General features: G+C 38.7%; 56 protein-coding genes (1 of these 56 running past the window's edge). 24 read left to right on the top strand and 32 right to left on the bottom strand.

Features of this window, described 5'->3' with window-relative positions:
• From HJC33_RS01650 to HJC33_RS01615, 8 genes are all read left to right on the top strand, one after another.
• Nucleotides 1–811: the 3' portion of a universal stress protein gene (locus HJC33_RS01650; RefSeq protein ID WP_171657050.1), read on the top strand. The gene continues 35 nt to the left of window position 1, outside the view; the window shows 811 of its 846 coding nt (coding positions 36–846); the start codon falls outside the window, past its left edge; it ends in the stop codon at nt 809–811.
• A 17-nt stretch (nt 812–828) separates the two neighbouring features.
• Nucleotides 829–1,677 carry a universal stress protein gene (locus tag HJC33_RS01645; RefSeq protein ID WP_171657049.1) on the top strand — a complete coding sequence of 283 codons (849 nt, stop codon included), beginning with the start codon at nt 829–831 and terminating at the stop codon, nt 1,675–1,677.
• A gap of 3 nt (nt 1,678–1,680) precedes the next feature.
• Nucleotides 1,681–2,484 (top strand): universal stress protein, encoded by an 804-nt coding sequence (locus HJC33_RS01640; protein WP_171657048.1) that lies wholly within the window; start codon nt 1,681–1,683, stop codon nt 2,482–2,484.
• Between the two features lie 58 nt (nt 2,485–2,542).
• Nucleotides 2,543–3,394, top strand: coding sequence for a universal stress protein (locus HJC33_RS01635; RefSeq protein ID WP_171657047.1), 852 nt, complete (start codon nt 2,543–2,545; stop codon nt 3,392–3,394).
• An 11-nt stretch (nt 3,395–3,405) separates the two neighbouring features.
• Entirely contained in the window at nt 3,406–3,825 is a 420-nt protein-coding gene (locus HJC33_RS01630; RefSeq protein ID WP_171657046.1) for a glycosyltransferase family protein, read from the top strand.
• A gap of 147 nt (nt 3,826–3,972) precedes the next feature.
• The gene (locus HJC33_RS01625) at nt 3,973–4,320 is read left to right on the top strand and encodes a hypothetical protein (protein WP_171657045.1); all 348 of its coding nucleotides are present in this window, start codon (nt 3,973–3,975) and stop codon (nt 4,318–4,320) included.
• 75 nt (nt 4,321–4,395) lie between these two features.
• Nucleotides 4,396–4,839 carry a hypothetical protein gene (locus HJC33_RS01620; RefSeq protein WP_171657044.1) on the top strand — a complete coding sequence of 148 codons (444 nt, stop codon included), beginning with the start codon at nt 4,396–4,398 and terminating at the stop codon, nt 4,837–4,839.
• Between the two features lie 36 nt (nt 4,840–4,875).
• Nucleotides 4,876–5,883 (top strand): 2-hydroxyacid dehydrogenase, encoded by a 1,008-nt coding sequence (locus HJC33_RS01615; protein ID WP_171657043.1) that lies wholly within the window; start codon nt 4,876–4,878, stop codon nt 5,881–5,883.
• Here HJC33_RS01615 and cls read toward each other — a convergent pair.
• From cls to HJC33_RS01580, 7 genes are all read right to left on the bottom strand, one after another.
• Nucleotides 5,878–7,281: a cardiolipin synthase gene (cls, locus tag HJC33_RS01610; RefSeq protein WP_171657042.1), complete on the bottom strand. Its 1,404-nt coding sequence runs from the start codon at nt 7,279–7,281 to the stop codon at nt 5,878–5,880. The two genes, HJC33_RS01615 and cls, sit on opposite strands and share 6 nt — an antisense overlap.
• 99 nt (nt 7,282–7,380) lie before the next feature.
• Nucleotides 7,381–8,139: a hypothetical protein gene (locus HJC33_RS01605; RefSeq protein ID WP_171657041.1), complete on the bottom strand. Its 759-nt coding sequence runs from the start codon at nt 8,137–8,139 to the stop codon at nt 7,381–7,383.
• Nucleotides 8,140–8,186: 47 nt separating this feature from the next.
• Entirely contained in the window at nt 8,187–9,173 is a 987-nt protein-coding gene (locus tag HJC33_RS01600) for a YpdA family putative bacillithiol disulfide reductase (protein ID WP_171657040.1), read from the bottom strand.
• Nucleotides 9,173–9,832, bottom strand: coding sequence for a ribulose-phosphate 3-epimerase (gene rpe, locus HJC33_RS01595; protein WP_171657039.1), 660 nt, complete (start codon nt 9,830–9,832; stop codon nt 9,173–9,175). The genes HJC33_RS01600 and rpe overlap by 1 nt, the downstream gene beginning before the upstream one ends.
• Before the next feature lie 104 nt (nt 9,833–9,936).
• Nucleotides 9,937–12,150: a DUF5916 domain-containing protein gene (locus tag HJC33_RS01590; RefSeq protein WP_171657038.1), complete on the bottom strand. Its 2,214-nt coding sequence runs from the start codon at nt 12,148–12,150 to the stop codon at nt 9,937–9,939.
• Between the two features lie 213 nt (nt 12,151–12,363).
• Nucleotides 12,364–13,119 carry a LytR/AlgR family response regulator transcription factor gene (locus HJC33_RS01585; RefSeq protein ID WP_171657037.1) on the bottom strand — a complete coding sequence of 252 codons (756 nt, stop codon included), beginning with the start codon at nt 13,117–13,119 and terminating at the stop codon, nt 12,364–12,366.
• Between the two features lie 13 nt (nt 13,120–13,132).
• A complete protein-coding gene (locus tag HJC33_RS01580; RefSeq protein WP_171657036.1) occupies nt 13,133–14,140 on the bottom strand; it encodes a sensor histidine kinase in 1,008 nt (335 codons plus the stop codon).
• A gap of 358 nt (nt 14,141–14,498) precedes the next feature.
• Between HJC33_RS01580 and HJC33_RS01575 the strand changes: the two genes are divergently transcribed.
• On the top strand, nt 14,499–14,921 hold the full coding sequence (locus HJC33_RS01575; RefSeq protein WP_216366627.1) for a fumarylacetoacetate hydrolase family protein: 423 nt from the start codon (nt 14,499–14,501) through the stop codon (nt 14,919–14,921).
• 113 nt (nt 14,922–15,034) lie between these two features.
• The gene (locus tag HJC33_RS01570; RefSeq protein ID WP_171657035.1) at nt 15,035–16,609 is read left to right on the top strand and encodes an aldehyde dehydrogenase (NADP(+)); all 1,575 of its coding nucleotides are present in this window, start codon (nt 15,035–15,037) and stop codon (nt 16,607–16,609) included.
• A 168-nt stretch (nt 16,610–16,777) separates the two neighbouring features.
• On the opposite strand, the gene HJC33_RS01565 is transcribed toward HJC33_RS01570, so the two are convergent.
• The 3 genes from HJC33_RS01565 to rpsO form a co-directional block, all read right to left on the bottom strand.
• Entirely contained in the window at nt 16,778–17,641 is an 864-nt protein-coding gene (locus tag HJC33_RS01565; RefSeq protein ID WP_036382919.1) for a sigma-70 family RNA polymerase sigma factor, read from the bottom strand.
• Nucleotides 17,642–17,807: 166 nt separating this feature from the next.
• On the bottom strand, nt 17,808–20,030 hold the full coding sequence (locus HJC33_RS01560) for a polyribonucleotide nucleotidyltransferase (protein WP_171657034.1): 2,223 nt from the start codon (nt 20,028–20,030) through the stop codon (nt 17,808–17,810).
• A 220-nt stretch (nt 20,031–20,250) separates the two neighbouring features.
• Nucleotides 20,251–20,520 carry a 30S ribosomal protein S15 gene (rpsO, locus tag HJC33_RS01555; RefSeq protein WP_171657033.1) on the bottom strand — a complete coding sequence of 90 codons (270 nt, stop codon included), beginning with the start codon at nt 20,518–20,520 and terminating at the stop codon, nt 20,251–20,253.
• Between the two features lie 152 nt (nt 20,521–20,672).
• Between rpsO and HJC33_RS01550 the strand changes: the two genes are divergently transcribed.
• The gene (locus tag HJC33_RS01550; protein ID WP_171657032.1) at nt 20,673–21,542 is read left to right on the top strand and encodes a hypothetical protein; all 870 of its coding nucleotides are present in this window, start codon (nt 20,673–20,675) and stop codon (nt 21,540–21,542) included.
• Between the two features lie 43 nt (nt 21,543–21,585).
• Here the strand turns inward: HJC33_RS01550 and accD are convergent, their stop codons facing one another.
• Genes accD through tamL form a run of 3 tightly spaced genes read right to left on the bottom strand, consistent with a single transcriptional unit; the run spans nt 21,586 to nt 26,131 of the window.
• A complete protein-coding gene (gene accD, locus HJC33_RS01545; RefSeq protein WP_171657031.1) occupies nt 21,586–22,446 on the bottom strand; it encodes an acetyl-CoA carboxylase, carboxyltransferase subunit beta in 861 nt (286 codons plus the stop codon).
• 33 nt (nt 22,447–22,479) lie between these two features.
• Nucleotides 22,480–23,547, bottom strand: coding sequence for a class II fructose-bisphosphate aldolase (gene fbaA, locus HJC33_RS01540; RefSeq protein WP_171657030.1), 1,068 nt, complete (start codon nt 23,545–23,547; stop codon nt 22,480–22,482).
• Between the two features lie 52 nt (nt 23,548–23,599).
• Nucleotides 23,600–26,131 (bottom strand): translocation and assembly module lipoprotein TamL, encoded by a 2,532-nt coding sequence (gene tamL, locus HJC33_RS01535; protein WP_246245455.1) that lies wholly within the window; start codon nt 26,129–26,131, stop codon nt 23,600–23,602.
• A gap of 81 nt (nt 26,132–26,212) precedes the next feature.
• Between tamL and HJC33_RS01530 the strand changes: the two genes are divergently transcribed.
• A complete protein-coding gene (locus HJC33_RS01530; protein WP_171657029.1) occupies nt 26,213–26,920 on the top strand; it encodes a TrmH family RNA methyltransferase in 708 nt (235 codons plus the stop codon).
• Nucleotides 26,921–26,928: 8 nt separating this feature from the next.
• Here HJC33_RS01530 and porT read toward each other — a convergent pair whose 3' ends face one another.
• Together porT and ubiE are read right to left on the bottom strand one after the other, a co-directional pair.
• Complete coding sequence (gene porT, locus HJC33_RS01525) at nt 26,929–27,627, bottom strand: type IX secretion/gliding motility protein PorT/SprT (RefSeq protein WP_171657028.1); 699 nt, start codon at nt 27,625–27,627, stop codon at nt 26,929–26,931.
• Nucleotides 27,628–27,631: 4 nt separating this feature from the next.
• Nucleotides 27,632–28,360, bottom strand: a complete 729-nt coding sequence (ubiE, locus tag HJC33_RS01520) for a bifunctional demethylmenaquinone methyltransferase/2-methoxy-6-polyprenyl-1,4-benzoquinol methylase UbiE (protein ID WP_171657027.1) — start codon at nt 28,358–28,360, stop codon at nt 27,632–27,634.
• Between the two features lie 196 nt (nt 28,361–28,556).
• Here ubiE and trkA point away from each other — a divergent pair, with 196 nt between their 5' ends.
• Entirely contained in the window at nt 28,557–29,906 is a 1,350-nt protein-coding gene (trkA, locus tag HJC33_RS01515; protein WP_171657026.1) for a Trk system potassium transporter TrkA, read from the top strand.
• Entirely contained in the window at nt 29,906–31,396 is a 1,491-nt protein-coding gene (locus HJC33_RS01510) for a TrkH family potassium uptake protein (RefSeq protein ID WP_171657025.1), read from the top strand. The genes trkA and HJC33_RS01510 overlap by 1 nt, the downstream gene beginning before the upstream one ends.
• 57 nt (nt 31,397–31,453) lie before the next feature.
• Here the strand turns inward: HJC33_RS01510 and HJC33_RS01505 are convergent, their stop codons facing one another.
• A complete protein-coding gene (locus HJC33_RS01505; RefSeq protein WP_171657024.1) occupies nt 31,454–32,641 on the bottom strand; it encodes a pyridoxal phosphate-dependent aminotransferase in 1,188 nt (395 codons plus the stop codon).
• Between the two features lie 13 nt (nt 32,642–32,654).
• On the bottom strand, nt 32,655–33,758 hold the full coding sequence (locus HJC33_RS01500; RefSeq protein WP_171657023.1) for a fatty acid desaturase family protein: 1,104 nt from the start codon (nt 33,756–33,758) through the stop codon (nt 32,655–32,657).
• Nucleotides 33,759–33,873: 115 nt separating this feature from the next.
• Here HJC33_RS01500 and rsmG point away from each other — a divergent pair, with 115 nt between their 5' ends.
• On the top strand, nt 33,874–34,509 hold the full coding sequence (gene rsmG / locus HJC33_RS01495) for a 16S rRNA (guanine(527)-N(7))-methyltransferase RsmG (protein ID WP_216366633.1): 636 nt from the start codon (nt 33,874–33,876) through the stop codon (nt 34,507–34,509).
• A 485-nt stretch (nt 34,510–34,994) separates the two neighbouring features.
• Here rsmG and pruA read toward each other — a convergent pair whose 3' ends face one another.
• The 4 genes from pruA to HJC33_RS01475 form a co-directional block, all read right to left on the bottom strand.
• Entirely contained in the window at nt 34,995–36,623 is a 1,629-nt protein-coding gene (gene pruA, locus HJC33_RS01490) for an L-glutamate gamma-semialdehyde dehydrogenase (RefSeq protein ID WP_171657021.1), read from the bottom strand.
• Nucleotides 36,624–36,695: 72 nt separating this feature from the next.
• On the bottom strand, nt 36,696–37,082 hold the full coding sequence (gene apaG, locus HJC33_RS01485; RefSeq protein ID WP_171657020.1) for a Co2+/Mg2+ efflux protein ApaG: 387 nt from the start codon (nt 37,080–37,082) through the stop codon (nt 36,696–36,698).
• 4 nt (nt 37,083–37,086) lie between these two features.
• Nucleotides 37,087–38,268, bottom strand: coding sequence for a DUF3667 domain-containing protein (locus HJC33_RS01480; RefSeq protein ID WP_171657019.1), 1,182 nt, complete (start codon nt 38,266–38,268; stop codon nt 37,087–37,089).
• A gap of 28 nt (nt 38,269–38,296) precedes the next feature.
• Complete coding sequence (locus tag HJC33_RS01475; RefSeq protein WP_171657018.1) at nt 38,297–39,541, bottom strand: type IX secretion system plug protein; 1,245 nt, start codon at nt 39,539–39,541, stop codon at nt 38,297–38,299.
• Between the two features lie 151 nt (nt 39,542–39,692).
• Here HJC33_RS01475 and HJC33_RS01470 point away from each other — a divergent pair, with 151 nt between their 5' ends.
• The 8 genes from HJC33_RS01470 (at nt 39,693) to HJC33_RS01435 (ending at nt 47,212) form a co-directional block, all read left to right on the top strand.
• Entirely contained in the window at nt 39,693–41,045 is a 1,353-nt protein-coding gene (locus HJC33_RS01470) for a Na(+)-translocating NADH-quinone reductase subunit A (RefSeq protein WP_171657017.1), read from the top strand.
• A gap of 1 nt (nt 41,046) precedes the next feature.
• Nucleotides 41,047–42,306 (top strand): NADH:ubiquinone reductase (Na(+)-transporting) subunit B, encoded by a 1,260-nt coding sequence (locus HJC33_RS01465; protein ID WP_171657016.1) that lies wholly within the window; start codon nt 41,047–41,049, stop codon nt 42,304–42,306.
• Nucleotides 42,307–42,308: 2 nt separating this feature from the next.
• Nucleotides 42,309–43,058: a Na(+)-translocating NADH-quinone reductase subunit C gene (locus tag HJC33_RS01460; RefSeq protein ID WP_171657015.1), complete on the top strand. Its 750-nt coding sequence runs from the start codon at nt 42,309–42,311 to the stop codon at nt 43,056–43,058.
• Nucleotide 43,059: 1 nt separating this feature from the next.
• A complete protein-coding gene (locus tag HJC33_RS01455) occupies nt 43,060–43,707 on the top strand; it encodes an NADH:ubiquinone reductase (Na(+)-transporting) subunit D (RefSeq protein WP_171657014.1) in 648 nt (215 codons plus the stop codon).
• An 11-nt stretch (nt 43,708–43,718) separates the two neighbouring features.
• Nucleotides 43,719–44,459, top strand: a complete 741-nt coding sequence (gene nqrE, locus HJC33_RS01450; RefSeq protein ID WP_171657013.1) for an NADH:ubiquinone reductase (Na(+)-transporting) subunit E — start codon at nt 43,719–43,721, stop codon at nt 44,457–44,459.
• Between the two features lie 2 nt (nt 44,460–44,461).
• The gene (gene nqrF, locus HJC33_RS01445) at nt 44,462–45,769 is read left to right on the top strand and encodes an NADH:ubiquinone reductase (Na(+)-transporting) subunit F (protein ID WP_171657012.1); all 1,308 of its coding nucleotides are present in this window, start codon (nt 44,462–44,464) and stop codon (nt 45,767–45,769) included.
• A gap of 79 nt (nt 45,770–45,848) precedes the next feature.
• Nucleotides 45,849–46,208 carry a Na(+)-translocating NADH-quinone reductase subunit F gene (locus HJC33_RS01440; protein ID WP_171657011.1) on the top strand — a complete coding sequence of 120 codons (360 nt, stop codon included), beginning with the start codon at nt 45,849–45,851 and terminating at the stop codon, nt 46,206–46,208.
• Complete coding sequence (locus HJC33_RS01435) at nt 46,208–47,212, top strand: FAD:protein FMN transferase (RefSeq protein ID WP_171657010.1); 1,005 nt, start codon at nt 46,208–46,210, stop codon at nt 47,210–47,212. Before HJC33_RS01440 ends, HJC33_RS01435 begins: the two co-directional genes overlap by 1 nt.
• Here HJC33_RS01435 and HJC33_RS01430 read toward each other — a convergent pair whose 3' ends face one another.
• The 4 genes from HJC33_RS01430 to gpmI all read right to left on the bottom strand — a co-directional run bounded on the left by HJC33_RS01430 (nt 47,213) and on the right by gpmI (nt 50,836).
• Nucleotides 47,213–47,977, bottom strand: coding sequence for a class I SAM-dependent methyltransferase (locus HJC33_RS01430; RefSeq protein WP_171657009.1), 765 nt, complete (start codon nt 47,975–47,977; stop codon nt 47,213–47,215).
• Between the two features lie 17 nt (nt 47,978–47,994).
• Complete coding sequence (locus HJC33_RS01425; protein ID WP_171657008.1) at nt 47,995–48,369, bottom strand: GxxExxY protein; 375 nt, start codon at nt 48,367–48,369, stop codon at nt 47,995–47,997.
• Between the two features lie 40 nt (nt 48,370–48,409).
• Nucleotides 48,410–49,228: a type I methionyl aminopeptidase gene (map, locus tag HJC33_RS01420; RefSeq protein WP_171657007.1), complete on the bottom strand. Its 819-nt coding sequence runs from the start codon at nt 49,226–49,228 to the stop codon at nt 48,410–48,412.
• Nucleotides 49,229–49,318: 90 nt separating this feature from the next.
• The gene (gpmI, locus tag HJC33_RS01415; protein ID WP_171657006.1) at nt 49,319–50,836 is read right to left on the bottom strand and encodes a 2,3-bisphosphoglycerate-independent phosphoglycerate mutase; all 1,518 of its coding nucleotides are present in this window, start codon (nt 50,834–50,836) and stop codon (nt 49,319–49,321) included.
• A 207-nt stretch (nt 50,837–51,043) separates the two neighbouring features.
• Here gpmI and HJC33_RS01410 point away from each other — a divergent pair, with 207 nt between their 5' ends.
• Nucleotides 51,044–51,430: an ankyrin repeat domain-containing protein gene (locus HJC33_RS01410; protein WP_171657005.1), complete on the top strand. Its 387-nt coding sequence runs from the start codon at nt 51,044–51,046 to the stop codon at nt 51,428–51,430.
• A gap of 109 nt (nt 51,431–51,539) precedes the next feature.
• Here HJC33_RS01410 and HJC33_RS01405 read toward each other — a convergent pair whose 3' ends face one another.
• From HJC33_RS01405 to HJC33_RS01375, 7 genes are all read right to left on the bottom strand, one after another.
• Nucleotides 51,540–51,707 (bottom strand): DUF6747 family protein, encoded by a 168-nt coding sequence (locus HJC33_RS01405; RefSeq protein ID WP_171657004.1) that lies wholly within the window; start codon nt 51,705–51,707, stop codon nt 51,540–51,542.
• Between the two features lie 114 nt (nt 51,708–51,821).
• Nucleotides 51,822–52,586: a M48 family metalloprotease gene (locus HJC33_RS01400; RefSeq protein ID WP_171657003.1), complete on the bottom strand. Its 765-nt coding sequence runs from the start codon at nt 52,584–52,586 to the stop codon at nt 51,822–51,824.
• A gap of 43 nt (nt 52,587–52,629) precedes the next feature.
• Nucleotides 52,630–53,364, bottom strand: a complete 735-nt coding sequence (locus HJC33_RS01395) for a M15 family metallopeptidase (protein ID WP_171657002.1) — start codon at nt 53,362–53,364, stop codon at nt 52,630–52,632.
• Between the two features lie 67 nt (nt 53,365–53,431).
• Complete coding sequence (locus HJC33_RS01390) at nt 53,432–54,610, bottom strand: gliding motility-associated C-terminal domain-containing protein (RefSeq protein WP_171657001.1); 1,179 nt, start codon at nt 54,608–54,610, stop codon at nt 53,432–53,434.
• A 4-nt stretch (nt 54,611–54,614) separates the two neighbouring features.
• Nucleotides 54,615–55,796 (bottom strand): hypothetical protein, encoded by a 1,182-nt coding sequence (locus HJC33_RS01385; RefSeq protein WP_171657000.1) that lies wholly within the window; start codon nt 55,794–55,796, stop codon nt 54,615–54,617.
• Between the two features lie 157 nt (nt 55,797–55,953).
• Nucleotides 55,954–57,120: a gliding motility-associated C-terminal domain-containing protein gene (locus HJC33_RS01380; protein WP_171656999.1), complete on the bottom strand. Its 1,167-nt coding sequence runs from the start codon at nt 57,118–57,120 to the stop codon at nt 55,954–55,956.
• A 3-nt stretch (nt 57,121–57,123) separates the two neighbouring features.
• The coding region (locus tag HJC33_RS01375) for a bZIP transcription factor (protein ID WP_216366626.1) at nt 57,124–57,671 on the bottom strand (548 nt) is incomplete at its 5' end.

Below are 57,671 nucleotides of genomic sequence, written 5' to 3'. Positions count from 1 at the left end.
AAATGCGCTACACGCACTGCGATATGCGCAAGAATTGTATAAGTGTAAGCGTACTTGTTTTTATATCCTTCACGCCTTTGCAGATGAAGTTTATGGAGAATATAAGACCACTCCACCAGAAAAAATCAAAAAAGTAGAAGCAACAAAAAGAGAACAGGTTGCAAAAAAGCTGGAAGATTTAGTTAAGGAAGTAATCGGAACCCCACCAAATCCATTACATAGTTTTGAGACCATTGCCTCTTTTGATAGTTTGGTCGATGGTATCAATGATTTTGTCAATGAAAAGAATATTGACATGGTCATCATGGGTACAAAAGGGGAGACCAGTAATCATAAAACCACTTTTGGCAGTTACACAATTGAAGTTTTTAAGTATGTAAAATGCCCAGTTTTGGCAATTCCTGAGGATTTTGAGTTCAAACAGCCCAAAAATATATTGTTCCCAACAGATTATATGCTTCCATACAAACGCAGGGAGTTAAAACTTTTAGGGGATTTAGCCGGAGATTTTAAGTCCAAGATTCACTGTCTTTATATTACCGATTTTGATATGCTGAGCCCAAGACAGCAGGACAATAAATTGTTCTTGGAGAGAACTCTAAACAGAGCCTATGTGTTTTTTGAAACAACCGCTGTAAAAAATAAAGCGGAAGTCATCATGGAGTATATCTGGGAAAAGGAAGTGGGCATGCTGGTCATGGTCAACTCCAGGCATTCATTTTTTGAAGATATGCTTTACCGTTCTACTGTTGATTTACTAGGATTGAAAGTGAAAGTGCCTTTTTTGGTGATGCAGAACCTGCATCGGTAAACTTTAATAAAAAAGTTATGAAAAAAATAGTATTGCCCACCGATTTTTCTGAAAACGCTTTCAATGCCATTTGCTATGCTGTTGAGTTATTGGAAAATGCCACATGCATCTTCTATTTGGTCCATTCCTATACGCCTGCTCTCTATCGGGTGGATTATGCATTGGGTAGTCCGGGACAATTTGGATTGCCAGATGACCATCAACACCAAGCTGAAACTACTTTGGAAAAAATCAGAAAACGTATAAAAAAGAAATACACCAATCCCAAGCATACTTTTGTGACCCATGCGGCCTTTAACTCTTTAGAAGATGAGATGGCCAGTGTGGTCAAAAATGAAAATATTGATTTAGTTGTTATGGGGACCCAAGGTGCCACCGGTGCTCGGGAAATCTTATTTGGCTCCAATACAGTGCATATTTTCAGAAAATCCACTGTGCCGGTTTTGGCAATACCATCTTCCTATAAATTCAATCTGCCAAAAGAAATTCTGTTTCCTACAGATTATGAGGTGAATTATAGCAACTCCAGTATTGAGACGCTATTTTGGATGGCAAAATTGTGGAGTGCCAAGTTGAATGTTCTGCATGTTACATCTTCAAATGGATTGACTTCCGAACAGGAGAAGAACAAAAAAGCTTTGGGAAAGCTTATCAATGATCAATCTTTTAAAATATATGACCTGCCTGACCAAGAGCTGGTAGAGGCCATCAACAGTTTTCAAATGGAAACAACGGTTGACTTATTGGCCATGGTCAAAAACAAACATTCTTTTTTAGAACGACTTTTTATTGAACCGATAATACGAAACGTTGGATTGCATACCAATGTGCCCTTTTTGGTGCTTCCATATAACTCTAAATCTTAAGCTATGCTACAAATTCTAGCACCCACAGATTTTTCAAATAACTCTTATAATGCTTTGTTTTATGCGGCCCGTTTGTTTGAAAACAAGGAATGTACCTTTCATATTTTAAATGTTTATAATGAAAAGGTTCCATCGGCCAAAGCTAAATCAGAGGAAGGTCTTGATGCCATTGCCCACCGATTAATATTGGATATTGATAAAAACAGCAAACACGAACTAAGAAAAGTCTCGGTTTATGGAAATTTAATTGAAGGGGTGAGCCAATTGATGAGCCAACAAAAGGTAGATTTTATGGTTATCGGAAATAAGGCAAGAGATGAGGTCAAGGATATTTTATTTGGTAACAATGCGATGCAATTAGTGCGGGAGGTTACTAAATGTTCAATACTGATTGTTCCTTTGGAAGTGGATTTTGGTCAAGTATCCCGTATGGCCTTCATATCCAATTATACCAATCCTATAGCAAAAGAAAATATCAAAACCTTGGAATTTATCAAATCCATCACGGAAAGCACTTTAGTACCGATGAGCATAGAGGAAACAAAAGAGAACAAGGAAGTGGCAGAAAACAAGTCCAGCTTTTTTACGGCATTTGCAAATGACCTTGCCAAAGAAATAGAAATGCCAGTTCTTGAAAATAAAGCCAAAACTATTTTGGAGTTTGTGGACTTGTGGAGTATTGATATGCTTTGCATGGTGTATTATCCCCATCATTTTTTCTTAGAGTTCATCGGTAAGGGAATTATTAAAGAGTTGAACACAAAATTGGAGGTTCCCTTTTTGATTTTGCCCAATCAGGCAAATTGACCTGCATCATGGCGTAGTTGGTCTGGGCATAGTAGTTTTAATAAAAACCAAGAATGTCATGGATAAGAGAGTGTTACTTCCAACAGATTTTTCTAAAAATGCTTTGAATGCCATAAGATATGCAATGGAACTTTATAAGGACGTTCAATGCGATTTTTACATTTTGAATGCTTTTCAAGTGTCGGGCTATACTCTGGACAGTATGATGGTTCCCGAGCCTGGAGAACGCTTTTATGAAACCGCTAAAAGAGCTTCTGAAGAAGGAATGGAGCGTTTATTGGAAATATTGAAGCTACACCCTGAGAATCCCAAACATAGGTTCCAAACCATATCCACTTTCAATAGTCTTGTTGAAGCCATTAATAATGTCATTGCTATAAAAGACATTGATATCATTATAATGGGAACTAAAGGTATAACAGCTTCAAAAGCACGAGTTTTTGGAACCAATACAGTCGCTGTTATGGAAAAAATAAAGGAATGCCCCGTTATTGCTGTACCCAATGATTATGCTTATGCTCCGCTCAGAACAATTGTTTTTCCTACGGATTACAGGACAGATTATAAAAAAAGAGAAATTGGGCATTTAATTGAAATTGCCAAACTGCATGATGCAAAAGTGAATGTAGTGCATATAGACAAAAATAAAGACGGCAAGTTGAGTGCGTCAGAACAGACCAATAAGGAGTTGTTGGAGGATATTTTGCATGGAATTGATTATGAAATACATTTTCTGTCCGCCATAAAAATAGGAAAGGGCATTGACCAATTTGTAGAAAGTGAAGATTGCGATATGATTGCCTTTTTAAATCGGAAGCATCTGTTTTTTGGAAGCATCCTCTCCAATCCTTTGGTTAAAGAAATAGGTTATGACCCTAAGATTCCCATTTTAGAACTCAATGATAATTGAAAAATAGAACTATGAAACAAATTGGAATTTGGCTAGATAAACAGGAGGCACTCATTTTGGTTTTGGAAAATGGTGAAGAACGTTTTTTCACTATTCCTTCGGAATTGGATTTTTATAACCCCAAAGGAGGCTCACGTTCAAAAACAAGATGGGGTCCACAAGATGTAGTTCAGGATAGCAAATATATGGAAGCAGAAAAGCATCAGTTAAAGAGATACTTTGCCAAAATTGTTAAAACCCTTGAAGACATTGATGAACTGGTCATATTCGGCCCAGCTGAAGCCCGGGAAAAATTCACAAAGGAGTTAGAGCAAAACCATCTTAACGTAGCTTCAAAAATCAAGGTCAATCAAAAAACAGATAGTATGACCCAGAATCAATTTAAAGCGTTGGTCAAACGTTCTTTTAATGTTGATGCTCATGAGGGATGAGTATTAATTTTTCTCCAAATTGATTTAAATCATTGTGCAGTAATTGATCAAACCCTACATTCATGATCATCCAATTTTTTATGGATATAGTGGTTTATGGTCAAAGAGAAAAAAATAGAGGCGTTGCATACTCAATTGCAAAGATGGATGTCACATCTACAATTCATCAAAGATGAAATGACCTTTATTGAAAAATTGCTCAATTCTTATGTGTTTGAACCCAAAACCCCCAACTTATTCGAAAAATTGGTGCTGTATAAAGAAGATCTACAGCAATCCAAAAAAGAACAAGAACGGCTTACAAAGTTGATCATTAGGCAGGAACGTAACTTGGGAGGCATTTTTGAATGCACCCAAAAGATTTGTGATGAAGCTTTTTATGAAAGGCATCATAAACTTCAGGATAGAGTACTACAATATTTTGATGACTATTTGAAGCTTAAAACGGAGTTATACCAGTATGCGGGTTCTGTACTGAAGAAAAGAAAGCCTTAAAATGAGTTGCCATTTTAAGTTATAACTTAAATATATGGTGAATGACGTTCAATTTGCCGAGAAAAAATCAGAGCTATGGAATCAAAAATTACAAGGAAATCTTTTCGAGAGTGGTTTAGTGCCGATGAGTTACATGAAGAGTCCAAAAAGTGGATTTCTGAAATGAAGTTTACTCAAGATGAACAACGGTTTTTGAATAATATGGTTAAGGATTATACCCTGGATATTATTGATACAGATATGTTCAATGTTATAAAACCTTTAGTGGAATCCTTAAGTGAATTGGAAAATAGTCTGGAAATACTTCTTGGAAAAATAGTGCTGCACGAAAATCAATTGCGGATTATGGTGGATGATGTAGATCAGAAAAAAATGGAGAATGCTTATTTGGACACACATTCTGACCTTCACAAAGAGGTTGATGATTATTTTGAGAAGTATAGGGAAGACAAAACCCAGATGTTTGACATTGTATCCAAAGTCATCAAGAGAAAAAAACAAAAAAGATTACTGGGCTAAGAAATATGTTTTTAGACCAGTTGTATTATTCTAAAAATGAAAGTACTCATTTATAGTGCCAAGGATTTTGAGATTGAAAACATTAAAAAAGTCAATCAAGGAAGACACAGAATGAAATTTGTGTCTGAATCTTTGGATACGTCCACTGCAGTTTTAGCTGCGGGTTTTGATGCCATTTCCATTTTTTCCAGTGATGATGCTTCTTTGGTGGTTTTGGAAATATTGAAGGAAATGGGGGTGAAGTATATTGCACTTAGATCTACAGGGTTCAATAATGTGAGTGTTAAATCAGCCAAACGACTAGGTTTTAGGATTGCTTATGCACCAGAATATTCCCCACACGCTATTGCAGAACATGCCATTTGTCTATTGCTAGCTTTGAACCGAAAATTGATTCAAGCCAATGAACAGGTACATCAATATAATTTTCTATTGAAGGATTTGATAGGATTTGACCTTGTGGGCAAGACCGTTGGGGTATATGGGACTGGTAGAATTGGGGCCATTGTGGTAAAACTTATGCATGCTTTTGGGTGCAAGGTTATTGGCACTGATTTGAAGAAAAACCATTTCTTGGAAAACCAATATGATTTGGAATATGTGGGTCTGGAAGAACTTTGCAAAAAATCGGATATCATTAGTATCAATGTGCCACTTACGTATGATACACACCATATATTCAATGCCTCCTTGTTCAATATCATGAAAAATGATGTAGTGCTGGTCAACACAGCCAGAGGAGCTGTTGTCAAAACCATTGATCTTATCAATGCATTAAAAAAAGGGACTATTGGCGGATATGCTACCGATGTCTACGAAAATGAAAGAGGAGTATTTTTTAAGGACAACAGCACTAATGGAATTAAGGATGAACAGCTCAAAGAGCTTATATCGCTACCTCATGTTTTACTAACACCACATCAGGCGTTTGCAACCAAAGAGGCGGTCAGGCGCATTGCTGAAATTACACTTTATAATATTGATTGTTGGGAAGAGGGGAGAACTTGTAAAAACGAGTTGGGCTTTGAGACCGCAGTTTCATAATAATGGACTTAGCAATTTGGCACTGCCTTCAATCAATTTGTTCATCCATGGTCTTTTACTGAAAGCTTGATGGTCTTCTAGTTTGATGGATCTGGAACAATCTTGTAAAAAATCTGTTTTCAATTGTTTGCTCAGTGCAGCATTATAAACAATGGCATTGGCCTCATAGTTTTGCTGAAGGCTTCGGTTGTCCAAATTGGCAGTTCCCACACTGGCAATTGAATCATCGGCAATGATGACCTTACTATGTAAAATCCCATCAGGATACAGATAAATTTTGATGCCGGCTTTAAGGTAAGATTCAAAATAGGCCCGCACACACCAGTCCACCACTTTGATATCAGTGCTGGCAGACATCAATAATCGAACATCAACTCCACTTAATGCAGCAGTTTGCAAGCTTTGTAAGATGGCATGATTGGGTATAATGTATGGATTGATGATATACAAATAATCCTTGGCGTTATTGATGATTGAAAAATATACCTGTTCCATAATGGCAAAATCATCATCTGGACTACTGGGCACAATCTGCAATGAAACATTTTGCTCTACTGTATTTGCTGTTTTGAAGGAATCCATAGCTACTTTTTTATTACTGGCCAGAAACCAATCAGCCACAAAAATTCTATTTAAAAAAGCAGCTGCTTCACCATCAATTCTTAAATGCGTATCATGCCATTTACCCACCGAAGGGTCACCCTTGAGATATTTATCAGAAATATTGATTCCCCCAGTAAAACCTATTTTGTTATCCACTACAATGATTTTACGGTGGTTCCTGTAATTCAGAGAAGATAGGAATCTACCAAACCGGAAGGGAAGAAATTGGGCTACCTCAACCCCAATCTTTTGAAGTTTGCGCAAATAGCTTTGGCTCAAGGAATAGCTACCAATTCCATCATACAGCAATCTAACGGTAACATTTTTCGCAATCTTTCTTTCAAAAATACCCAGAAGTTTTTCAGCTAAAATTCCATCCTCAAAAATGTAATATTGAAGGTGTATGTGTTCTTGGGCATTTTCAAGGGCGTTAAAAATACTCTCAAAAGTGTTTTTGCCATCTTGTAAAAGAGTAAGTTGATTAAGATTGGTTACAGGACATTTTGAGGTTGTATGGATTAGTTTTGCGAGTTTGTGATATTTTTTTGGAATATCTACCTCATTATTTTTAGAGTCATGGCTGTTGGTGTAGAATTCATGTTGTAAGGGAAAAAGCTTGTTTTTTCGTCGGTTTCTTCCCAACATGATGTACAACAAAAAGCCTCCAACAGGGATAGTGAAAATGGCCAAAAGCCAAGCTAATGTCTTGCTGGGGCGTACACCGTTTAAAAGCAGGCTAATGACCATGCTCAGGGCAATAAGAATATAGATTGTTATGGCAGTAACAAGAAGCATTGCTCAAAGTAATGCGGTTATCACAAATATAGTTTGCTCTTAAGGTTAGGGCCAATGATGTAGCTCAGTCCTTTATTGTCTTTTATGGCATTTTAAGGCCTAAAAGGTGTCTTTTTTGTAATTTCTAAGAGCCTCTCTAAAGAATTGAACAGCAATAATGTCATCAACATTGGAAGCAGGTAAAATGGCTCCTTTAAATCCATCATTAATCCATTTACCATTGGAAAGTGTAGGAAATGCCCATGTGTTTAGACTATCATGCCCCCTATACCCACTAATGTAAAAATAGAAGTCATTGCATAAGGTATCTGGGATGGCCATTCCCAATCCCACAGACTTTCCAGACCCATCATGCAAATGGGCAAAAGCACCTGTGTCAAAATGATGTGGCCAAATCCTAATGTCGGATTCCAGTTTTTCGGCTTCTAAAAACTTAGAAATCACATTTTGGGCCAGTGTTCGTAAACGAATCAGTTCATTGATTTCGTGAGTATCTATTGTGGCAAATTTCTCTTCATTACTCATGGAGTAAGGTAAAGTATAATGCAAGTTGTAGGTATAGGGTTTGATGAACTTAAAGTTTTCTGCTCTTTTAGTAATCCAGGTCACTACTTCTTGTTGAGTTTTTCCCTTTAGGGAAAAAGATTCAGAAGAACTGGACTTCCACTCCAGAGAAAAGGTCTCATAATTCAAACTTAATTGGGTATTGCTGTCACCCAAAGGCCAAGTTAACAAACTCTTTTCTGCAATGGAGAATTCCAAATTGGTATGACTGTCATCCGACTTGTGTTCCAAAAAGCTTTTTCCAGCTGCAGCTAAATATTGGGCAGCCAAATGTAGTTGTTTGATTATTTCCATAGTGTCCAAAAAGAGTCCACTTGAAAATACGAAATTTTAAGCGGTTTTTAGGAATCCTTTGCCGTGGGCTGCATCTTGTGCTTAATGCTTTTAATGATAATTGGAGCATGGATTCTTGAGTTTTCAATGAACCATTTATGGGTTTCCATTCCTCCGCAGATCACACCCGCTAAAAATAACCCAGGTATATTGGTTTCCATGGTTTCAGGATCATAGGTGGGCAGTCTTTTTTGATCTTGGGAGAGTGTGATGCCCAAATGTTCTAAAAACTCAAAATTGGGCTTGTACCCAGTAAGGGCCAATACAAAGTCATTAGCAAGGGAAATTTCACCTTCTGGCGTTTGTAAAAGAATCTCATTTTCCTTGATTTCGATTACTTCAGAATTGTAATAAGCCTTAATACTGCCTTCCTCAATACGATTGATGATATCTGGACGTACCCAATATTTTACTCTTTTGCCAACTTCTGGACCGCGAATGATCAAAGTGACCTCTGCACCCTTCCTCCAACATTCCAAAGCTGCATCAATGGCTGAATTACTGGCTCCAACTACAGCTAATTTTTGATTGGCATAAAAATGAGGGTCTTTATAGTAGTGTGAAACTTTGGGGAGGTCCTCACCAGGAACATTTATGGTATTAGGAAGGTCATAAAAGCCTGTGGCCACAATAACATTCTTGGCCATGTACTGGTTTTTATCGGTCTGTATGTGAAATTGATTTATTTTCTTTTGGACCTCTATGACTTTTTCAAACAAATGAATGTTCAGCTGATTGGAAGTGACAATTCTGCGGTAATACTCCAACGCTTCGTTGCGTTTGGGCTTGGCCTCTTTACTGATAAATGGAATTTCGTCAATTTCCAACTTTTCCGAAGAGGAGAAAAATTGCATATTGATTGGGTAATTGAACAAGGAATTTACAATGGTGCCTTTTTCAAAAATAATATAGGAAAGTCCATTTTTTTTAGCCTCCAGACCGCAGGCAATTCCTATGGGACCTCCTCCTACAATTACAACATCAAACTCCTGCATTAGGCAATTTCTTCTTTTAAGTTTTTGATGGTCTCAGTTGGATTTTCACTTTTAAACACAAAGCTGCCAGCTACCAATATATCAGTTCCAGCTTCAATTAGTTTTTTTGCGTTGGATGCATTGACCCCGCCATCAATTTCAATCAAAGCATTGGAATTTTTATGTTCGATGAGACTTTTTAAATCCCTGACCTTTTCGTAAGTGTTTTCAATGAGAGATTGTCCACCAAAACCTGGATTTACACTCATCAGATTTACCAGATCTACATCTTTAATAATATCTTCCAATAAACTAATAGGTGTATGCGGGTTTAAGGCAACCCCGGCTTTCATACCTTGCATTTTGATGGTTTGTATGGTCCTGTGCAAATGGGTGCAGGCTTCATAATGGACACATAGGTTATGAGCGCCCAGTTCAGCAAAAGTTGTAATGTACCTGTCTGGGTCAACAATCATCAAATGAACGTCCAATACTTTTTTTGCATGTTTGGCAATGGCTTTCACCACGGGCATTCCAAAGGAAATATTGGGAACAAATACCCCGTCCATGATATCCAAATGGAACCAATCGGCGGCACTGTTGTTTACCATTTCTATATCGCGCTGTAAATTGGCAAAATCAGATGCCAAAAGAGATGGTGCAATGATTTTCTTGCTCATTTAAGAACCATAATGATTTACTACAAAGGTAGTGAAATGTTAAGGCAATACTTTGTGTTATTACTTTAAGTACAGTTGACCGTAAATATAATCTGAAGTATAAGCTATAACCAATAGGTTACTTTAAGAACAATGGATCTATTTTTAATTCCCGACCCTACGGTGTCATAATTTTCATTGAAGATTAAAAAGATATCGGACATAGGACTGTACCGCCATTGCAAACGGGAAAAGACACTGAAATTATCACCTTGGGAATTGTATTGTAGTACATTGCTCATAAACAATTTGTTGGAAAAACTAATATTCCCATTAAATCGCATAAGGTGTAAATCATCCTTTCCAAACCCATCACTCAATTGAATATTATTGTAATCGTAGGTGAGACCAAAGCTGCCCCATGGTCTTAATCGAAATGATCCCTGGACCAAAGCTCCTAATCGGTTTCCGTTGAAAAACTGTCCGTACGCTAAATTGGTATTCCAAACAAAAGTTTTTCGAACATCGGAGCTAAATCTGAGCTCAGACCATAAAAATGAATAGTCTGCTGATGGGATTGGGGTAAAATCATCTCCCAATAAGGAAGTAGGAAACAATAGGTCAACTTTACGGTATCTGGCCAAAAGAGTCATTCTACTTGTATTCTTGTACTCAAAATCATACCCTAAATTGTTCTGACTTTCATTAAAAGTTCCATCAGAATTCAAGTATAGATTGTGCCAGGTTCTAAGTCCATGATAGTTTAGTTTTTTGTTTTCGCCTTCCACAAAGGTTAGATAACGTACCCATGGATTAATCAGGGTATAGCCAACACGGACAGTTTCCTCCGTTTCCGCATTATAATTTTCTAATCTGGGATTAATGCCCAGCTCAGTGATGAAGTTTTCACCGACTACGTTCAAAGTCCAACCAGTTCTAAAACGTTTGGAAGAATAATATCCTTCAAACCCATAAAAATGGGTATTCTCATAATTTTCAGAAGTGAGCGAAGTGTGGTACATAAAGGTATTGTTCAACCTACCACTTTCAGAAACATAACTGAATTCCAATCCAGCATTTCTGGAATATTCCAGTTCTTGGGTGTTGCTGGTTGCTATTCGATTCATAAACAAACCTTTCACCACCGATCGTTTCAATACCTTTTGCTGAAATGCCGCAACACTATAGTTTTGGGCAGCGAATTCGTCGGTACTTCGTGTTTGAATGTTCATGGCACCTATACGTAGGTTAGGAGAAACATTCCCCGTGAGCCTGGCGCCAAAATCTATGGGAATGGCTTCCCCATCCATGATGCCGATTCTTCGAGAGAAAAAAGGTTTGATATCGTAGGTTCCGAAATTGGAAAAAATATCATTGTTTTCAAGAAAGAAGTTACGCTGTTCCGGTAAGAAAATGTTGAAGCGTGTAATGTTGGTAACTTGTTGGTCCACATCAGCATTGGAAAAGTCTGGAAACAGTGTGAGGTCAAGATTAAGACTGCTCGTTAGGGCTACTTTCACCTCTCCGCCCAAGTCACTCTTCAATTGTGCTTCTTGTTGTTCGGTATCTTCATAATCCCTTAAGGATGATGAAGTAACGTATGGGTTTAAAATGAAGGTTCCTTTGGCTTTTTCAGGACTTTGATCCCATTCCAAACTTCCCATGTAGTTCATGCTTACCCCATTGAAATTTACGGGAAACTGTGTCCAGGTGGTGTATGCATTGTTCTGTTTGTCCCCTCGAATAAAGTTAATCCCCCAATCATACTGATTTGCATTGTATCGTAAGGTTTTAAAGGGAATAGCTATTTCCACAACCCAAAATCCTTGATATTGAGCGGTTTTGGAGGACCATTTATTATCCCAATTTTCTGAAAGCCAAGTTTGGGCTCCTTCAATGGTTAGGCTGCCTTCCAATTCAGCCCCCCCTGCAGTCACCCCAAACATGAAACCACTTTGTTTAGTATTGACCGGGTCAAGAACAACAGAAAAATTATCGCTTCCCCAATAGTCATCGTCGTTGTCACGAACTAGTGATTGCACAATGCGTTGTCCTTTGTCATAACATTTGGCAAGAACATAGAGATTTTGGTTGTCATAGGTCATTCTCACTTCTGTCTGATTTTGAGCTTGGCCTGTGTCATTGGGCCAGTGATTGAAGAAACTTGTGGCGAGCTCATGAGCATCCCATTCCTTTTCGCTAATTACTGCGTCCACTTTTACAGGTGAAATCGCTTTTTTGATATGATACTTGAAAAGGGTTCTTGTATCTCCTCCTCCGTTTTGACTAAATCCAACTAAAAATGTAAACAATAAGAAGACAGAGCACACAATTCTCATGAGCTGTTCGTTTTTTGATGATACTCAAAGAACAACTACTTTACAGCTGGCAACAAATGATTTTTGGGTATGCTATCTAAAACAATGATAATGGCGTTTAGATGCAGTTTTGTGCCGAAAACGTCTAGAATCATGTCGAAAATGCTTTTAAAGGAGCATTGAGATTGGATTTAAGGAATGCTTAACAAGATTTGATATTTGAAAAGAACCGATTTAATTGGAATGACTTCGGAGGATATCCAATGCATGGGAGCGGTAGTTACGTCCAATGGGAAGTTCTTTTGCATTTATCTCTACCATAATACTGTTAAAAGCATTTACTTTTTCAATGGCTACAATAAAAGATCTATGTATTCTTAAAAACTGTTTTTTGGGTAATTTTTCAGCTAAATAACCAATACGTTGTGTAGTGGAAATATCACCGCTATCACAAGTATGTATAATGACTTTATCATTTAGACTTTCCAAATATTTAATATCCTTTAGATCCAGTTTCAAGATTTTCCGTTGTGATTTAATGTACAGAACGTCTGGATTTTTTACTTCTGTTTCAATTACGGTTTCTTGTGGGTGATGTGTATCAGTTAGATTAATATCAGGGGAATTCGAAAGATATTTGTTGATTTTTGATATTGTTTTCATAAATCTTCCCAATGAAATGGGCTTCAGCAGATAATCAATAGCATCCAGTTCAAAAGCTCGTATGGCAAATTCTCTGTAAGCTGTAGTGAAAACAATTAAAGGAAGGGTATCAAGAGACTCCAAAAGTTCCATGCCGTTTATTTTGGGCATTTTAATATCTAAAAAGACAACGTCGATGTCTTTGTTCTGCAAGTACCCAAAAGCTTCTACCGCATTGGCACACACAGCTACTACCTCTAATTGATGAATTTGTTTTGCATGTTTTACCAAGACATTTCTGGCCAAAGGCTCATCATCAACAATAATGCATTTAATTTTTTTTGTCATAATCCTTGTGAATTTAAGAACTTAAACCACTAAGGTCAATTTCAAGTTTAACCAAAAAACTATCTGTTTCTTCCAGTATTTTTAATTCATGTTTTTCTGGGAAGAAGAGATCCAATCGACGGCGTACATTTTTAAGGCCAATATTTTTATCACTATCCAGATTTTCATTGGGTTCCGAAGAAGCTTTGCTGTTTTCTACCATGAACTGTAGCTGTTGATTTTCCAACTCTAGTTCTATATTGATCCAAGAATCAGAAATGAGATTGTCCGCTCCATGTTTAAAGGCATTTTCAACAAAGGGCAATAGTAAAAGGGGAGGAATAAGTGTTTCTTGATTGTCATCTTTAATGGAGGTGGTAATTGATAGTTTGTCCCCATAGCGCAATTGCTCCAAAGCAATTAAGTTCATAAGTTGTTCCCATTCTTTTTCTACAGTGATCAATTTATCGTTGCACTCATATAACATGTAGTCCAAAAACTTTGAAAGTCCCAGTACGGCATCAGGTGTTTTTTGGGATTTTTCCAGACTTAAAGAATAAATGCTATTTAGTGTGTTGAATAAGAAATGTGGATGAATCTGAGCCTTTAAAAATTTAAGCTCAGTTTCAACTTTCTCCTTTTCCAAGGTTTTATTGATTTGATCTTTCTGATAGTAAAAACGTTGCAACTTGATGGCCATGGCCACAAAAACAGGGGTATAGACCCTAAGTACTGAATTTAGAACTTTAGGGAAATGCCAAAGAGGGGTTTTCCAATAGCCTTCCTCGTAATGAAACCATCTGTAAAGGTACTGCCAGTTCATATATCTGTCAATCATGGCCATGGTAATGGCAAGGATTACCGTTAGCAGTACATACATCCCCATTTTCTTGGGATATAGATATTTGGGCATTAAATAATATAACGTAATGTAGGTGGGAATCAACTTCCATGGCAATAGAAAAACCAATTCTTGAAATTCTACCCAATAATTATCATCATAACTGCCCCACGTTACTGTAAAAAACAGTGTGTACGCCAACCAAAAGAGGATATGATTGAATATTCGATTTTTTCGATCAAGTATTTTATTGATCATGGTATTCAGCAATAGTTGTAAAGGTTGAAATTACAAAATAGGATAAAGCCATAGGTGTAAAACAGTTAGATAACAGCTTTTGCTAGCCGAATGTCGGTTTCATCCTATTTGGACATTGTCACTATAATATATAATCAGTTATATGGTTTTCTTAACTAAAACCAATGATTTTCTAGTGTTTATAGTTTCTATATAGTTTTATGTAATCGATTGTGTGTATTTGACCAACTAAACAAACGTCGCAGTGAAAAACAACAAACATGACCTTCGAAGTAAGGAATGGTTCGGAAGTAATGATTAAATGGGCTTTGTACATCGCTCATGGTTACGGAACCGGTATCCTGATGATATGTTCAGAGGTAAACCTGTAATTGGAATTTGCAATACATGGTCTCAACCAATCTTATACATCACGTCTTCAGAAAAAATAGTTGGGCATACTATCGGGAATGATATGAGCAGTAGGAGTATCGAGGGTGAAAATCCTTTGTATCTGCCACAAGCCAAAAATTATGACAGAAGTGCTGCTATTGGGACTTGCATTTTTGTAACGGAAGTGCCATTTCCTCAAGAATCTAAGATATATTTGAATATCGTTAGGGAAGGTGCTAAAGTTTTTGAAGGGAAAATAGGGGTGAACCAAATTGTTAGAAATTTTGAGGACATTGTAGTGTACCTATACCGGCATACAACTTTTCCTGATAGCAGTTTTCTAATGACGTGAACGGGTATTGTGCCAGAAGCTAGCTTTACCTTAATGCAAGGTGATGAAATCAACATTACTATAGATCATATAGGAACATTAACAAATACAATCGGATAAAACCACATCCAAAAATGCAATTACACGGAAAGAATTATTTGGGAAATGAGCAATCTAATATGGGGTCGACAACTTTTTATGGTATTGATCCCGCTACAGGAGAAAATCTTGAAACTGCCTTTACAGAAGTCACGGCTGATGAAATAAATACGGCGGTTACAAAGGCAGAAGAAGCATTTAAGGAATATAAGAACAAATCGAGCGCTGAAAAAGCGCTTTTCTTGGATGCCATTGCAGACGAAATTTTAGCATTGGGAGATGCTTTGATCCAGAGAGCTTGCGCTGAAACTGCTTTACCTGAAGGCAGAATTGTAGGAGAACGCGGTAGAACGATGGGGCAGATGAAGTTATTTGCTACCGTTTTGCGTGAAGGTTCGTGGGTAGATGCACGAGTAGATGAAGCCATTCCTGATAGACAACCTTTCCCTAGGGTGGACATTCGCAGTATGTTGCGACCATTGGGACCAGTTGCCGTATTTGGGGCGAGTAATTTTCCTTTGGCTTTTTCTGTAGCTGGTGGCGATACGGCAAGTGCTTTGGCTGCAGGATGTCCTGTGGTTGTAAAAGCGCATCCAGCACACCCCGGTACTTCAGAATTGGTGGCAGGAGCTATTATTTCCGCAGCTAAAAAAACGGGAATGCCTGATGGGGTGTTTTCGATGATCCATGGTATTTCTCACGAGGTTGGAGGAACTTTAGTGGAACATAGCGCTATAAAGGCGGTAGGTTTTACAGGTTCATTGAGAGGAGGGAAGGCTTTGTTTGATATCGCTTCAAGAAGACCCGAACCGATACCTGTTTACGCTGAAATGGGCAGTACAAACCCCGTATTTATTTTGCCCAATGCTATGCAGGAAAGGGGAGAGGATATCAGTAAACAATTGCATGACTCGTTTACCTTGGGTGTTGGTCAATTTTGTACGAATCCAGGTCTTGTTTTTGCGCAAAATTCAGATGAAACAAAACTTTTCGAACGAATGCTTTCCAATCTAACAGCTAATTCCAATTCTGAAACCATGCTTACTGAAGGCATCCACAATGCCTTTGATAGTGGAGCTAGAAACCTATCTTCTCAAGAGGGTGTTGCAACTTTGGCGAAGGCAGAAAAGAAAGGGATCAATCAAGGTAATGCGAGTGTTTTCTCTACAGATGGTCAAAGCTTTTTGACCAATGATTTACTGGAAGAAGAAGTTTTTGGACCTTCTACTTTATTGGTAAATACCAGCAATGCAAATGAAATGCTCCAAATTGCAAAAAATTTACATGGGCATCTAACGGCGACCATTCACGGTACCGAGGAAGATTTAAAAGCAAATACAGCACTTATTGAAGTTTTGGAAGAAAAAGTAGGACGTTTATTGATTAATGGATTTCCAACTGGGGTTGAGGTATGTTATGCCATGGTTCATGGGGGACCTTATCCTGCAACTACTGACTCTAAATCGACTTCTGTAGGTACAAAGGCTATAGAACGTTTCGCCAGACAAGTATGTTACCAGAACTTCCCAGACTTTTTATTGCCTGATGAACTAAAAAAGGATAATCCGTTGGGCATCATGCGGACGGTAAATGGAGAACAAAAAAGATAAAAACAGACTGTATAAATGAAAAAACTCCGGTAATCAGCCGGAGTTTATTCATCAATCAAAAAACGAACAGTCATGATAAACTGTTGTAGGATTCCAAATTACAACTTTCCTGCCAAAAAAACAATTTAAGACTAATTTAACTGTAATTTGTAAGGATAATAGTTCAAATTATCCCAAATATGTCTTTAAAATCTTACTTCTAGAAGTGTGCTTCAATCGTCTGATTGCTTTTTCCTTTATCTGACGAACACGCTCTCTGGTCAAATCAAAAGTTTCACCAATTTCTTCCAAAGTCATGGAATGTTGACCAGCCAAACCAAAATACAAACGGATCACATCCGCTTCTCTTGGGGTCAAGGTCTCCAAAGCACGCTCAATTTCTGTACGCAAAGATTCATGCAACAATTCTTTATCTGGATTTGGTGATTCACCACTTCGCAATACGTCGTAAAGATTGGAATCTTCGCCATCAATCAATGGAGCATCCATGGATACGTGACGACCTGAGTTTTTCAAGGATTGTTTTACATCCTCAACGGTCATATCCAATTCCTTGGCAATTTCCTCGGCAGAAGGAACACGCTCGTGGGCTTGCTCCAAGAAAGCAAAGGTCTTATTGATCTTGTTAATGGAGCCAATTTTGTTCAAAGGAAGACGAACAATACGAGATTGTTCGGCCAAAGCTTGTAGAATAGACTGGCGAATCCACCAAACGGCGTACGATATAAATTTAAATCCTCGAGTTTCATCAAAACGTTGTGCCGCTTTGATCAATCCCAAGTTTCCTTCATTGATCAAATCAGGAAGGGTCAATCCTTGGTTTTGGTATTGCTTGGCAACAGAAACCACGAATCTGAGGTTGGCTTTAGTTAATTTTTCCAAGGCTACCTGATCTCCCGCTTTAATACGCTGGGCCAATTCCACTTCTTCATCGGCAGTGATCAAATCCACCTTCCCGATTTCCTGTAGGTATTTATCCAACGATGCGGTTTCCCTATTGGTAACCTGTTTTGTAATTTTTAACTGTCTCATCTAAATTTTCCCTTCTATTAAGTTTTTTTGAGTATGGACTCATTAAATTATACGTAGGAAAACGCAAAAAGTTACAATTTGGTAAAATTTATTTGAATTTTTTTCCCTAAAACAACAAACCCCGGGAAAGTTCCCAGGGTTTCTTTTTACATTATCTTGAGAAGATTTAGTCCCTTCTCGGCTTTCTATCTCTGTTGCCACCTCTACGGTCACCACCTTTGTTGCGATCGTTTCGGTCGTTTCTTGGAGGTCTTTCTTTGTAACCCTCTGGTTTTGGCAATAAAGCCTTTCTGGAAACCTTTTCTTTTCGGGTTCTTGGATCCAATCCAAAGTATTTTACATCAAAAACATCACCCATATTAACAACATCAGAAACATTTTCGGTACGTTCCCATGCCAGCTCAGATACGTGAAGCAAAACTTCGTTGCCCGGAGCTTCCATGTATTCCACTACAGCTCCAAAATCCAACATTTTGATAACTTTTACTTCGTAAACGCTACCTACTTCGGGTTTGAACATCACTGCATCAATCTTGGCAATAACAGCATCAATACCAGCTTGATCAGTACCTAAGATTTCCACAATACCTTCTTCTGTATCTGGATCTTCGTTGATTACGATAGTGGTATTGGTTTCTTTTTGCAATTCTTGAATCACTTTACCACCAGAACCAATAACAGCACCAATATATTCACCTGGAATTACCTTGGTCACAATTTTTGGTGCGTAAGATTTAACTTCTGGCCTTGGAGTGTCTATGGTGTCCGTTAGTTTTCCAAGGATATGCATTCTACCATCCTTAGCTTGCATCAACGCTTTTACCAAAATTTCATAGGAAAGTCCTTTTACTTTAATGTCCATTTGGCAAGCAGTGATACCATCTTCGGTACCCGTTACCTTAAAGTCCATGTCTCCCAAGTGGTCTTCATCTCCCAATATATCTGAAAGAACTGCATATTTTCCAGTATCGGTATCGGTAATCAATCCCATAGCGATACCAGAAACTGGTTTTTTCAATTGTACCCCGGCATCCATCAATGCCATGGTCCCAGAACAAACAGTGGCCATGGAGGAGGAACCATTGGATTCCAATACTTCGGAAACTACACGAACAGTATATGGACAATCTTCAGGAATCATTCGCTTCAATGCCCGTTGTGCCAAGTTTCCATGACCTACTTCTCTTCGTGAAGTACCTCTAATTGGTCTTGCTTCACCGGTTGAGAAGGGAGGGAAGTTATAGTGCAAGTAAAAGGTTTCCTCGCCTTCATACGATGGCATATCAATAACGTTGGCTTCCCTTGAAGTACCAAGGGTCACTGTGGCCAAAGCTTGGGTTTCACCTCTGGTAAAAATAGAAGAACCGTGAACAGAAGGTAAATAATCGGTTTCACACCAAATAGGTCTAATTTCATCCGTTTTACGTCCATCCAATCGAAGACCTTCATCCAAAGTAAGGTTTCGAACAGCTTCTTTTTCTGCCTTGTGGTAGTATTTGGATACCAAGCCACCCATTTCTTCCAATTCCTCTTCAGAAAAAGATGCTTTGATTTCTTCCTTAATATTGAAGAAAGCCTCTCCACGTTCTTTTTTGGAAGAACCGGCCTTGGCAATTTCATAAACCTTGTCATAGGCCATGTCATGAATCTTCTTTTGAAGCTCTTCATCCTCTGCTTCGGGCTCGTATTCCCTTGTTTCTTTTTTGCCGAAGGCTTCAGCCAGTTTTACCTGAGCAGCGCACTGTGCTTTAATGGCTTCATGTGCAAATTTGATGGCCTCCACCATTTCTTCTTCTGAAATCTCGGACATTTCACCCTCAACCATCATTACAGAGTCTTCGGAAGCACCAATGACCATGTCAATGTCAGACTCTTTTAGTTGGGCAAAAGTTGGGTTGATGATCAATTCCCCGTTTACACGTCCAACGCGTACTTCAGAAATTGGGCATTCAAAAGGTAGATCCGATAATTGAATAGCTGCTGAGGCTGCCAATCCGGCCATGGCGTCTGGCATTACCGTTTCATCATGCGACATCAATTGAATCATCACCTGGGTTTCAGAGTGATAATCTTTTGGGAACAAAGGTCGAAGTACCCTGTCTACCAAGCGCATGGTCAATACTTCGCCATCACTGGGTCTTGCTTCTCTTTTGAAAAAGCCACCAGGATAACGTCCTGCTGCTGCAAATTTTTCTCTGTAGTCCACGGTCAGTGGTAAAAAATCCACATCAGCAGCTTGATAGTTGGAAACAACTGTACACAATAACATGCACTTTCCAGATTGTACCACTACGGATCCGTGGGCCTGTTTGGCCAATTTTCCAGTTTCGATAGAAATTTCCCTACCGTCACCAAGGTCAATGACCTCTTTAAAAGTTTTTGGAATCATAAAAATTCGTCTTACCTGTACAATTGTTACAGGTCGTTAAACATTTGGTCTACCGCCATCCGGACGGCCGGGTTGTGTTGTTGTTGTGTTTGCCTTTCGGCACGGACCAATGAAAAACTATATGAAGCTTTTTGTGTTTGCCCAATCCTAAAACCGGGACTTTGGCAGTTGGAGCTTTTCCAACTAAAACAAAGGGGAAGCCAAAGCCTCCCCGTTATTTTTATTTTCTGATACCCAACTCTTTAATTAGAGCACGGTACTTTTCAATATCTTTTTTCTTTAGGTAATCCAAAAGACTACGTCTTTTACCTACCAATTTCACCAAAGAACGTTCAGTGTTATAATCTTTGTGGTTCTTTTTAAGGTGTTGTGTCAAATGGTTGATACGATGTGTGAACAATGCAATTTGTCCTTCCGTAGAACCGGTGTTGCTCTCAGAGCCGCCGTGTTTTTTGAAAATCTCGGACTTTACTTCTTTTGTTAAATACATTCCAATATTTATTTAAATGATTTTTATGTACCTGATTGTCTCTCAATCAGCGTGCAAAGATAAGCCTTTTTTTAAAATGAAAAATTTTAACATGAAATTAAACCTTTTGTTTTTGAGTTGGTCTTAGAGGCAAACCTTTAAATTCAATCATTATGAAAAAGAGTCTCAAACAAATGAACTTATTGTCCCCAATACTTTTGGGAGTGGCATTGTTAACCGCTGTTTCCTGTAGTAATGAAGAATCCGACACAGAAGAATTATCGAGCACGGAAGTAATTTCCGCTACAGAATTAAAATATAGTGATGAAACTGAAATGATTTCAGAAGAGATAACTGTCATTGCGGAAGATGTGTATGTGGCAGATGAAATTGCTATAACCTCTAAAAATTATGAATTTGATTATTTGCCAGAATGTGTTACCGTTACCAAAGTGATTACGGATACGACCAAGGATGTTACGATTGACTTTGGAGAAGGATGTGAAATGCCCAACGGAAATGTTCTTGCTGGAATTATCTATTTGAATTATGCTTTGGATATGGAGGCCGCTTCCAAAACCATAGCCTTGACTTTGGAGAATTTTACCTTTAATGGTGTTGCTGTTGAAGGTTCTGCTGATATTTTACGGGTTCGTTCCAATGAAAATGGAAATCCACAGGGAACTTCCAATGCAACATTCACCGCTACATGGCCAGAAGGTGATACTGCATCATTCACTGGAACGCGAACCCGTGAATGGATTGAGGGCTATGGAAGCGGATTTTGGGGTGATAATGTATTTCTTATCACAGGAAAAAGGACTTATACCGGTAGGTTGGGCAATGTATTTGTAAAAGAAGTAACTACTCCATTGCGAAGAGAGCTGTCCTGCAGATTTATTGTAAGTGGGGTTTTGGAAATCTCAAGAAATGATAACACCGTCAGTTTGGATTTTGGAGACGGCAGTTGTGACGCCAAAGGAACATTGACTTATCCTGATGGGTCTGAGGAGGAAATCTTTTTAAGACGTTTTTTGAAATAGCCCTTTGGTAGCAAAAGGAAAAGCCTGCAATTGCAGGCTTTTTTTATAATCTAACCGGTTGGTTGGTAATCAAATCTATATATAGATTGATTTTCCTTTTTAAATCCCTTCTGTGGGAGATAAAATCCAAAAAGCCGTGTTCTTTTAAAAATTCTGAGGTCTGGAATCCATCAGGCAGGTCCTTGCCAGTAGTATCTTTTACTACACGAGGCCCGGCAAAACCAATAAGCGCACCAGGTTCAGCAATATTGATGTCACCCAACATGGCATAAGAAGCTGTGGTTCCACCTGTAGTTGGATCGGTACATAGTGAAATGTATGGGATCTTGGCTTCGGCCAACTGGGCCAACTTTGCGGAGGTTTTTGCCAATTGCATAAGTGAAAGCGCTGCTTCCATCATACGGGCTCCTCCTGATTTTGAAATCATTACAAAGGGTACCTTCTTTCTTTTGGCCACGTCAATGGCTCTGGATATCTTTTCTCCAACCACACTTCCCATGGAACCCCCAATGAAACTAAAGTCCATACAGGCAATCACCAAGTCTTTGCCCATAGATTTTCCAACGGCTGTTCTCACAGCATCTTTCAAACCTGTTTTTTGTTGGGCAGCTTTTAAACGTTCAGAATATTTTTTGGTATCCACAAACTTCAAGGGATCCTTGGAGGATAACTTATCATCCAATTCCTTGAACTTATTGTCATCAAAAAGAATTTCAAAATATTCCTTGCTTCCAATACGAACGTGATAATCGTCCTCAGGGCTAACATAAAAGTTTTTTGCCAAATCCTCGGATTCCACAATTTTTCCAGTGGGAGACTTATACCATAACCCCTTGGGGGTATCTTTTTTTTCCTCGGTGGCAGTTTGTATTCCTTTTTCCTTTCTCTTAAACCAAGACGACATGCAATCAAAATTAAGTTAAACGGGGCCTATAAGCTACAAAGAGTTTACATTGTTGAGGTCTTCAAAGGCCTTTTTTAAGCGCTCCACAAATGTTTTTTCGCCTTCGCGTAACCAAACACGTGGGTCGTAGAACTTTTTATTGGGTTGGTCATCTCCTTCGGGATTGCCAATTTGGGATTTTAGATATTCTGCTTTACCTCCCATGTAATCCCTTATTCCTGTTAGGAAGGCATATTGTAAATCGGTATCAATGTTCATTTTGATGACACCGTAACCGATAGCTTCCCGAATTTCTTCCACTGTAGAACCAGATCCACCGTGGAATACGAAATCTATATGATTGTGTTCCACACCATATTTCTCTGTGATGAATTCTTGGGAATTTTTCAAGATTTTAGGTGTAAGCTTTACGTTTCCAGGTTTGTATACCCCATGTACATTACCGAAAGCAGCAGCAACAGTAAATCTGTGGCTTACTTTGGAAAGTTCTTCATAAGCGTAAGCAACCTCTTCAGGCTGGGTGTATAACTTGGAATCATCAACATCTGTGTTGTCCACACCATCTTCTTCACCTCCAGTGATTCCCAATTCAATTTCCAAGGTCATGTCCATTTTGCTCATGCGCTCCAAATAACTCTTGCAGATTTCCATGTTTTCTTCAAGAGGTTCTTCGGATAGATCAATCATGTGCGAACTGAACAGGGACTTTCCAGTTGCTGCAAAATGCTCTTCACTGGCATCCAATAGACCATCAATCCATGGTAATAATTTTTTGGCACAGTGATCGGTATGTAAAATTACAGTAGCTCCGTAAGCTTCTGCAAGTTGATGCACATGTTTGGCACCTGCAACAGCTCCAAGAACGGCCGCTTTTTGATCTTCGTTGGAAAGGCCTTTTCCTGCGTTGAATTGTGCTCCTCCATTTGAAAATTGGATAATAACGGGGGAATTCAATGAGGCCGCGGTTTCCAGAACAGAATTTATAGTGTTGGATCCTATTACGTTTACGGCGGGCAATGCATAGCCGTTTTCTTTTGCGTGATTAAAAATAGCTTGAACTTCATCGCCAGTAGCAACTCCCGGCTTAATGTTGTGGGACATACTTAGTTGGTTTCGGATTAAATTAGGCCACAAAAGTAATAAATTATTTAGTCTAGAAAGGATAATTGATTCCGATATTAAAAACCGCATTTCTAAGGTTGTAACCTTTGAACCAACGATTTCCTTCTTCCTCCGCAGGGTTATATGTTTTGAATCCCACATCGAGCCTAAAGACAAAGTACGTAAAATCATAACGCAAACCGAGTCCGGTTCCTAGAGCAATATCATTTAAAGAATCAAAACCTGTAAAAATGGCATCTGGATTGTCCTCACTATCAAATACATTCCAAATATTCCCGGCATCGGCAAAGAAGGCACCTTTTACATCACCTGCTATGGGAAAGCGATATTCCAAATTGAAGGCAAGTTTTAAATTGGCTTCGTTAAAATCATTGATATTATTGGTTTTTCCAGGTCCAAGTTCATAAGCATTCCAAGCTCTGTTGTCATTGGAGCCACCAGCAAAATAACTTCGAACAAAAGGGATGCTTTCAGAATTTCCGTAGGGAACTGCCATGCCCATAAAGCTTCTAAAGGCAATTACACTGGAATTGCCTACTCCCCAATGTCTAATAAAATCAAACTCAGTTTTAAGGTATTGTGAAAAGGGAACGCTAAACACCAAAAGTTGGTCATTGTCATTTTTATTATAAGGAATCACACTTTCCAGCATTGCAAGGAGGTTACCTGCACTTTCCAATTTAATTTGGTATTGATAAAAATCTCTATCATTAATATCTCCTTTGTTGTTTTTGGAAAAAGTATAGTTGGATGCAAAAATCAAGTTGTTCTCTGTTAAACGTTGGCGACGTTCTTCAACGCTATTGACTTGATCAAGATCTTCACTGGATACTTGAATTTCATTGCTCAAAACAGCTTGTGTGAAGCCTGTGGTGCCATCAGGAATGGATAAACGCAAAGGGTCCACTATACTATTGGTCTCTTCAAAGAAAGATGCGTACTGGGGGTCATCTTGGAAATCGTCCGCGATATCATCCAAACTTCTGTAGGTATTTCGATATACGTTGAAAAAATTATCAGGATTTACATTTCGGACAAATTCGACATTTAGCAGCTCAATTTCGTTTTTTATTTTGGTGGTCGGTGACCAATTGTATGATAAAACGGTATTGAGCGATTGTTTGTCCAGACCAATGTTCCGTTGAAAGTTTGTACCTACCAAAAACCTACTTTGCGGCAACATATAGTAGGGAATAATTTTCTCAGTATTTAAAGGGAACCAGATTCTGGGAAAGGTAATATTGATGTCACCTCCTATTTCTGAAGTAAAAGTTTCGTCTGACAGAGAAGCATCGCTTAAAAGGCCAATTGAACTCCTAGCGGAAACATTTAAAGTCTCAGCTCCCCCGAAGACATTTCTGGTAATCACCGTTGCACTAAGAGCGGTACCCACTTGTTGAATATTGGAGTGGGTAACGTCCAAATCCAAATTCAAAGAAAACTTGGGCCGAGGGGCCAAATAAATATTGGAAACCAGTTGTGTGTGCGTTGAATCCGGAATAAACTCAATATTGGGATATTTAAAAGTGTTCAGGTTGGTAATTTGCCTATAGGTGCGTATTCTGTCCAAATCCCTATAAATACTGTCTTTTTCAAAGAAAATAGCGTCAGTAAGTGCTTTGGGACGATAATTTAGTTCACCATCATAAAAAATGGTGTAGTTTTCATAGTCGATTGATTTCAAGGAATCCAAACTTCCTCCAATCAAGTAATCTGCATAGACATTTATTTTTTTGAAGCGATGGATGCGATAGACATCGCCAACAGATGCAGAGTCGTTGGCACTTCGAGGTAGCTGAACGTTTAGTTGCACATCCATCAATTGGTCATTGGCAACTTGTGAAGTATCCCTAAGAATATCATAATTAATGGAGCTTTCCTGAAAGTTATAAACCCCTGAATTGCGAAAAAGTGTAGTTAGGCGCTCCCGTTCCAAATTGAATTTTGCCAAATCAAACTGATCTCCAGATTTAACATAGGATTCGCTGGCGGTGCCATTATAAATGGAATCCAATTCTGGAGAGGTGATGTTTTTTTGAACAGTATCTATTATAAATGGGTTTCGCAATGCAATTTTATAAGCTATTTCAGCTCTTTTTTTCCTTTTCCCATTAATAATCTCATAAGAACCTGAATTGTTGAAATATCCCTTACTATTGTAATAAGCCTCAAGCCTGTCCACAGTTTTTTGGGTCAGCGAAGTGTCTATGACAACAGGAGGTTCTCCAATTCGTTTTAAAAATTCGCTGGCGCCACTGACCACAAAAGATTCTTTAAGACGATTCACCTGCTTTTGAGAAAGTAGGTTGTTCAATCTTTTTTTACGTTTTTCTTTTCTGTGCAACCAATTTTGAAAGGAAGAGTCTGGATTTTCCTTGGCCAAATTGTAAAAGTTTAAACGCAGGGGATACCCCAATACACTACTATTGGGTTTTTGGACAATCAGACTTCTAATGTCACTGTCCGTAATCTTTTCCTCATCGGCATAAATACTGTTTTTGGTTAACAGTAATTCATCATCACCAACCTTTTTTAGGGTGTTGCAACCGGTTGTGGTTAACATAAGCAACAATAATCCTATTTTTGCCCAGTTGCACATTAGACTTAAAGAACCCCTCATAGACGCCAAAAATACACGATTTAGATGGTTACGAAAAACCAAATTAAACTAGTAACAAGCCTACAGCAAAAAAAGTACCGAACTAAACACGGGTTGTTTGTGGTAGAGGGTAAGAAGACGGTAAATGAGCTTTTGGAAGCTGGATTTAAACCTTTTTTGCTACTTACGGAGAATCAACAAGATGATGATTTTGAAACTGTTTCTCGATCAGAACTAAAATTGATGAGTTCACAGACCAACCCTAGTGGTATTTTAGGAGTTTTTTACATTCCTGAAGCTAAAGCTATTGAAGTTGAGGATTGGATTGTTGCGGTTGATGCAGTTCGGGATCCTGGAAATTTGGGAACCATAATTCGTTTATGTGATTGGTTTGGGATAGAACACTTGATTTGTTCTTCGGATACTGTTGATTGTTATAACCCTAAAGTGTTGCAAGCTACAATGGGGTCTATAGCACGGGTAAATGTTGCCTATGTTGATTTGTTGAACTATCTAAAAAGCACAGAACTTCCTATTTATGGCGCCTACATGGACGGAGAAACGGTTTACGAAGAAAAACTTTCTCAAAAAGGTGTTTTGGTTATGGGCAACGAAGCCAACGGAATTTCAGATGCAGTAAGTGCATTAATTACCAAACGATTATCTATCCCTCAATTTGGGAGCGCTACTACAGAAAGTTTAAATGTAGCCACTGCAACGGCTATCCTTCTAAATGAGATAAGAAGAGGGTAGGCCGAAAATTACTCAAAAGTAAAATTGATAAATAAGCCCCTGGTTCGCATCGCATCTATGTTTCCGGTCCAAGGACTGTTCGGGTCGTTATCACGAACTAGCTCATCAGTAAGGGCAAATACCCCACGTATAGAAGGCGAAAACTTAAAATATTCGGTGTAAATATCAATACCAAAGCCCAATTCGTAGCCATAGACATTCTTTTTCATTCTAAATTCGCCACTACTGTTGTCATCAAGGCTATCTTCTTTACTTCCTAGATTCAAGGAGGTATATACCCCCGCTGTGATATAGGGCTTCCAATTGCCAAACCTTCTGGCGCTGGCCTTAATGAGCAAAGGAAATCTAATGTAAGTTGATTTTACTTCTCTAATAGCATCTTGTTGGGTGGTAAAACCTGGAAATCCTAAAGTTCTGCCCGTATACAACAGTCCGGGCTCAAAACGGGCATCCAAAAATTCGTTGATTCTTATTTCCCCGATCAAACCTACATTGAACCCCAAGCTTTTATCGACCAAAACATCTTGTCCAATTTCATTTTTATAATCAAATTGAAAATCATATTGGTTAAAACCGAGGTAATATCCCCAGTTCAATAATCTTTTGTCTTCGTTCTGAAGATTTAGGATAGGGTCTTTCCTAAATTGGGCTATGGAATAGTGGCCGACCAAAAAGAGTAGGCCAAGGAGGATGAGGGTTTTTTTCATCTAATTATTTTGTAGCGACATATATGGATGCCACCCCAAATGTCTGGGGTCTGTTCTCTATACCTATAAACCCAATTTTGTGCAAAATATTGTTGAATGCCTGCCCATGTGGAAAAACAGATGCAGATTCGCTCAAATAAGCGTATGCTGAGCGGTCTTTTGAAAATATTTTTCCTATACTGGGCAGAATAAATTTGGTGTAGAAACGGTATCCTTGTTTATATGGTGTTTTACTGGGCACAGAAGTTTCAAGTATGACCAAACTGCCTCCAGATTTCAATACTCGTTTTATTTCCTGAAGACCTTTTTCCAAGTTTTCAAAATTTCTTACACCAAAAGCAACGGTTACTGCATCAAAAGTTGCATCCTCAAAGGGTAAGTTTTCACTATCGCCTACCACCATTTCTATCCGGTCTTGCAAATTTTTATCTTGAATCTTAGTTTTCCCTACCTCCAACATTTTTGGAGATAAATCCAACCCTACAATTCTATCTGCACCGGTATTTGTCATTGCTATGGCTAGATCACCTGTTCCGGTAGCTATATCCAGAATCGTTTTTGGGGCTTTTTTTTTCAATAACGCTACAACACGCTTTCTCCATTTTATATCAATGCCAAAAGAAATCACACGGTTCAGTCCATCATAATCGTCAGAAATGGTATCGAACATTTGCCGTACCTGTTCCTTTTTTCCCAGCTCAGAATCCTTATAAGGTTTTACTTTTTCAGACATTGATTTAATTTGCAGGCAAATATACAATTTGGGATATGGAAGAGGGACAAAAATATTTGTGTAATTTTGCTCCGCACAATGGAAAACTTTTCCATATTATGTTGAGAATCCGTCTTAAAGACCGTGTACCCTTTTCTTTTTTAACCGTTTGTGGGTACAGATTGAATTTATTTAGGAACATATCTTATTCCAATCAATGAAGATAATAATTGCGGGAGCTGGTGAGGTAGGCTTTCATTTGGCGAAACTGTTGTCATATGAAGCACAGGATATCACATTGATAGATACCGACAAAGAAAGTTTGGCGTATGCCGATAGCCATTTAGATATTAGGGTGCTCCGTGGGGATGCTACCTCTATTGAAGTTTTAAGGGAAGCCCGAGTTGACAGTTCGGAGTTGGTTATAGCTGTTACCGCTTCAGAAACCACCAATATTACCCTTTGCTTTTTGGCCAAACAATTGGGCTGTAAGCGCACCATTGCAAGAATTTCCAATACAGAGTTTATGGATAACCGTGGACTCATAAGGTTTGATGAGCTGGGAATTGATGAATTGATTTCGCCAGAACGTTTGGCAGCTATGGAAATTCAATTAATGCTCAACCAATCCGCTTTTAATGATACTTATGAGTTTGAAGATGGTTTGCTGACCATGTTTGGGGTTATTCTCCCCAAAAATGCCCCTTTTGTGGGTAAAATGGTAAAAGAAGCTGCGAGAATCTTTCCAGAATTGCATTTTATGCCTATTGCCCTTCAGCGAATGGGCACTCAATATACCTTGATTCCTAGAGGAGATACAGTATTTAAGGAAGGTGACCAGGTATATTTTATTACCTCCGATCAGGGTGTTGATGAGCTATACAAGCTCACAGGGATGCAAAAGAAAGAAATCAAGAATGTAATGATCTTGGGTGGTAGTAAAGTAGGATTTAAAACCGCCAGAGATCTCTGTACTAAAAAATTCAATGTAAAGCTGATTGAAAAAAACAAGGATAAGGCATTGGATATTGCTGACGATTTACCCCATGCTTTGGTCATTAATGGAGATGGTAGAAATGTAGAGCTTTTGGATGAGGAGAGCTTAGAATCTATGGATGCCTTTATTGCTGTTACTGGAAACTCGGAGACCAATATCATGTCTTGTTTGGTGGCTAAATCCAAAAAGATAAAGAAGACCATTGCCATGGTGGAGAATATGGATTACTTCCAGCTTTCGCAATCCATTGGCGTGGACACCTTAATCAATAAAAAATTATTGGCGGCCAATAGTATTTTTAGATATATCCGAAGAGGTGAGGTTTTGGCCTTGACCCGTTTAAATAATTTGAATGCCGAAATTCTAGAATTTGAGGTGAAAGCCACTTCTTTGGTCAATGGTGAAATTATCCGTGAGTTGAATTTTCCAAGAGAGGCCAGTATTGGTGGGGTCATACGAAATAACGAAGGCATTATTGCACTTGGGGACTTTAAAATCTTAGAAGGTGATAGAGTAGTGGTCTGTTGCTTGCCCAAGGCTATTTCCAGAATAGAAAAGTTGTTCCTGTAATGAGATTGAATGCTCGAATAATCGTGCACATCATGGGGTTATTGCTTTTGTGCAATGGCTCGTTCATGTTATTGGCAGCTTTTGCAAGCGGTATTTTTAAGGATGGAGCCACGCTGGATATTATGCTCGCGGCCATTGTTACCATGTTGTTTGGTGTCATGGCGATGTTCTACACCCGCGGTCATAAGAAAGAAGTAAAACGTAGGGAAGGCTATATGGTGGTCACCTTCGGTTGGGTTATTATGTCTTTGTCAGGGATGTTGCCTTACCTTTTTTCTGGAGCCATTCCTTCAGTTACCGATGCTTTTTTTGAAACTATATCGGGATATACAACAACCGGTGCTTCCATTTTAAATGATATAGAATCTTTGCCCGAAGGTATTTTACTTTGGCGGAGTTTAACCCATTGGATTGGCGGTATGGGAATCATTGTTCTGGCTATCGCAATCCTTCCACTTTTGGGAATTGGCGGTATGCAGTTATTTGCTGCTGAAGCCCCAGGGCCTGGAGGAGATAAACTACATCCAAGGATTACGGACACAGCAAAGCGTTTATGGTTTATCTATTTTGGATATACCATGGCTGAGACGTTGCTGTTGAAGTTGGCTGGAATGTCTTTTTTTGATGCTATCAATCATGCGCTCTCTACACTTTCTACCGGAGGATTTTCAACCAAGAATGCAAGTGTGGCTTATTGGAATGATGCGCCGCTTATTCAATACATCATTATCGTATTTATGTTTTTGGCAGGAACCAATTTTGTGTTGAGCTATTTTGCTTTTACGGGTAAGGTACAGCGGGTATTACGGGATGAAGAGTTTAAGGTGTACTCTATTTTAGTGGCCATTTTTACCATTGTAGCGGGATTAATTATCTATTTTGAAGCAAATGTGCCTGTTTCTGATTACCATCCACAAGTATTGGGAGCTGCTGAGAGTTCCTTTAGGCATGGCCTTTTTCAAGTACTTGCTATTGTTACCACTACTGGTTTTGTATCTGCTGATTTTACCAACTGGACCCCATTTTTAACCGTTTTCTTTTTTGGGCTAATGTTTTTGGGAGGCTCTGCTGGTTCCACAGCTGGGGGAATTAAGGTGATGCGGCATTTACTGATTATTAAAAACGGTATTTTGGAGTTTAAGCGTACACTACATACCAATGCGATTATTCCAGTACGTTATAACCAAAAAACAGTTGACGAGCATATTGTGTACAACGTTATTGCTTTCTTTGTGCTTTACATGCTGCTTTTTATTATTGGAGCATTGGTTTTGGGATATTTAGGGCTGGATTTTGAGTCAGCTATTGGCGGAGCAGCTTCTTCATTAGGAAACGTAGGGCCGGCTTTAGGGGATCTCAATCCTGTGGTCAATTTTAATGCCTTACCCGCTTTTGGTAAATGGTGGTGCGGATTTTTGATGCTTTTAGGAAGACTGGAACTTTTTACCGTCCTGATTTTATTTGTCCCTTATTTCTGGAAAAAAACATAAAAAAACCTCCAAAAATCAAGTTCATGGAGGCTTTGTTTGTGTCTTATTTTTTGTGCTCTAAACCACGTCTTTTATTCTCGATATTGCTTCTTTGATCTCATCTACACTGGCAGCATAGGAAATTCTGATGCTGTTGCCATTTCCGAAGGCATCACCAGTTACGGTTGCAACATTGGCTTCTTCCAACAAGTACATAGCAAAATCGGATGCATTATTGATTTGTTTTCCTTTCAATGTTTTTCCGAAGAATGCACTGATATCTGGGTAAACATAAAAAGCCCCTTGGGGTTCATTGCATTTAAAACCAGGAATGTTGTTGAGTAGTTCTAGAATAAGTTTTCTTCTGTTTTGGAATTCATCCACCATATACTGCACGCGGCTTGGAGATTCCATAAGGGCTGTTATAACTGCACGTTGTGCAATACAATTGGCTCCACTGGTAACTTGTCCTTGAAGCTTATTACAGGCTCTTGCAATATATTTTGGGGCTCCAATATAGCCGATTCTCCAGCCCGTCATGGCGAATGCTTTGGCAACTCCATTAACAGTAACTGTACGGTCGTACATATCTTCAAATGCAGCCATGGAAGCATGTGCAGTTACCCCATAATTAATGTGCTCGTATATTTCGTCGCTTACAACAACAATTTGAGGATATTTTTGAAGTACGTCAGCCAATGCTCTGAGCTCTTCTTTACTATAAATTGACCCACTGGGATTGCATGGAGAACTGTACCAAAGCATTTTAGTCTTTGGAGTAATGGCAGCTTCCAATTGCTCGGGAGTCATTTTAAAATCGTTTTCGATGGAAGTTGCAACTTCAACAGGTATACCATCAGCTAATTTTACAATATCGCTATAGCTGACCCAATAGGGGCATGGCAAAATAACCTCATCACCTTTGTTCAGGCAAGCTTGGGCTACATTGTAGAGTGCTTGTTTTGCGCCAGTGGAAACAACAATTTGAGAAGGATCATAATCAATGCCATTATCTCGTTTGAATTTAGTGATGATGGCATCTTTTAATTCAACATATCCATCTACAGGAGTATAGGAATTGTAACCATCATTAATAGCTTGAATCGCAGCTTCCCTAATATAATCGGGAGTTTTAAAATCTGGTTCACCTAAACTAAGTCCAATGATATCTTTTCCCTCTGCTCTAAGCTCTCTTGCCTTTGCAGCCATTTCTAAAGTTGCCGAAGGAACTAAATTGTTAATCCTGTCGGAAAGTTGGTTGCTCATAATTCCAAATATTTTACTGGTACTGTAAAGCCGGATTTTTGCCCAGCTCCTTCAAGTGTTTGAAGTGCGAAATTATAGCTTTTCTAGTAGTTTTATATTCGTTGTAGGGTAAATTAAATTCCTTGGCGGTCTGTTTCACAATTTTGGAGATTTTTGTGTAGTGAATATGACTGATGTTAGGAAAGATATGATGCTCCACTTGATGGTTTAGGCCTCCTGTAAACCAATTAATAATCCTGTTTTTAGTCCCAAAATTAACGGTAGTAAACAATTGATGAATAGCCCATGTATTCTTCATGTTGCCTTCATTATCTGGTAAGGGTGTTTCGGCATGGTCCACGATATGGGCCAGTTGAAATACAACACTTAAAATTACCCCAGCCACATAATGCATAATAAAGAAGCCCAATAATACTTGCCACCAAGCAATATTTGCGAAAATTAAAGGTAGAACTATCCAAATTGTAATGTAAATCATTTTGGTGACCACCAAAGTACTCCAATTGATTACTGGATTGGGTAACTTTCCATAAGAAAGTTTTCGCTTCATATAGCGATACATCTGCTGAAAATCCGTGGTCAAAGCCCAATTGAAAGTCAACAGACCATAAAGAAATATAGAATAATAATGTTGGAACTTATGATGTTTCTGCCATTCAGCATGTTTTGAAAACCTCAAAATACGTCCAGCTTCCATATCCTCATCATGTTCATGGATATTGGTATAGGTGTGGTGCAGTACGTTATGTTGTACTTGCCAATTGTAGACATTTCCGGCCAAAATATAAATACTGCTCCCCATGAGTTTGTTCACCCATTTTTTGTTGGAGTATGCCCCATGATTTCCATCATGCATTACATTCATACCTACACCGGCCATTCCAACGCCCATGGTAATTGAAAGTAGCATATAGGCCCAAAAAGGAAGATTTAGGGTTAAAATCAAAAAATAGGGAGTCAAAAAAATGGCAAACATCACTATTGTTTTTAAGTGAAGTTTCCAGTTACCGGTCTTTTTTATTTTGTTTTCATTGAAGTATTGATTTACTCGCTTATTCAATGTCCTAAAGAATTGTGCGGAATCCTTTCTTGAAAACCGGATGGGGTTCTTGTCCATAAAAAAAATTTTAGCAAAGGTAACTATTATTGATTTTCCAATCCCAGTACCTACATGTTAGAACGGTGTTAAGGTCATGAAAAGTATTAGTTTTGCCAAAAATAACGATAAGGATATGGGCGCTGAATTGATTTTCAGATATTTTACGACACTCACCGAGATTCAAAAACAGCATTTTTTAGGTTTAGGGGCCTTGTATCAGGATTGGAATAAGAAAATCAACGTGGTTTCCAGGAAGGACATAGATGAACTTTACCTTCGTCATGTACTACATTCATTGGGAATAGCCAAGATTCAAAGATTTAATGAAGGTGCAAGGGTCTTGGATGTAGGTACCGGTGGTGGGTTTCCTGGAATTCCTTTGGCCATTTTATTTCCAGAGGTTGATTTTACTTTAGTAGATGCAATAGGGAAAAAAATAAAAGTAGTGCAAGAAGTAGTGGATGGTTTGGGGTTGGAGAACGTTACTGCCGTACATTCCCGTGTGGAGGATATTGATGGGCAGTTTGATTTTATTGTTAGTCGGGCTGTAGCAGCCATGCCTACTTTTGTGCATTGGACCAAAGGCAAAATCAAGAAAGATTCTGCCCATGAACGGAAGAACGGTATACTCTATCTAAAAGGGGGAGACCTTACTGAAGAATTGAAAGATTATGCGACTGTCCAAATCTTTGATTTGAAAGATTTTTTTGAGGAAGAATTCTATGAAACCAAAAAGGTGGTCTACTTACCTCAAAAGTTTAAAGGATAAAGTTGCTCGACCACCTAATAATGTTGCGAAAGATTTTTTTTAAAGAAAAGTAGCAGTTAGGGTTGCTAATTAGGTGTTCAAAACCCTGTAATATACCCCTCTACATTTTCTGGAATAGGTTTTAAGATATGCCCAAAAATGGGTAAATTTCTTAACAATTGACTTGTACCAAACATTTAATTTCTTCTTCATTGTATCCAAGTTTAGCATACAAAGATATATATTTTTACTTTAATTTTACAATTACATAACATTAAATTAACCTTTAAACACATCACTTCTTGTTCAATATTGTGCCATTTTTTTTCAATGTGTAGCCAATAATCTTACCGGTATTGTTTCTTTTGAAGAAGATAGGTTCTCCGCCTACATCAGAAAATGTGTCATAACTATCATGATATATAAGTCTGTTTGTTCTATAAAAATAGCCGTTATTCCATACTGAAGGGATAACGGCTATTTAAACTTTATCTTTTTAGAAGATTTTACCCCAAAAACGGGTAACGATAATTTTCTGGACTTACAAAAGTTTCTTTAATCAAACGTGGGGAGACCCAACGTAGCAAGTTTTGTGCGGAACCTGCCTTATCATTTGTTCCCGATGCTCTTGCGCCACCAAAAGGTTGTTGCCCTACAACAGCTCCTGTCGGCTTGTCATTCACATAAAAGTTACCTGCGCAATTCTGTAGAGCCTTGGTTGCCTCTTCAATGGCATAACGATCTGTGGATAAAACAGCGCCGGTCAAGGCATATTCTGAAGTGCCATCGACCAATTCCAAAGTTGCTGTCCAATCCTCGTCTTCATAAACATATACAGTGACTACAGGCCCGAATAGCTCAGTATACATGGTCGTGTATTTAGGGTCTTGGGTCAAGATAACTGTTGGTTCTATAAAATAACCTACTGATTTGTCGTAACCTCCTCCCGCAATGATTTCAACTCCATCATCTTTTTTGGCTTGATCAATATATTTGGCCAATTTATCAAAGGAACCTTCATGGATAACAGCTGTGATAAAGTTGCTCATATCAGCTGGTGAACCTGGTTTATTGAAGGAAGCTATATCTGTTTTTACCAAATCCAAAACTTCATTGGCGATGGATTTTGGCAAATAGACTCTGGAAGCAGCACTGCATTTTTGTCCTTGCAGCTCAAAAGCACCTCTGGTAATGGCAGTTGCAACTTGTTTTGGTTTTGCAGAAGGGTGGGCAATGATAAAGTCTTTTCCTCCTGTTTCTCCAACTATTCTTGGATATGTTTTATAGGTGTGGATATTGGTTCCTATTTGTTTCCAAAGCTCTTTGAAAACAAAGGTAGAGCCCGTAAAGTGCAATCCAGAAAAATCTGGACTGGCAAGCACAGTTTCTGTAATCATGACAGGATCTCCAAAAACCACGTTGATGACACCATCAGGCAGACCGGCTTCTTTGAACACATCAATAATGACTTTGGCGGAGAAAACCTGACTGTCACTTGGTTTCCATATCACTACATTCCCCATCATTGCAGCGCTAGCTGGTAAATTTCCTGCGATGGCCGTAAAGTTGAATGGCGTAATGGCATAGATGAAGCCCTCAAGAGGTCTGTATTCCACGCGGTTCCAAATACCTTCAGATGATTCTGGTTGTTCTGCATAGATTTGAGACATGAATTCCACATTGAATCGTAAAAAATCAATGAATTCACAGGCTGCATCTATTTCCGCTTGATGGATTGTTTTGGATTGTGCCATCATTGTAGCGGCATTGATTTTTGCCCTGTATGGCCCGGCAATCAACTCAGCAGCTTTTAAAAATATTGCGGCACGTTGTTCCCATGGTAAATTGGCCCATGCTGTCCTACTTTCCAAACAGTTGGAAATGGCTTCTTCCACATGCTTTTTCTCGGCCAAATGATATTTTCCAACCACATGTTTATGCTCGTGCGGAGGGGACATTGGTTTTGTGTTTCCTGTTTTTATTTCGGAAGATCCTATATAAAGCGGAACTTCAATATTTCCATTATAATAGGTGTTGTATTGTTCCAGTACTTCTTCACGTTCTGGGGTGCCGGGAGCATAGCTTTTTACCGGTTCATTAAATACTGATGGAACTTGAAAAAATCCTTTTCCCATGGTGATGCTTTTTAACGTTTAAAAATTCTACCAAAGGTAATGAAACCCAAATCGAATTGGAAATGATCTTTGCTAGTTTATAGCAAAAGGTGCAGCAAATTTGAAAGTGGGGATATCCACATCAAACTCCTCTGAAGTGGTAAAGTTTACCATGTTGTAATAACCACGCATTGCTCCAATTGGTGAGGCCAACAGGCATCCAGAACTGTAGGTGTGGGATTTTCCCGGTTTTATGACCGGTTTTCTACCAATCACTCCTTCACCGTCAATGGTCTCCATTTCTTTAAGGGCATCAAAAATATCCCAGTGCCTTGAAGTCAATTGCACGGTATCTTTGCTCAAGTTTTCAATGGTGATGGTATATCCAAAGGCGTAGTGCATTTTATAATTCTTAAAAAATGTGCCTTCAAAAGTAGTTTGTACGGATACTTTTATCCCTTTTGTAACCTGAGTGAACATATTCCTAATACGTAAAAACACTTCCTGTAAACAACACGATTACCGCCAGTACGGCCAAAAAGGTGAAAATTGTGTTCAGAAAGAGGTATTTGACAATCGTTTTAAATGTTCCCTGCCTGTAGAACCGTTTCATGGCAAGGTATAGATAAATACTGAAAATAGTTATAAATATACCTGCGCTTGAAATATTTAAAATGGTATCTAGAATCAAGCTAAGGATGAGCAAGATAAATAATAATGATTGGTTGTGAAAGCTAAAGATAAGATGATCGGTGTAGGTGTAATTATTTCTGATGTACGCCAACCAAATGAAAACGGTGAACATGGGGAGAAACAAGAAAATAACCAAAGGCAACTTGGCTATGGTGTCGCTTAAATAAGTACCAGGTTGATCCATTGCTTTTAAAGAACTCTTGGATCCATTGAAGGCTAATTTGTTTTTCCATGTTTCGCGTACTCCATATTTTTCCTGTGCTTCTTCAAAAGTTTTTAGGGAATCTTTTTGCAAAAAGGTGAAGAAAAATTCCATTCGCGCTAAAAAACTGCCCGAATTCTTATGTTGGAGTTCTTTAAAGTACTTTCTTGGGTTGGCCAACATCAAGGAATCCTTTCTGGCTTCTTCTTTAATTCCTTGGTTTATGATCGATCCCAATGAGTCTATATTTTGCATCCCTGGAATTGGGATTTTTTCCAAATTTTTTAACGAATCCAAATGTCCAATTGCTTCCTCTCTTCGTTTTTTGGTGTCCGTGCTATCTGACTCACCATAACTATAGCTTAGAGGGCCGGTCTTTTCGATTTTATCTTTCAGGCCAAGTTCATCTAAATTGGAGAAATTGTTGTTGTAAGTGACCATTAGGAAATATAGAAAAGCCAAGCTCAACAAAAATCGAAAGGGATTGGTGTAGGATACCCTTTTTCCATTAATGTAATCCCTAGTAATGGTGCCGGGCTTTATCAAAAGGGTGTACAGGGTTTTCAGGAGCTTTGAGTCATAATTGATCAAACTGGAGAAAAACTCATCAAAAAAATCTTTGAGCACTAATTTTTTTGTGCTGTTGGCTTGGGAGCATTTTGGGCAGTATTTGTCCTCTATGTCTAAAATGTAACCGCAGTTTTGACATTCAGTGCCCCTGAATTTGAGCTCGTATCGACCTTTGGTTATTAAGGTTGGTTTTTTTCCCATTCCATGAAGGATTTGGGACTAAAGATAATTAATTGCTGATAGTTCTGGAGTTGACCGATCCTATACCTATAATGCTGTCATACATATCTCCAAAATCTCTGTAGTATACCAAAATAAGATAATTGTTTTCGGTGAAATGGAAATTTCCACTAATATAACTTGGTTCAACCGTGCCATCTTGTCTTTCCACTACATATTTATAATTGTAGAAGCCTTGTTTAATGGGCAGTACAACTTCCATATTGGCACTTTCGGGGTTAAAGGCCATTTTGTTCTCATCTTCAAGTGCAAAGTTGTTGAATTTTCCAACTACATATATGTTGTCCAAACCAATCTCGTTGGTATAAGGGAGGCTAAAATGTACTTTGGAATATTCTGCTTCCCTAGAAACATCTTCTCCTTGTAGTGTGCGGACCACAAAATCCCCATTGATATCAGGGAAGTAAGTGTAAGGCTGATTGTATCTATATTCGTTGGGAAACAAATAATGATGGTAGAGTTCTTTAAAATCTATTTTAGAAATCGCAAAAGTTGGGGAGCGCAAATCTTTGGTGTCAAAATTCAAAAATTCATTACCTCCGTAAAAACTGGTTTCTTGGTCATATTTGTACACCAATTCTGTGCCTATCGTAAACTGGGGCTTTACATTATATAGTGCTGTGGGCCAAAAATAGTTTTGTATGATAGCGACCTTGACCTCTCTTTTTGGATTGACAACTGGAAATCCTGCAGTGTTGATATTGAATTGCACTACCTGTTTTTCATTGAGGAAATTGAAGTCTCGGGAACGTTTGACCACCCCAGCCACAGAAACTGCATCGCGATAAACCACAAAACGTCTGGAAAACTGCATATCGCCATAACTGTTATAGATTTCAAGGATGTAATTTCCACTTACTTTTAACCTAACATTGGAATTTGGAATTGTTAAGCGGTAATTGGAGTAGGGTTGCAGGGTGGTGTAACTATTTTCGTAGTCGATGATTCTTTGATTGTCCGTACCAACCAAATATTGCGATTTTAGTAATTGCGAAGGAGTCCAATCATAATCGCAATGTACTATTTTATAATAGTAGTCCTGTTCATTGGCGGTGAGGTCATCAAACTCCAAAGTCATGGATTCACCCAATTGAATAACAGGGAACTGATCTTCCGTAGGGCCCTTGAAGATTACAGTTTTTATGTTTGAAGGTGGATTTATCTCTTCCTGAACCTGTGCAAAAATACTCGAGGCAAAAAAGCACAAGAACATTTGTTTGATCAAAGTGCGCATTTAGGGCTTATAATTTAGGTAAAGGTAAACAAAAAGTATGCCCTTAAAATTTAGCTCGATGTAATCCCTATTTTTATGGATAATAATTATGAAAACTATCCTTTAAGTGCTAAATTTGCCGCAATTTTGATAACAAAAGGTCTACAACAATATGTCTAAAGACATCCGGATTAGAAAGGGGTTGAATATCAATCTCGTCGGGGCAGCAGAACAGACTACTTCCAAAGCCGTTTTAAGTAACGTGTATGCCCTAAACCTAGACGATTTTCATGGAATAACGCCTAAAATGCTGGTTAAGCAAGGTGAAGAAGTCAAAGCTGGGGAAGCACTTTTCTACAACAAGAACCGTGAGGACATGCACTTTGTGTCTCCAGTAAGCGGTGAATTAGTGGAAATTGTGCGGGGAGCCAGAAGGAAGATTTTAACATTGAAAGTCCTGGCAGACAAAGAACAACAATACGCGACCAGTAAGGTGCTAAATCTTGATTTGGCAGATGCTGCTGAAATTAAGACTTTCTTGCTTCATTCGGGAGGATGGCCTTTCATTAAGCAGCGTCCTTATGATGTTATAGCCAATCCAGATGTTACGCCAAAGGCGATATTCATTTCTGGGTATGCCACAGCTCCATTGGCTGCTGATGCAGATTATGTATTGGATGGTAAGTTGACTGAGATTCAAGCAGCGATAACTGCGCTAAGTAAATTAACGCCAGGAAAAATACATGTTACCGTGGGCAAATCCAACAATTCTGTTTTGGAAGAGCTTAGCGGTGTAACACTTCATAAAATAAGTGGGCCACACCCTTCAGGATTGGTGGGGACCCAAATCAACAAAATCGACCCTATAAATAAAGGTGAAGTGGTTTGGACCATAGCACCACAGGACTTGATAATCTTGGGGGAGCTTTTGCTTACAGGAAAGTTTAATGCGGAACGCACCATTGCTTTGGCTGGATCGGTAGTTAAAAACCCAAAATATTATACTACAAAAATTGGAGCAGAAATTTCTACCTTTTTATATGGTAGTGGTGTAAATCAAGATAAGTTCCGATTGATCAATGGTGATGTATTGACAGGTTCCAAAACCACTCCAGAAGGTTACCTTGGATTCTACAACAATACTGTTACGGCCATTCCAGAAGGTGATGATTATGATTTTTTTGGCTGGAACAAGCCAATTTTCAACAAAATATCAGCTACAAGAGCGTTGACCTTCTCTTGGTTGCAACCCAATAAAAAATATGATTTGGATACCAACACCAATGGAGAGCATAGAGCTTTTGTGGTAACAGGTCAGTACGAGAAAGTATTTCCAATGGACATTTACCCCTTGCAATTGCTTAAGGCTTGTATGGTAAAAGATTTGGATGAAATGGAACAACTGGGGCTATATGAAGTAGCACCGGAGGATTTTTCATTGACAGAGTTCATATGTATTTCAAAACAACCACACCAGCAGATTATCAGGGAAGGATTGGATCTGTTGCAACAAGAACTTGGATAATATGGGTATGAAAGATAAATTACATCAGATCAAGCTAAAGTATAAGGGCAAAAAAATGGCTCCTGCCTTCAATGCACTTCATACTTTTTTGTATACGCCAGATGAAACCACACATTCTGGTGGACACGTTCGTGCGGCGGATGATTTAAAAAGAACTATGAATACGGTAATCCTTTCTTTGGTTCCCTGTTTGTTGTTCGGGATATTCAATGCAGGATATCAACATTACTCGGCCATCAATGGTTTTCCAGAAAACTTCTCTTTGTTCGAAGACTTTTTAACTTGGGATAATTTTTGGTTAGGCGCAATTACAGTTCTCCCTATTGTTGTAGTTTCCTATGGTGTAGGATTGGCCATTGAGTTCCTTTTTGCAGTAATAAAAGGACACGAAGTAGAAGAGGGCTATCTGGTAACAGGAATGTTGGTTCCTTTGATTGTGCCAGTAGATACACCACTATGGATGTTGGCCATTGCTGTTGCTTTTGGTGTAGTAATTGGAAAAGAAGTTTTTGGAGGTACAGGAATGAATATTCTAAATCCTGCCTTGACCATTCGTGCCTTTTTGTTCTTCGCTTACCCTACTTGGATGAGTGGAGATAAAGTTTGGGTGCATGGAGCAGTCGATGGGGTTACAAAAGCTGGTTCTACGGATGCCATTTCAGGTGAAACCATTTTAGGTTCGCTTGCCCAAGGTTCAGACGCAGGCTATTCCCTTTCAGATATGTTCTATGGATTCATACCGGGTTCTGTCGGAGAAACATCAACATTGTTGATACTGTTGGGGGGATTATTCTTGATTTTCTCCAAAATAGCCTCATGGCGAATTATGCTTAGTGCTGTAATAGGCGCGTTGGCCATGGGATTGATTTTTAATGGAGTGGTTACTGCTGGATGGATTCCTGAGTACAGTAAATTCTATACTTTGATGAACTTTGAATTCTGGCAGCATTTGTTGGTGGGAGGATTGGCCTTTGGTATTGTTTTTATGGCTACAGACCCAGTAACTGGTTCGCAAACCAATAAAGGAAAATGGATTTACGGGTTCTTGATTGGATTCATGTCAGTGATGATTCGTGTATTCAACCCAGGATATCCAGAAGGTGTCTTCTTGGCTATCCTATTGATGAATGTATTTGCACCGACCATTGATCACTATGTGATTCGTGGAAACGTAAAACGAAGAATGAAACGATTGAAGAATGCAACCATACTTCCAAAAGTATCCGGAGAGGTTGAAGAACTCAAAACCGAAACTGTTTAATCATGGCTTTGAATACTGAAAAAAATTCATATACCGTAATTTTTGCTGCCGTCATGGTGGTCTTGGTAGGATCTATTCTAGCTTTTTTGGCATCAGCCTTAAGACCAAGAATTGATGAGAACGAACGTTTTGAAAAACAACAGAATATTCTGTATGCAATGGGAGTGAGTCAAAATGAAGATGCAGGTAGCGTCAATTTCATTCCTACAAACATTGTTGAAGAAGAATTTTCCAAATACATCAAAAAACAATTGGTCGTCGTAGGTTCGGAAGCCAAGGAAAAGGAAGAATCCTATCTCATCGATATGAAAAAACAGCTAAATATCATCAAAAATGGTGATGCTGCTGAACTACCATTGTTTATTGGAGAAAAAGATGGGAAGGAATTTTACATCATTCCCATGTACGGAAAAGGACTTTGGGATGCTATTTGGGGTTATATTTCACTAGACAAAAATATGGTGGTCCAAGGTGTGGTTTTTGATCACAAAGGAGAAACTCCGGGATTGGGAGCTAACATAAAGCTTCGCTTTTTTATGGACGATTTTACCGGGGAGTCCATTTTGGATGGGAACAGTTACGCAGGTATTTCAGTGGTCAAAGGAAACAATGACCCTCTGAACAATGATAAAAGTGACAATGAAGTTGATGCATTGGCGGGAGCAACTATTACAGGTAATGGTGTTACTGCGATGATCAAAGAGACACTTAAACTTTACAAACCTTATTTAGAAACTATTAGAACCAAATAATATGGGGCTACTTTCAAAAAAAGATGCAAATCTAATATTAGATCCATTAGCGGATAATAACCCAATTACAATTCAGGTTTTGGGTATCTGTTCCGCATTAGCAATTACTGCAGAACTTAAGGCATCTGTAGTAATGGCACTTTCTGTATTGTTCGTGCTAGGGGTAGGTAACGTTGTTATTTCGCTGATGCGTAATATCATCCCATCTAAAATCCGAATTATCGTACAATTGATTGTTGTAGCTACTTTAGTGATTATAGTGGATCAAGTCCTAAAGGCTTTTGCTTATGAATTGAGCAAGACCTTGGCGGTATTTGTTGGATTGATCATCACCAATTGTATCATCATGGGACGATTTGAAGCCTTTGCCCTTGGAAATGGCCCATGGAAATCATTTTTGGATGGTATCGGAAATGCCTTGGGATATGGGGTTATCTTGGTAATCGTTGGTTTTTTCCGTGAATTATTGGGTTCAGGAACCTTATTCGGTATTCCGGTATTGGGCGATCCTATTGCTAAAACAGGTCTATATTCCATTGGATACGAGAATAATGGATTCATGATTATCCCACCTGCAGCATTGATTGTAGTCGGTATTATTATCTGGGTGCAACGTTCCAGAAACAGAACATTAATTGAAGAAGCATAAAATAAAGGAGCATGTTAGAGCATTTAGAGTTATTTTTTAAGTCGATCTTCATAGATAATATGGTTTTTGCGGTCTTTCTAGGAATGTGTTCCTATTTGGCCGTATCCAAAAAAGTGTCCACAGCTGTTGGTCTGGGAGCTGCAGTAATCTTTGTATTGGCCGTGACGGTTCCTTTGAACTGGCTTTTGGACCAATATCTTTTAAGAGATGGTGCCTTAGTATGGTTGGGTCCTGAATATGCAGATTATAATTTGAGTTTTCTTTCATTCATCTTATTTATCGCAACGATTGCCACCATGGTACAATTGGTGGAGATTGTGGTGGAAAAATTCTCACCTTCATTGTATAATTCTTTAGGTATTTTCTTGCCCTTAATTGCGGTAAATTGCGCGATTTTAGGAGGGTCATTGTTTATGCAGGCAAGGGAAATTCCTTCTTTGGGATTGGCGTTTAACTATGGAATTAGCTCTGGAATTGGATGGTTCTTGGCCATTTTGGCAATTGCCGCTATTCGTGAGAAAATCAGATATTCAAATGTTCCTGCACCATTACGTGGACTGGGGATTACCTTTATCATCACTGGTCTAATGGGAATTGGTTTTCAAAGCTTTGGTGGTATGTTGACTGGTGATAACGAACCGCCAGAATCAACTGAAACCACTACGGTAAAAACCACTGAAGAAAAAGAAATTAAAAAAGAGATTGAAGATGAAGAAAAAGCAGTCTCTTATAACGAAGTCATAAACAAATAGAAATGATTTTAGCCGCAAGTACCGGAGGTACAATTTTAATTACAGTAGTTGCATTTCTTGTTTTATTGTTGCTCTTGGTGGCCCTATTGCTGTTTACCAAGGAAAAACTATCGCCATCGGGTCCTGTGACCATTACCATTAATGGCGAAAAGAAAATTGAAGTTCCTTCAGGTAGTTCACTGCTTTCAACCTTAGGTAACCAAAAAGTGTTTTTGCCCTCTGCCTGTGGAGGAGGTGGTACCTGTATTCAATGTGAATGTCATGTGCTTTCAGGAGGTGGAGAAGCGCTTCCAACGGAAACTCCCCATTTTTCAAGAAAAGAATTACAACATGGTGCTAGATTGGCTTGCCAAGTGAAGGTAAAGCAAGACATGGAAATTGCAATACCAGAGGAAGTATTCGGCATCAAAAAATGGGAAGCCACAGTAGTGAGAAACTATAACGTAGCTTCATTTATCAAGGAATTTGTTGTTGAGATTCCTGAGGAAATGAATTACAAGGCTGGGGGATACATTCAAATTGAAATTCCTCCTTGCGAAGTAAAATACGCTGACATTGATATTACGGCTCACCCTGAAGAGCACGAAACTCCGGATAAATTTAAAAATGAGTGGGATAAATTTAATCTGTGGCCGTTGGTCATGAAGAATACTGAAACTGTGGAGCGTGCCTATTCCATGGCTTCTTATCCGGCAGAAGGACGCGAGATCATGCTCAACGTACGTATTGCCACTCCACCATGGGACCGTTCCAAAAATGGGTGGATGGATGTCAACCCAGGGGTCGCTTCCTCTTATATTTTTGGTTTAAAACCAGGTGACCCAGTTACCATCTCCGGACCGTTTGGTGAATTTTTCATCAATGAGTCCGAGGCAGAAATGCTGTATGTGGGAGGTGGAGCTGGTATGGCGCCAATGCGATCGCATTTATACCACCTTTTCAAAACCCTTAAAACAGATAGAAAGGTAACCTATTGGTACGGAGGTCGTTCTAAAAGGGAATTATTCTACATAGACCATTTTAAACAGTTGGAAAAGGATTTTCCTAATTTCAAATTCTATATGGCGCTTTCAGAACCCTTGGAAGAGGACAACTGGAAAGTAAAGGAAAATATAGACGCCCCTGGTGATGGTTTCGTAGGATTTATCCACAACTGTGTTATTGATAATTACTTGAATCATCACGACTCCCCTGAGGATATAGAGCTTTACTTCTGTGGGCCTCCTTTGATGAACAAAGCTGTTCAAAAAATGGGTGAAGACTTTGGTATTCCAGATGAGAATATCAGATTCGATGATTTTGGAGGATAAAAGTTAAAACAGTATAACCTCAAGCGCAGTCGAGAGGTAATATAAACCAACCGATGCGATAGCATCGGTTTTTTTATTAATGGGAAAAGCATTAACAGAACAGGAATTGCATAACTTGGCCATGAATATAGTGGGCAAAGAACTGGAAGCCGATGGTTTTGAGTTTATGGCGATAAACAGTAAGCTGAAGAAGAACCCGCAATATGTTTGTCTTAAAGAAAAAATACTTCATTTTATTGTAGTGCGGAATGTTGAGTTTCCCCAAAACCCTAGAAAATATGATTTGGAGCTTATGCAAAAGGTGAAAAATCATGCTGAAAAGTTTGAGGCTAAGACCTATTTTGCTGGAGTTGGCCTTTCCAATGCTTCCGATCAAGAGCTTCCTGTTTATTTAAATGAAGCCTATATTGTGGATTACCAAGGACTAATTGAAATATAATGTTGAGAAAAATTGTTGCCTTAGTAGGTGGTGTTTTAGTATTGGGATGCGCTCCCAAAACATGGATAAAAAATCAGAACGTTGGAAATGCTTTGGGTACAACCTATTCCATTATTTACATTGCTGATGCCGAGCTGGATTTTCAAAAAGAAATTGATTCAACATTTCAGGTGTTGAACCAATCGCTGTCTACTTATATACCTTCTTCAGATATTTCACGAATCAACGATGGAGATTCTACGGTGGTGGTTGACGCAATGTTTAAAGAAGTTTATGAGGTTTCCAATGAGGTTTATGAGGTTTCCAAAGGTTATTTTGACCCAACCATTGGGGTTTTGGTCAATGCTTGGGGTTTTGGACCAGGGGAACAAATTCAGTTGGACAGTCTAAAGGTGGATAGTTTGTTGAGCTATGTGGGATGGGACAAAGTACAGCTCAACAGTAATAATACCATTACAAAGAGCCACCCAGCTATTCGTTTTGATTTTAATGCGGTGGCCAAAGGGTATGCTATCGACCGTTTAGGAGCTCTATTGGATGCCAAGGGTATTGAAAACTATTTGGTTGAAGTAGGAGGGGAGATATTGGCCAAAGGCCAAAATTTAATTTCCCAAAAACAATGGACTGTGGGAATTGATGACCCGCAAGTTGAAGCAGGTCGTCAGTTAAAGTTGATAGTTTCCATAAAGGATAAAGCTATGGCCTCTTCCGGGAATTATAGAAAGTTCAGGATAGATCCAGAGACTGGAGAAAAGTACGTGCATACCATCAACCCTAAAACTGGGTATACCAAGAATTCTTATGTGTTGGCTGCGAGTGTGGTTACTAATACTTGTGCAGAAGCCGATGCTTATGCAACTGCATTTATGGCGATGGATTTGGAGGAATCCAAAGCAATATTAAAAGAGAATGATGCATTGGAGGCTTATATCATCTTTCTAAATGAAGAAGGGGAAACCAAGGAATTTATGACCACGGGTTTTGAAGCTTTAATACAACGATAATCACTTTTTCACTAAGGGAATAATTTCACCTATAGCCAATCTGTATTTTTCAACTTCTTCTGAAGATAGTTGAGAAGTGTAATCAACTTCTTCAACTGTAAAGCCCGTGCTTCTCAGCTTGTTAAAATAGTCGCGACCATAAATGCGGACATGATCGTATTGACCAAAAATTTTAGCCCGCTCTTTTTTATCGGTAATGGAATCGTCTTCAAAGGTTTTTTTCCGTTTTAAATCTTGAGGGATTTGGAAAATACCCCATCCGCCGGGTTTCATAACGCGAAATAATTCCTGCATGGCTTTTGTGTCATTTGGAATGTGCTCTAAAACATGATTGCAAAGGATTACATCAAAAGTATTGTCTTCAAAAGGAAGATCGCAGATATCCGCCTTTACATCTGCCAGAGGCGAATTAAGGTCTGTAGTAGTATATTGAATATTGGCTAAATTCCTAAAACGTTTATAAAATGCCTGTTCTGGGGCGAAATGCAAAACATTGAGCTTATTGGTGAAAAAATTGGTTTCCTGTTTCAGGTATAACCACAATAATCGATGCCTTTCAAGAGATAGTGTTGATGGTGACAGCACATTTTCTCTAGGGTTTTCATAACCATATGGCAAAAATGTTTTAAAAATTTTTCCATCAATGGGGTCTGTGAAGTTGTTTCCCTTTAGGGAAAAAGAAATTATAGGTCGTATCCAGTAACTAGCTCTTATAAGCCAAGGTCGTGGAAAAAGATTAAGTAAATATTTAAATATTTTTGACACGAATTTTCACCAATTACTTAAAGTATTACTCTTTTATAGGTAAGTTGATCTTCACCAAAGTTTACGATTATTCCGAGTTTTAATTTAGATACAGCCAAATAGTTCAATGTTTGTTTTACATGCCCAGAGGTTATTTTTTCCACCGCTTTTAATTCTAAAATTATTTTGCTGTCCATCACAAAATCAGCAAAATATTGATGTTTTAAAATTTCTCCTTTATAGTTGATATTGAACTTGGCCTCTCTTTGGTACGGTACACCATTCGATTTTAGTTCAATTTCCAAGGCGTCTCCGTAAACAACTTCATTAAATCCTTTGCCTAGTTCGTTATGGACATCCATGCATAGACCAATGACAAAATAAGACTCATCTTTATAAATGATTTGGGACATTTATTTGAGTTATTAGTGAAATTAGTGTCGAACTTGACTGCTATAGCACCAATTTCTTGCTTCTAAATTCATTTTCCTCATCGCTTACAATTCCCAAGGCATCATAAATATATTGAAAGGTGGATAGAAGTTCTGGCTTACCATTAACAATCGCCACATTGTGTTCAAAATGGGCACTTGGCTTACCATCAGCAGTTAAAATGGTCCACCCATCCTTAAGTTGTTTAATACGACGAGTTCCCATATTGATCATGGGTTCAATGGCCACAACCATACCGTTTGCAAATTTCTTTCCGCGTCCACGTTTGCCATAGTTTGGCATTTGTGGGTCTTCATGCAATTCTGTGCCAAGTCCATGCCCTACCAATTCGCGAACAACACCATAACCATGATCTTCGCAATATTTTTGGATGGCATGGCCCACATCTCCCACACGGTTCCCTTCTTTAAATTCCCGAATTCCGATATAGAGGGATTCTTTGGTGACCTTGAGCAGTTTTTTGGACTCCTCGGCAACTTCACCTACTTCAAAAGTGTAGGCATGATCTCCATAATAGCCATTTTTAAGAGCGCCGCAATCCACAGAAATAATATCACCCTCCTTAAGAACTTCATTGTTGGGGATGCCATGTACCACTTGTGCATTTGGACTCCAGTTAAGGGTGTTCGGAAAATCATACATACCCAAAAAACCAGGTTCTGCACCTTGATCCCGTATAAATTCCTCGGCCATTTTATCCAATTGTAAGGGATTGGCACCGGGTTTTATTTCTGAAGCGAGCATACCTAGCGTTCGTGAAACCACTAATGCACTTTCACGCATCAATTCTATTTGCTCTGCGGTCTTAATTTTTACCATGGGTGCAAAGATACATGGATTTCCCCAAAATATATTTTAGGGAAATTAGCTTGTTCAATTAGCTTTTGCCGATTAAGGCTTGAAGTAAATTTAAACCAGCGGTTTTTGAGTCATCAATTCTGGTTGAGGAATGCCCATTAATTTTAAAATAGTGGGAGCAATATCCCCTAATACTCCATCTTTAATTTCGTTGATATCATCATCGACCAAAATTAATGGAACAGGATTGGTGGTATGTGCCGTATTGGGTGTTCCATCTGGATTTACCATAGTGTCACAGTTACCATGATCAGCTATAATGATGCTAGAATAACCATTTTCCAATCCAGCAGTAACTACAGCTTTGGCGCATTTGTCAACTGTTTCACAAGCTTTGATGGCAGCTTCCATAACGCCAGTATGCCCAACCATGTCTGGATTTGCAAAGTTGAGACATACAAAGTCTGTTTCAGCTTTTTTCAATTCTGTTACGATGGCATCTCTGATTTCGTAAGCGCTCATTTCGGGTTGTAAATCGTAGGTAGCCACTTTGGGTGATGGGCATAGAATTCTCTGCTCACCTTCAAAAGGTTCTTCTCTTCCTCCATTGAAGAAAAAGGTAACGTGTGGATATTTTTCAGTTTCTGCAATACGTATTTGCTTCTTGCCATGCCTTGCAAGAACTTCCCCCAAAGTATCTTTAATGTTTTCTTTGTCATAAACCACATGAATACCTTCAAAGGTATCATCATAATTGGTCATGGTAACGTAGTAAAGATCCAGTTTGTGCATGTTTTGCTCATGGAAATCTTGTTGGCTAAGTGCCTGGGTAAGTTCTCTTCCGCGATCAGTCCTAAAATTGAAGAAAATAATAACATCCCCTTCAGTTATTTTAGCTGTAGGAGTACCATCAGCTTCTGTTAATACCAAAGGTTTTATGAATTCATCGGTTACACCTTCTTCGTAACTTTTAGCCATGGCGTCACCAATGTTTTGGATATATTCCCCTTCAGCATTGACCATAACATCATAGGCAAGTTTTACCCGTTCCCATCTTTTATCCCTATCCATGGCATAGTATCTTCCGATAACAGTGGCCAATTTGGTGTTTTTATCAGAATTGAAGTTGACAATATCTTCAAGAAATCCTTTGCCGCTTTTGGGGTCAACATCACGACCATCAGTAAAGGCATGTACATAGGATTCTTGTACGCCACTGTCTTCGGATGCTTGAATAAGTGCTTTTAAATGGTCAATATGACTGTGAACCCCTCCGTTACTGACCAATCCCAAAAAATGAACAGCTTTGTTGTTGGATTTTGCATAAGCAAAAGCATCTTCCAATGCTTTTTCATTCTTCAAGGTATTCTCTTTTACGGCCTTATTTATTTTGGCTAAATCTTGATACACAATTCGTCCGGCGCCCAAATTCATGTGACCTACTTCGCTGTTTCCCATTTGTCCTTCAGGAAGACCAACATTCATTCCATCGGTCAGCAAGTTGGCATCAGCATAAGTCCCATAAAGTGAATCAACAAAAGGAGTGTTGGCTTGTTCAATAGCTGAAACTTTAGGATCTGGAGACTTTCCCCAACCATCCAAAATCATTAGAATTACCTTCTTGTTCATGACATAAAATTGTACCTCAAAAATAGGGTGATCTTGTTGTAACCCCTAGATTTTTCAAGATTTTCTGATTGAATATTTGTGAATTCTTAAGGGGTGAAAATGTTGAGTTGTTAAAATTTGGTTATTTAACTGTTAATGCTGTAACATTTGACCTTAGAGGGAGTCTATTTTTGTGTTAGATAAATCTATAAATCAAAATTATTCATCATGAAAAAAACAATCCTAACATTAGCCGCTGTGTTCACACTTGCGGTTAGCGGCGTTTCTGCCAACGAATCAGTATCAAATGACAACTCTGAAATTACTGCAGTTGCTTATGAGCCAAACACTTTCTGTAAAGCAATCATGAAAGGTGACATTGAAACCGTTAAAAAATTGATTGATTTAGGAGAGGATGTGAACCGAAAATCCCTTGGGATGACTCCTCTTCACTTTGCTGCGCGATACAATCAAGCAGATATTTTGAAGCTGCTTATTGAAAATGGTGCCAATGTGAAGAAACGTTCCGATAAAGGATATACTGCAAAAAAATATGCTGAAATGTCCAATGCAACTGAAGCTTTGGAAGTTTTGGAAACTGCTATGAAAAAATAGAAAAGTGAGTTTATTCATCCAAACGCAAAAAAGCCCATCCAAAGGATGGGCTTTTTTATTCTCTCATTTTACGTCTTAGTGTTCCAGTAAAAGAGTATGCCGTGCTGGTTTAAAAATCAAAACCTGTGAATGCCCTAAAAAGAAATGCATATACAGCCATTAATAACAAAACAGCGCAGAATATAGCATATCCTTTAAGAAAAACAACTACATAGCTCGGTCTACAATCGTCAAAAGCCTCATTATAGAGGTGTTTAAAATGTACTAGTGTTCCCATGTGTTCTTCTCTTTAGAATAGCACAAAAGGGTAAGGGAGAGGTCGCAATTTGGGGTTAATCAAAGGTAGTCAAATCTAGGGAATGACATTGTTTAATCGACGAACATGCCAAATCTATCGATTTGAATATTTTTGAATAGCTTCTTTTATCTTTTCTATACGGTTTTCAGGGTCTGGATGTGTACTTTGAAATTCAGGAACTCTGTTGGGACCAGCAGCAGCTTTCAATATTTCCATCACTTTGATCATTTCATAGGGGTCATAACCGGACTGAATCATAAGAAGAACTCCAAGTTCATCACTTTCCAATTCATCTCCACGACCATTTTTTAGTAAAGTATTCTGTCCAATTCCACTGACCAATCCACCCATGTCGCCACCCACAGATGCTCCAGTGGCCAAGGTTTGCCAAAAAGAACTTTCTGCAATTCGTTCCGCCGAATGCCTGCCGATAACATGAGCGATTTCGTGTCCCATTACTCCGGCCAGCTGGGCTTCGTTTAATTGGGAGAACAACGCATAGGTTATGAAGCACTGTCCGCCAGGAAGTGCAAAGGCATTAATGGTTCGGTCATCTGCCAATAAATGAAAATCGTATTGATAGGGTGTTTCCCGGGCAATACTGTTTTTTACCAGTTTTTGTCCAACGGCATCCACAAAAGCCTGCATACGTTCGTCTGGATAGAGTCCCCCATGTTGCTGTGCCATTTCAGGAGCGCTTTGCAGGCCAATGGCAATTTCTTGCTCAGCGGTCATGTCTATATTTTGGATTCGTCCTGTATAGGGATTTTCTTGTTTGTTGTTGCATCTACGGATGAAGGCAAAAGCCACAATGGCCAAGCCAATCAGAATGCGAATTTTCCAACTACCTCTTCTCATAATGTGTTAGTGTTTATAGCGAATCCAAGATACAAAAAATGAGCTATAAGAGGGCTGGATTTATGTCCAAAACATTGTCTTGAATGTAGGTTTTCAGGAAACCTGTGGTGAAGTATTCACAACCTAAAAAATCTTCATGCCTTATTAAACGTGCAATATTTAGTTTTCTATAAGCGGTTAACATAGGTATGGATATGGGAGCATAGCTATAATGCCAAGGTTCATATTTAAAACCTCTACGTTTGGGATTATCGGTGTAGACCAAATAGAATCCATATTTTTCTGAATTTTCGTCCAACCATATTTTGAAATCCTGAAAAGGCCCCCCAGCTTCAAATTTTTCAGGAACCAATACATCTCCAGAAGTTTTTGCGTAGCCATCTATAATATCTATGTCTGTACCCCAATGGTGTCTACTTGTACCTGGTATCGTGGAATATTCAATGATTTTATCAATGGCAGAGAATGGATCCATATCATCTTGCTCTGTGTAACGGGTATATTTTCGCTCCCAAATACTTCGTTGTCTGTAGAAATCTCTGAAACTGGAGACCATTTTAATATCAAAGCCATCTGAGTAGGCAGCTTTTTTCATTTCTACGAAGGAGTTATAGGCTTCTTCCCTTAAGTTAATACCTTCCCCAAAGAGATCAATATCTGCCTTTCCTATCAATTCTTCAGTGGAGTAATCTGTAGTGTTGAAAGCACTGAACATCCCTGGAATTGTGCATGCCAATCCAGAGGCCGATGTTTGTTTTAGAAAGGTCCTTCTTTTCATTGAATTGAATTTTAGACCAAGTTAAGAAGTATTTTTTAGTCAATTGTCTTACAAGCTACAATAGAATTCAGTTGTCAATATAGATGTAACCCTGAAATCTTTCTTTTGTTGCGTTGACAGATGCTAAATAGAAATAGACACCAGAGGGCAATCCAGAACTTCTGTTGAGCACAATTTTTCTGTTTGACCTTCCATTGAATTCATCGAAATAGTTTAGTTTGGAATATACTAGTAGTCCATGGCGATTATAAATGTTTAGGAGGTTGTCCGGTTTGTTTTCGAGAGCATCAATAACCAAAACATCATTGATGCCATCATTATTAGGTGTTAATAGATAGTTTTCAGACTTAACAATAAAAGGTTCCAATGTATCCTTGTTGCCTCCTAGGGTGATTATTTCATAATCATTGGGCACGAAAATTTCTGAGGTAATACTACCTTTTTCGATATTCCCCGTAATTGCCATGTTTCCCAAACTTTCCCATTGTTTTTTTGTTTTGCTCCAACCTGTCACCACTAAATTGGGTATAGCATCCGCAAGTAATTCTATATAGCTTTCTGTATTCCATGTTAATGTTACAGCAGACGGTTGTCCACTTTCCAATCGCCAAAATTCAATAGCACTGATTTGTAGATTTTCATCGGCTTTTTCCGAAGTGTAAAAATTTTGCGCCAATGAGCTTGGATAATTGGGATTCTCATTAAAATAAGCACTTTTGGCTATTTTATTGGCCAAATTTGATGTTATAGTCAGACTTCTCAAACGAGTGCCATCACCTATAGGAAATGTTATGAGCTCTTTGTTACTGGCGGCTGCATATCCGTTCACGTGTGAAGTATTTTCAGCTCCAAAATAAAAAGCGTCATTTATGAAATCTAGGTAATTGTTTGATGAATTCTTATTTGTTTCAACATTTCCCAATATAAAATTTGCATTGCTACTGACACCTATTGGGGTTTCTAGGAACAAATTGTTTTCTATCATGATTTCAATATCACTGAAAATGGGTGTTGATGAGCCAGATACTGTTAGTTGACCATTGCTGTAAAAACCTGTTAACCCTGCGTTTTTGTCGAAGATTCCATCATTTATCAAGTTCAAATGAAAACCTACTTGTGCGGATTCATGAAATTGTAAATTACCGAAATTATGTATGGCCTCTTGGGCAATTGTACTATTGGCGATTGTAATAAATAACAGTAAGAAGCTTTTATATGATTTTGTATGTAAACTGATAGTTTTCATGGCATTACAAATCAAGTATGGTGAACATAAATTCTGAATCAAATCGACTTCTATCTGTACCGCCATTATCGTTGTCACCAACAATTACTTCAAAACCAGTACTTGTTTGATTCAAATATGAGATTCCCGGGTCGTCACTGCCCGCACCCTCTCTACTGGGTTGGGCTAGTTGAATGATATAGTCTGAATCATTCACCAAACCAAGTGGAAGGGTAATCTGGTAGTGTCCAGAACCCGGGAGTTTAGTAATCATAATCCCTGCTGTAACACGAATTGCTGTTCCATCTTGGGCAATTTTTCCAAATGCTTTTATGGGACTTTCGTAAAATACACCCCCGTTACTGCCCACACTTATGCTATTATTGATGTCTGTGGCAATTACATTGGCGGTTTGGTCTGTTGCATTTTCATTGGTATAAGTAATGACCCCGGTTGAATTGTCTTGGACCAAATTGGTCACAGTGTTAGCATCTCCGTCCAAAATATCAGCAGGTATATTATTGATTGAAGTCCATTCTCCATTAAAGTCGTCTGTTGTATCACTGTCGTAATTGCTCAGGTCTATGGTGGTATTGCCGGGATCTAAGGTCAATGAAATAACCCCATTGGTAAATTCAAGGTTTTGAATTTCATTTTGATGGTCGGCATCCGCATCATCAACATTCAGTGCAATAGTGTTGCCATTAGAGATTTGAATATTTCCAGCAGTTCCATCAGTGCTCAGGGTTTGGTCATCAGAATCCGTTACATTAATTAAAGTTTGTGTGCCAGATTCATTGGTATAGGTATAAGTTCCATCCAAGTTGTTCACCAAGGTAGTGATGGTTTCAGGAGCACCATCAAAGCTGAGTTCATTTTCCTCACCATCAAATAGGGTAATTGTTCCATCGCCATTGTCGGTAAAAGAAAATCCCATGGCATTAATGGGATTACAAAGGTTGATCCATTGGTTGCCATCAAAATAGAATGGACACATGGCATCCGTATTGTACACAAATGCTCCATGCAACGGTGTTATACTTTGCATTTGTTGAAGCGAAAGTCTGCTCAGGACCAATACTTTGTTGGAGCTTTCCAGCTCAAGTATTGAAGTTGGATCTATTGTTTGCGGGTTGGAACCAATCTTAACTTGCGACAAAGCGAAAAAGGGACCAAAAAAGGTGAGTAACAAAAAAAAGTTTTTCATCCAAAGAATGATTTAAGTTTTGGGACTTTGACTTAAATATGTTTAGATGAGGTAAGCTACTTATTGAGGTAAAAATGTAAGCAGCGTGCAAGTATGCTTGCAAAAATACTAAAAATATTGGAGTAATATACTTGTGATAACCCTGAGGGATACTATTTTATCTGTCCAAAAATACAAAACCGGTGTACTCTAGTTCTAAATCATCCAGAGTGACCAAATAATAATAAATGCCTTCAGGTAAACCAATATCTTGGCTCATAATAAAGCTCCCCGTATTTGTAACACCAGTGAACTCGTTCACATAGTTGGTTTTTTGAAAAACTTTTTGGCCAAATCGGTTGAAAAGTAGAAGAGTGTTATTTGGAGATTCGGACATTCCCTCAATCACTAAGAAATCATTGATGCCATCTCCGTTGGGACTTAAAAAATAGTTGCCCAAAGTGGGGTTGTTTACGGCAAAAGTATCCTTTGGCAAAGGAACTGTGCCAAAAGTTATAGCTGCGTAATCGCTTGGCACAAAGGTCAGCGAATTAATAAAACCTCTTTCAAGGTCCCCACCTTGACCTGAATTCCCAATGATTTCCCATTGGTTTGTAGTTTTACTCCATCCTACCACTAAAATAGACTCAAAAGTGGCATTGGGTATGGTGGCCAGTGCACTTCGTTGATTCCAATTGATGGTCACCTGTGCGGGAACGTCACTCTGAATAATCCAGAATTCTGTGTCCGACACAAAACCTATTTCACGTGTTTTTTTATTCACATTAAAACTGTCTGAAATAGAAGTTGGATTGGAAGGGTTTTCAAAAAAATAGGCACAAACTGCCAAAGAGGTGTTGCTTTCAGAATTTAATAGCAAAGGCCTTAACAAATCTTCATCACCAACTGGGAACGAAAAAAAACTTCGGTTAGTGATAGCGGCAAAACCAGTTACTTTAGATGCATTGCTTTCCCCAGAGAAGAAACCGGTATCCATAAAGTTTAAAAATACGGTTTGGTCACTGGTAGTGCTGAGGAAATCCCCATCTATAAAATTTACATTGTTTTCCACGTTTACAGTGTTCTCCAATAGAACGTTGCCAGGAGCCATAATTTCAATATCGCTAAAAGTAGGGGGGATGCTGCCGGACACTGATAAGATATTGTCTCCATAAAAACCTGCCAAGCCATCATTTTGGTCAAAGTTTGCATCGTTGATCAAATCGGTATGAAACCCTATGTTGCCATTATTATGAATTCGGATGGCACCGCTGCCGTTATACAGTCCGCTTTGTGCTTGAACGGTTAGGGTAAAAAGGAATGTTATGTAGAGGAGGTTTTTCAAGGGTTATTCTTGTGCTTTTTGAAGTAACATTGTCTTAATGTTTTCCATTTCTACCTTTAATAAATTAAGCTCGTTAGAAAGTTTTTCATTTTCAGTGGCTAGCTTTTCTATTTTCTTTTCTTGTTCAATGGTATGTAGAAATAATTCTTCAATTTTTTCAAGTTGACCCAATGAGGATTCGGTTAAACGGTATACCCCTGAAGCTTTTATATCATATGCTGATCTTATTCCTGGAAGATGGTGATGTTTTTTTAGAAATGATTCAACCTCTTCTAAACTTTTAAATATGTAGTCATTATTGAGGTCGGAAAAACCATTATAATATTTCTCAAAGACAAAGTCAGGGGTTAAATCTATAAAATCCCCCGTGGTAGTCACATCGGCCACAAAAACTGGGTTTATTTTACTCCCATCTATAGCGGCTGTGGCTGATATATCAGCATTTGTAATTACTCCGGCAGCGATTTCGAGTGCTACGTTGTTCAGGGTCGCGTTTGCCCCTCCGGTCACCGTAAGGTCGGATGATGTTATGCTCCCGTCCCCTGTCAGAG

Source organism: Flagellimonas amphidinii (assembly GCF_013090115.1).
Classification (GTDB): domain Bacteria; phylum Bacteroidota; class Bacteroidia; order Flavobacteriales; family Flavobacteriaceae; genus Flagellimonas; species Flagellimonas amphidinii.
The sequence above is the reverse complement of the archived record's forward strand: the minus strand, read 5'-3'. Positions and strand labels throughout refer to the sequence as shown.

Coding starts and splice junctions, on each gene's coding strand:
- HJC33_RS01385 (WP_171657000.1), bottom strand. CDS start 55,796: ATGAAAAACTTTTTTTTGTTACTCACCTTTTTTGGTCCCTTTTTCGCT.
- apaG (WP_171657020.1), bottom strand. CDS start 37,082: ATGTTCACTCAGGTTACAAAAGGGATAAAAGTATCCGTACAAACTACT.
- pruA (WP_171657021.1), bottom strand. CDS start 36,623: ATGGGAAAAGGATTTTTTCAAGTTCCATCAGTATTTAATGAACCGGTA.
- HJC33_RS01620 (WP_171657044.1), top strand. CDS start 4,396: ATGGAATCAAAAATTACAAGGAAATCTTTTCGAGAGTGGTTTAGTGCC.
- HJC33_RS01410 (WP_171657005.1), top strand. CDS start 51,044: ATGAAAAAAACAATCCTAACATTAGCCGCTGTGTTCACACTTGCGGTT.
- HJC33_RS01585 (WP_171657037.1), bottom strand. CDS start 13,119: ATGACAAAAAAAATTAAATGCATTATTGTTGATGATGAGCCTTTGGCC.
- nqrE (WP_171657013.1), top strand. CDS start 43,719: ATGTTAGAGCATTTAGAGTTATTTTTTAAGTCGATCTTCATAGATAAT.
- gpmI (WP_171657006.1), bottom strand. CDS start 50,836: ATGAACAAGAAGGTAATTCTAATGATTTTGGATGGTTGGGGAAAGTCT.
- HJC33_RS01500 (WP_171657023.1), bottom strand. CDS start 33,758: ATGGACAAGAACCCCATCCGGTTTTCAAGAAAGGATTCCGCACAATTC.
- HJC33_RS01640 (WP_171657048.1), top strand. CDS start 1,681: ATGCTACAAATTCTAGCACCCACAGATTTTTCAAATAACTCTTATAAT.
- HJC33_RS01400 (WP_171657003.1), bottom strand. CDS start 52,586: ATGAGAAGAGGTAGTTGGAAAATTCGCATTCTGATTGGCTTGGCCATT.
- ubiE (WP_171657027.1), bottom strand. CDS start 28,360: ATGTCTGAAAAAGTAAAACCTTATAAGGATTCTGAGCTGGGAAAAAAG.
- map (WP_171657007.1), bottom strand. CDS start 49,228: ATGGTAAAAATTAAGACCGCAGAGCAAATAGAATTGATGCGTGAAAGT.
- rpe (WP_171657039.1), bottom strand. CDS start 9,832: ATGAGCAAGAAAATCATTGCACCATCTCTTTTGGCATCTGATTTTGCC.
- HJC33_RS01395 (WP_171657002.1), bottom strand. CDS start 53,364: ATGAAAAGAAGGACCTTTCTAAAACAAACATCGGCCTCTGGATTGGCA.
- HJC33_RS01510 (WP_171657025.1), top strand. CDS start 29,906: ATGAGATTGAATGCTCGAATAATCGTGCACATCATGGGGTTATTGCTT.
- HJC33_RS01615 (WP_171657043.1), top strand. CDS start 4,876: ATGAAAGTACTCATTTATAGTGCCAAGGATTTTGAGATTGAAAACATT.
- HJC33_RS01550 (WP_171657032.1), top strand. CDS start 20,673: ATGAAAAAGAGTCTCAAACAAATGAACTTATTGTCCCCAATACTTTTG.
- HJC33_RS01600 (WP_171657040.1), bottom strand. CDS start 9,173: ATGCAGGAGTTTGATGTTGTAATTGTAGGAGGAGGTCCCATAGGAATT.
- HJC33_RS01570 (WP_171657035.1), top strand. CDS start 15,035: ATGCAATTACACGGAAAGAATTATTTGGGAAATGAGCAATCTAATATG.
- HJC33_RS01470 (WP_171657017.1), top strand. CDS start 39,693: ATGTCTAAAGACATCCGGATTAGAAAGGGGTTGAATATCAATCTCGTC.
- accD (WP_171657031.1), bottom strand. CDS start 22,446: ATGTCGTCTTGGTTTAAGAGAAAGGAAAAAGGAATACAAACTGCCACC.
- cls (WP_171657042.1), bottom strand. CDS start 7,281: ATGCTTCTTGTTACTGCCATAACAATCTATATTCTTATTGCCCTGAGC.
- HJC33_RS01460 (WP_171657015.1), top strand. CDS start 42,309: ATGGCTTTGAATACTGAAAAAAATTCATATACCGTAATTTTTGCTGCC.
- HJC33_RS01425 (WP_171657008.1), bottom strand. CDS start 48,369: ATGTCCCAAATCATTTATAAAGATGAGTCTTATTTTGTCATTGGTCTA.
- HJC33_RS01530 (WP_171657029.1), top strand. CDS start 26,213: ATGGTTACGAAAAACCAAATTAAACTAGTAACAAGCCTACAGCAAAAA.
- HJC33_RS01505 (WP_171657024.1), bottom strand. CDS start 32,641: ATGAGCAACCAACTTTCCGACAGGATTAACAATTTAGTTCCTTCGGCA.
- HJC33_RS01605 (WP_171657041.1), bottom strand. CDS start 8,139: ATGGAAATAATCAAACAACTACATTTGGCTGCCCAATATTTAGCTGCA.
- HJC33_RS01630 (WP_171657046.1), top strand. CDS start 3,406: ATGAAACAAATTGGAATTTGGCTAGATAAACAGGAGGCACTCATTTTG.
- HJC33_RS01455 (WP_171657014.1), top strand. CDS start 43,060: ATGGGGCTACTTTCAAAAAAAGATGCAAATCTAATATTAGATCCATTA.
- HJC33_RS01475 (WP_171657018.1), bottom strand. CDS start 39,541: ATGCGCACTTTGATCAAACAAATGTTCTTGTGCTTTTTTGCCTCGAGT.
- rpsO (WP_171657033.1), bottom strand. CDS start 20,520: ATGTATTTAACAAAAGAAGTAAAGTCCGAGATTTTCAAAAAACACGGC.
- HJC33_RS01560 (WP_171657034.1), bottom strand. CDS start 20,030: ATGATTCCAAAAACTTTTAAAGAGGTCATTGACCTTGGTGACGGTAGG.
- HJC33_RS01575 (WP_216366627.1), top strand. CDS start 14,499: ATGGGCTTTGTACATCGCTCATGGTTACGGAACCGGTATCCTGATGAT.
- HJC33_RS01590 (WP_171657038.1), bottom strand. CDS start 12,150: ATGAGAATTGTGTGCTCTGTCTTCTTATTGTTTACATTTTTAGTTGGA.
- HJC33_RS01465 (WP_171657016.1), top strand. CDS start 41,047: ATGGGTATGAAAGATAAATTACATCAGATCAAGCTAAAGTATAAGGGC.
- HJC33_RS01635 (WP_171657047.1), top strand. CDS start 2,543: ATGGATAAGAGAGTGTTACTTCCAACAGATTTTTCTAAAAATGCTTTG.
- HJC33_RS01480 (WP_171657019.1), bottom strand. CDS start 38,268: ATGGGAAAAAAACCAACCTTAATAACCAAAGGTCGATACGAGCTCAAA.
- porT (WP_171657028.1), bottom strand. CDS start 27,627: ATGAAAAAAACCCTCATCCTCCTTGGCCTACTCTTTTTGGTCGGCCAC.
- HJC33_RS01565 (WP_036382919.1), bottom strand. CDS start 17,641: ATGAGACAGTTAAAAATTACAAAACAGGTTACCAATAGGGAAACCGCA.
- nqrF (WP_171657012.1), top strand. CDS start 44,462: ATGATTTTAGCCGCAAGTACCGGAGGTACAATTTTAATTACAGTAGTT.
- tamL (WP_246245455.1), bottom strand. CDS start 26,131: ATGTTAACCACAACCGGTTGCAACACCCTAAAAAAGGTTGGTGATGAT.
- trkA (WP_171657026.1), top strand. CDS start 28,557: ATGAAGATAATAATTGCGGGAGCTGGTGAGGTAGGCTTTCATTTGGCG.
- HJC33_RS01435 (WP_171657010.1), top strand. CDS start 46,208: ATGTTGAGAAAAATTGTTGCCTTAGTAGGTGGTGTTTTAGTATTGGGA.
- HJC33_RS01390 (WP_171657001.1), bottom strand. CDS start 54,610: ATGAAAACTATCAGTTTACATACAAAATCATATAAAAGCTTCTTACTG.
- HJC33_RS01440 (WP_171657011.1), top strand. CDS start 45,849: ATGGGAAAAGCATTAACAGAACAGGAATTGCATAACTTGGCCATGAAT.
- HJC33_RS01405 (WP_171657004.1), bottom strand. CDS start 51,707: ATGGGAACACTAGTACATTTTAAACACCTCTATAATGAGGCTTTTGAC.
- HJC33_RS01625 (WP_171657045.1), top strand. CDS start 3,973: ATGTCACATCTACAATTCATCAAAGATGAAATGACCTTTATTGAAAAA.
- HJC33_RS01645 (WP_171657049.1), top strand. CDS start 829: ATGAAAAAAATAGTATTGCCCACCGATTTTTCTGAAAACGCTTTCAAT.
- fbaA (WP_171657030.1), bottom strand. CDS start 23,547: ATGTCCCACAACATTAAGCCGGGAGTTGCTACTGGCGATGAAGTTCAA.
- rsmG (WP_216366633.1), top strand. CDS start 33,874: ATGGGCGCTGAATTGATTTTCAGATATTTTACGACACTCACCGAGATT.